Origin of the sequence: Flexithrix dorotheae DSM 6795 (assembly GCF_000379765.1) — a bacterium.
Lineage (GTDB): Bacteria > Bacteroidota > Bacteroidia > Cytophagales > Flammeovirgaceae > Flexithrix > Flexithrix dorotheae.
Genome location: NZ_KB903432.1, coordinates 1 through 57,671, shown reverse-complemented (window position 1 = coordinate 57,671; position 57,671 = coordinate 1). Strand labels below are relative to the sequence as shown.

At 37.0% G+C, this 57,671-nt stretch carries 27 protein-coding genes and 1 pseudogene; 20 read left to right on the top strand and 8 right to left on the bottom strand.

The window, feature by feature from the left end:
• Positions 1-39: 39 nt before the first annotated feature.
• Positions 40-1,731, bottom strand: coding sequence for a gamma-glutamyltransferase (ggt, locus tag A3EM_RS0107565; protein ID WP_026210158.1), 1,692 nt, complete (start codon positions 1,729-1,731; stop codon positions 40-42).
• Between the two features lie 298 nt (positions 1,732-2,029).
• Positions 2,030-3,199: an alpha/beta hydrolase-fold protein gene (locus A3EM_RS0107560; protein WP_169513335.1), complete on the bottom strand. Its 1,170-nt coding sequence runs from the start codon at positions 3,197-3,199 to the stop codon at positions 2,030-2,032.
• An 82-nt stretch (positions 3,200-3,281) separates the two neighbouring features.
• Here A3EM_RS0107560 and A3EM_RS0107555 point away from each other — a divergent pair, with 82 nt between their 5' ends.
• From A3EM_RS0107555 to A3EM_RS0107530, 5 genes are all read left to right on the top strand, one after another.
• The gene (locus tag A3EM_RS0107555; protein ID WP_020527584.1) at positions 3,282-3,725 is read left to right on the top strand and encodes a MarR family winged helix-turn-helix transcriptional regulator; all 444 of its coding nucleotides are present in this window, start codon (positions 3,282-3,284) and stop codon (positions 3,723-3,725) included.
• Positions 3,726-3,729: 4 nt separating this feature from the next.
• Entirely contained in the window at positions 3,730-4,206 is a 477-nt protein-coding gene (locus A3EM_RS0107550; protein ID WP_020527583.1) for a GNAT family N-acetyltransferase, read from the top strand.
• Positions 4,207-4,298: 92 nt separating this feature from the next.
• Positions 4,299-5,360: a bifunctional transcriptional activator/DNA repair enzyme AdaA gene (locus A3EM_RS0107545; protein WP_020527582.1), complete on the top strand. Its 1,062-nt coding sequence runs from the start codon at positions 4,299-4,301 to the stop codon at positions 5,358-5,360.
• A gap of 319 nt (positions 5,361-5,679) precedes the next feature.
• Positions 5,680-8,484 carry a DUF1553 domain-containing protein gene (locus A3EM_RS0107535; RefSeq protein ID WP_020527580.1) on the top strand — a complete coding sequence of 935 codons (2,805 nt, stop codon included), beginning with the start codon at positions 5,680-5,682 and terminating at the stop codon, positions 8,482-8,484.
• An 88-nt stretch (positions 8,485-8,572) separates the two neighbouring features.
• Positions 8,573-10,033 (top strand): DUF1501 domain-containing protein, encoded by a 1,461-nt coding sequence (locus A3EM_RS0107530; protein WP_020527579.1) that lies wholly within the window; start codon positions 8,573-8,575, stop codon positions 10,031-10,033.
• 93 nt (positions 10,034-10,126) lie between these two features.
• Here A3EM_RS0107530 and A3EM_RS0107520 read toward each other — a convergent pair whose 3' ends face one another.
• Complete coding sequence (locus A3EM_RS0107520) at positions 10,127-10,522, bottom strand: arsenate reductase family protein (protein WP_157637781.1); 396 nt, start codon at positions 10,520-10,522, stop codon at positions 10,127-10,129.
• 462 nt (positions 10,523-10,984) lie between these two features.
• Between A3EM_RS0107520 and A3EM_RS0107505 the strand changes: the two genes are divergently transcribed.
• The 5 genes from A3EM_RS0107505 (at position 10,985) to A3EM_RS0107485 (ending at position 24,796) form a co-directional block, all read left to right on the top strand.
• The gene (locus tag A3EM_RS0107505; protein ID WP_020527574.1) at positions 10,985-11,545 is read left to right on the top strand and encodes a type 1 glutamine amidotransferase domain-containing protein; all 561 of its coding nucleotides are present in this window, start codon (positions 10,985-10,987) and stop codon (positions 11,543-11,545) included.
• A gap of 76 nt (positions 11,546-11,621) precedes the next feature.
• A complete protein-coding gene (locus A3EM_RS0107500; RefSeq protein WP_020527573.1) occupies positions 11,622-11,876 on the top strand; it encodes a DUF7218 family protein in 255 nt (84 codons plus the stop codon).
• A 328-nt stretch (positions 11,877-12,204) separates the two neighbouring features.
• On the top strand, positions 12,205-15,561 hold the full coding sequence (gene treS, locus A3EM_RS0107495; RefSeq protein WP_020527572.1) for a maltose alpha-D-glucosyltransferase: 3,357 nt from the start codon (positions 12,205-12,207) through the stop codon (positions 15,559-15,561).
• 296 nt (positions 15,562-15,857) lie between these two features.
• The gene (locus A3EM_RS0107490) at positions 15,858-17,138 is read left to right on the top strand and encodes a peptidase MATCAP family protein (protein ID WP_020527571.1); all 1,281 of its coding nucleotides are present in this window, start codon (positions 15,858-15,860) and stop codon (positions 17,136-17,138) included.
• A gap of 371 nt (positions 17,139-17,509) precedes the next feature.
• A complete protein-coding gene (locus A3EM_RS0107485; protein ID WP_020527570.1) occupies positions 17,510-24,796 on the top strand; it encodes a SpvB/TcaC N-terminal domain-containing protein in 7,287 nt (2,428 codons plus the stop codon).
• Between the two features lie 24 nt (positions 24,797-24,820).
• On the opposite strand, the gene A3EM_RS0107480 is transcribed toward A3EM_RS0107485, so the two are convergent.
• Entirely contained in the window at positions 24,821-33,712 is an 8,892-nt protein-coding gene (locus A3EM_RS0107480; protein WP_020527569.1) for a Tc toxin subunit A-related protein, read from the bottom strand.
• Positions 33,713-34,316: 604 nt separating this feature from the next.
• Between A3EM_RS0107480 and A3EM_RS0107470 the strand changes: the two genes are divergently transcribed.
• Positions 34,317-35,819, top strand: coding sequence for an arylsulfatase (locus tag A3EM_RS0107470; protein ID WP_020527567.1), 1,503 nt, complete (start codon positions 34,317-34,319; stop codon positions 35,817-35,819).
• A 635-nt stretch (positions 35,820-36,454) separates the two neighbouring features.
• Here the strand turns inward: A3EM_RS0107470 and A3EM_RS0107465 are convergent.
• Positions 36,455-38,689, bottom strand: coding sequence for a xanthine dehydrogenase family protein molybdopterin-binding subunit (locus A3EM_RS0107465; protein ID WP_026210157.1), 2,235 nt, complete (start codon positions 38,687-38,689; stop codon positions 36,455-36,457).
• A 43-nt stretch (positions 38,690-38,732) separates the two neighbouring features.
• On the bottom strand, positions 38,733-39,647 hold the full coding sequence (locus A3EM_RS0107460; RefSeq protein WP_020527565.1) for a helix-turn-helix domain-containing protein: 915 nt from the start codon (positions 39,645-39,647) through the stop codon (positions 38,733-38,735).
• Positions 39,648-39,833: 186 nt separating this feature from the next.
• On the opposite strand from A3EM_RS0107460, the gene A3EM_RS0107455 reads away from it, so the two are divergent.
• The 5 genes from A3EM_RS0107455 to A3EM_RS0107435 all read left to right on the top strand — a co-directional run bounded on the left by A3EM_RS0107455 (position 39,834) and on the right by A3EM_RS0107435 (position 46,051).
• Positions 39,834-40,289, top strand: coding sequence for a nuclear transport factor 2 family protein (locus A3EM_RS0107455; protein WP_020527564.1), 456 nt, complete (start codon positions 39,834-39,836; stop codon positions 40,287-40,289).
• A gap of 12 nt (positions 40,290-40,301) precedes the next feature.
• Positions 40,302-40,748 carry a nuclear transport factor 2 family protein gene (locus A3EM_RS0107450; RefSeq protein ID WP_020527563.1) on the top strand — a complete coding sequence of 149 codons (447 nt, stop codon included), beginning with the start codon at positions 40,302-40,304 and terminating at the stop codon, positions 40,746-40,748.
• A 119-nt stretch (positions 40,749-40,867) separates the two neighbouring features.
• Positions 40,868-41,326, top strand: a complete 459-nt coding sequence (locus A3EM_RS0107445) for a (2Fe-2S)-binding protein (protein WP_020527562.1) — start codon at positions 40,868-40,870, stop codon at positions 41,324-41,326.
• 34 nt (positions 41,327-41,360) lie between these two features.
• Positions 41,361-43,631, top strand: coding sequence for a xanthine dehydrogenase family protein molybdopterin-binding subunit (locus A3EM_RS0107440; RefSeq protein ID WP_020527561.1), 2,271 nt, complete (start codon positions 41,361-41,363; stop codon positions 43,629-43,631).
• Positions 43,632-43,894: 263 nt separating this feature from the next.
• Positions 43,895-46,051, top strand: coding sequence for a pyrroloquinoline quinone-dependent dehydrogenase (locus tag A3EM_RS0107435; protein WP_020527560.1), 2,157 nt, complete (start codon positions 43,895-43,897; stop codon positions 46,049-46,051).
• A gap of 651 nt (positions 46,052-46,702) precedes the next feature.
• Here the strand turns inward: A3EM_RS0107435 and A3EM_RS0107425 are convergent.
• Both A3EM_RS0107425 and A3EM_RS0107420 read right to left on the bottom strand, forming a co-directional pair.
• Positions 46,703-52,150 (bottom strand): S8 family serine peptidase, encoded by a 5,448-nt coding sequence (locus A3EM_RS0107425; RefSeq protein ID WP_026210154.1) that lies wholly within the window; start codon positions 52,148-52,150, stop codon positions 46,703-46,705.
• A 64-nt stretch (positions 52,151-52,214) separates the two neighbouring features.
• Positions 52,215-55,106 carry a T9SS type A sorting domain-containing protein gene (locus A3EM_RS0107420; protein ID WP_020527557.1) on the bottom strand — a complete coding sequence of 964 codons (2,892 nt, stop codon included), beginning with the start codon at positions 55,104-55,106 and terminating at the stop codon, positions 52,215-52,217.
• A 238-nt stretch (positions 55,107-55,344) separates the two neighbouring features.
• Between A3EM_RS0107420 and A3EM_RS0107415 the strand changes: the two genes are divergently transcribed.
• The 4 genes and pseudogenes from A3EM_RS0107415 (at position 55,345) to A3EM_RS0107400 (ending at position 57,474) form a co-directional block, all read left to right on the top strand.
• Complete coding sequence (locus tag A3EM_RS0107415; protein WP_020527556.1) at positions 55,345-55,647, top strand: hypothetical protein; 303 nt, start codon at positions 55,345-55,347, stop codon at positions 55,645-55,647.
• A 38-nt stretch (positions 55,648-55,685) separates the two neighbouring features.
• Positions 55,686-55,949, top strand: a pseudogene (locus tag A3EM_RS41785) (IS6 family transposase); the annotation flags it as partial.
• A gap of 56 nt (positions 55,950-56,005) precedes the next feature.
• Positions 56,006-56,590 carry a hypothetical protein gene (locus A3EM_RS0107405; RefSeq protein ID WP_020527554.1) on the top strand — a complete coding sequence of 195 codons (585 nt, stop codon included), beginning with the start codon at positions 56,006-56,008 and terminating at the stop codon, positions 56,588-56,590.
• 536 nt (positions 56,591-57,126) lie between these two features.
• A complete protein-coding gene (locus A3EM_RS0107400; RefSeq protein ID WP_020527553.1) occupies positions 57,127-57,474 on the top strand; it encodes a helix-turn-helix domain-containing protein in 348 nt (115 codons plus the stop codon).
• The last annotated feature ends 197 nt before the right edge of the window (positions 57,475-57,671 follow it).

Genomic DNA, 57,671 nt, shown 5'->3' with positions numbered 1-57,671 from the left:
CAAAAAATTCTGCTTAAACAGAAAGTTTAATCCAAAACCTTAATACCCAGCCGCCTGTCCATCTTTTCTGGATTCAGAGGCACCATAATACACTTTATTTTCTTCATCCCACATGATCGCCTGATACCCACCATAGCTTCCCAGGCTATAGCCTATTTTATGGCCTTTTCTCATCAGTGCTCTTATGGTCTGATAATCTATTCCCGATTCCAATAGTACTTCTCCACCATCGGTCATTTTTCCACCTGTGGGTTCAGGTGAGCCTTCATGTTGCATTCTTGGGGCATCTCCGGCTTCCTGCAAATTCATTCCAAAATCAATCAGATTCATCACGATTTGGGCGTGTCCCTGTGGTTGCATGGCTCCACCCATCAATCCAAAACTTACCCAGGGTTTGCCATCCTTGGTGATAAAGGCCGGAATAATGGTATGAAATGGCCTTTTCCCCGGCTCAATCACATTATAATGTCCTTCCTCCAGGGAGAATAATTCCCCTCTGTCCTGCAACATAAAACCCAGTTTTGGTGGAACCATGCCAGAACCCATGCCCCTGTAATTACTTTGAATGAGAGAAACCATATTGCCAAACTTATCGGCCACGGTCATGTAAATGGTGTTGCCCTGTTCCAGCTTTCCGGCATCATAAGTTCTGGCAGCCCGTTCCGGGTTGATTAATTTTCGTCTTTCATCGGCATACGCTTCAGAAATCAGCTGGTCAACTGGTAGTTTATTGAAAGCCGGATCAGCATAATATTTTGCCCGGTCTTCAAAAGCAAGTTTCTTGGCTTCTATAAAATGATGGATATATTCCACACTGCCAAATCCCATACTTTTTACATCATAGCCCTCCATGATATTTAAGATTTGTAAAGCAGCAATACCCTGTCCGTTGGGAGGTAATTCCCAAACATCATAGCCCCGGTAATTGGAAGAAACCGGCTCTACCCATTCCGAAGTGTGATTGGCTAAATCTTTGGCAGTAAGCAAACCTTCCTGTTCCTGTATGAATTCTCCAATGGTTTTGGCAATTTCTCCTTTGTAAAAAGCATCTCTTCCACCCTTGGCAATTTTCTCCAAAGTGTTGGCTAAAAAGGGATTTTTGAAAACATCTCCTTTTTTGAGTGGCTCTCCATTGGGCATATAGGTTTCGGAGAAATTGGGATAATCCTTAAATCTTTGGGAAGAAAGGGTCAGGTAAAATCCAATCAGTTCGGTAACCGGGAAGCCATTTCTGGCATAGTCGATTGTGGGTTGTAAAATCTCCGTCATTTCCATAGTACCAAATTTCCCATGTAGTTCAAACCAGCCATCCACACAGCCAGGAACTGAAACAGGTAAGGGTCCAAAAGCAGGAATTTTGGTCATGTTTCTGGAAGTGAAATATTCAAGATCTAGTTTTTCCGGTGATCTTCCACTGGCATTCAGGCCATACAACTTTTTATCCTCAGCACTCCAGACTATGGCAAATAAATCCCCACCAATACCATTTCCGGTAGGTTCCATCAGCCCCAGAGCTGCATTGGCAGCAATAGCAGCATCAATGGCATTTCCTCCTTTTTTCAAAATATCCAGTCCCACTTGAGTAGCCAGCGGATGACTGGTGGCTACCATGCCATTTTGTGCCATAACTTCGGATCGGGTGGCAAAGTTTAATCCGGTAACTCTATCTTGTGCTAAGAGAGAAGATAGGTTCGTGATTAAAAAAGCAATGATTAAGTAAAGTGATTTCATGTTTATTTTTATTTGATGTTGTAGTTTATTCGCCTCTTTAACTAGCGAGGGACTTTTAGTCCCTCGCTAGTGAAAATTTAAAATAATATCTGGTTTAAGTATCAAGCGAAGCGATTAGTTAAACCTTTATAAAAAAGGAAAGTTTGCAACTTTCCCGCAAAATGGCGATACAATCACCCTTTTCAAGTATCTTCGTTACAAACGAGGATGATAAATATGGTTCGCCTGACTTCTGTGGTCTTAAGTCCCTTGCTGGTAAGAAGTTTTCCAAGGTAATATTCCCCATTGTATTCTCAAATTATTTCCCCTGTAAATTTTCAATAGCCTGCTTTACCGATTCATTTCTTGGATTTAATGCCAATGCATTTTTATAATATTTTAAGGCTTGTGCGGTATCATTGTTTTGCAAATAGGCTTCTGCCAGACTTTGAAATGGAATATAAGAGTTGGGATAAAATTCAGTATTTAAAGTAAAAATGGCAATGGCTTTTTCGGTTTCCTGTTCGCTGTTTAAGAGAAAATTGCCTACCTGATCGAGTAGTTTTCCCGGTGGTGAAAGTTCCCCTCCAAATCTATTGGAAAGTTTAAGGTAATGTTCCTGAAATGCTTCCGGACTGGTTTGTGTGATGGTTTGGAGGGGGAATTTATAGCCATCAAAAATATAATTCAAACCTTCGTAAAGGCAGATTAAAGGAATGGAAAAATGGTCTTCTTTTTCAAAAAACTGAAAAGAATAGCGAACCTTGTCAGATGAATAATCTGATAAGGTTCTTTTAAAATTTCCTATTCCTTTGCCTTTTCTGCCTACATCTTCTCCGGGATTGAATGGATTATTGGCCTGCCCGATAAATATGGAAGCAGAGGGAGAACTTTTTTCCAAAATGAATTTGGCTTGCTTATTCACGATTTCTTCTTCCCACCATAAGCTTGGATCAATGGCAATGAATCCCTGGAAATTCCGGGAATTGACAAAGGCATTTATCGTAAATAATCCGGAAAATGAATGCCCTATTAATATGTTGCAATTATTGGTGCTGTATTTTTTGGTGATTTCTGGTAATAATTCTTCTGAAATAAATTTCATGAAATTGGCTGAGCCTTCACTTTCAACCCAGGTAATCTCATTTGTAATGGCGTTTGTATCAATGGAGTAGGAGGGGAGCATGTCCCTGTTGCGGTTGGAATTATAAATTCCTACTACAATCATTTCCGGGATTTGTTCGATAGAACCACGGCTCATGTGACTAATCACTTCTCCCGAAATATTAAAAAGCCAGTCTGCATCTAAAACCACACAGACAGGGTATTTTTTGTCCACATAAAATTCATCATTTTCGTAGGAATCCGGCAATCTGATGGCATAAGTTCTTTCTTCATGCAAAATTTCGGACTGAATGTTATAAATATGACTGCTCACAAAGGTTTCCTGCGCAAGGGAGTTTGAGCCAATAATGAGTAAGCAAGCCATTTGGAAAAAGAACAATTTCATCATATGTAATAATTCTCTGATTAATACTTGACAAAGTCAAGTAAATAATTCAATTTTGAATATGAAAGATCATAAAGTAGTGGAAAAAATCCGGGCTTTCAACAGGTTTTACACCAACGTGATTGCAGTATTGGACCAGAGTGTGCTGAACAGCGGAAATTCTTTGGCTGAAGCGCGGGTACTTTTCGAAATCAGACGGTTAGGCCCTGTGACCGCCAGACAACTTATGGAAGCGATTACCATTGATGAAGGTTATTTAAGCAGAATTCTTCAAAAGTTTGTGACCAACGGTGAGGTGCTCAAAAAACAATCCCCAGCGGATAAAAGGCAGTTTCTATTGTCACTTTCTGAACAGGGGAAAATCAGAATGGAAGAATTAGAGCATCTGGCAAATCAGGCAACCGGGGAATTAATTCAAAATTTATCGACAGGAGAAAAAGAAAATCTCTTGAAAAGCATGGAGCAGATTACGGAATATCTGGATAGATCATATTCAAAATTGTGAAAAAATGAAACCGACTCTTGAAAATATCAACATCAGGACAAATTATAAAGCCGGAGATATTGGTTATCTGACCTACATGCATGGCAGGTTTTATGATTTTGATTCTTCTTTCGAATTCTATGTGGCTGAAACTTTAGCTGCATTTTATAAAAATATGGATCCTGAAAAAGAACGCTTTTGGGTAGCTGAAAATGAGGAAAAGATTGTTGGAACCATTGCCTTGAAAAACACAGATAATTTTGCCCAACTCCGTTATTTTTTAATCGATCCTGAGTTTAGAGGTATAGGATTAGGTAAAAAATTAATGGATTTGTTCATGGAATTTTTCCGACAATCCAATTATAAATCCTCCTTTTTACTTACTGAAGCCAGGTTACAAACAGCGGCTCATATTTACGGAAAGTATGGATATCAATATGTGTCTTCCAATCAAACTGATTTTGGGTTAGTGGAAAAAAGATATGAGTTGGTTTTACCATGAGCCACAAAAAAAATACTTGTCCATTTTTCGGTTGCTGAGGTCTTTTCTTTCCCCTTCCTTTGTAGGAAATAGTTTAGCAAAAAAGCAACATCATGCTGATTTCAGATCAAAAGGAAATTTCAAAATATTATCGGGCATTGATAGAAAAAAACAGCCAGTATTTGGGAATATTTTATGCCGGGGTAAAAACAACAGGAATTTTTTGTATTTCAACCTGCCGGGCCAGAAAACCTAAGTTGGAGAATGTGGTTTTTTATACCTCTGCCAAAGAATTATTGCAGCATGGATTTCGGCCCTGCAAAATCTGCCAGCCTACCCAAAATGCGTATGAACCACCAGAGGAAGTAAAAAAAGCCCTTCAACTCACAGAGGCTAAACCCATGGAAAAGGTTAAGGATTATCACCTGAGGCAGCATGGGATAAGTCCGGAAAAAATCAGGCGCTGGTTCAAAAAAAATCATGGTATCACTTTTCAGGCTTATCAGAGAATGACAAGAATTAACAAAGCATTTCAGGAATTAAAAAATGGTAAAAATGTGACTTCTTCAGCTTTTGAATCGGGGTATGATTCCCTCAGTGGATTTGGTTATACTTTTAAAAATTTGGTGGGAAAAACACCTGAAAACAGTAAGGACAAAAATGTAATCTTGATCCAAAGAATAACTACTCCTTTGGGACCTATGTTTGTTTGTGCCACCGATGAGGGAATTTGCCTACTTGAATTTACGGACAGAAGAATGTTGGAAACTGAATTTTCCGATTTGCAAAAACGATTGAATGCAGTGATTCTGGTTGGAGAAAATGAATTTATTATTCAGTTAAAACAAGAATTAGAAGAATATTTTAGCGGGACCAGGTCTGCTTTTTCAGTAAAATTACATACACCGGGCACCGCTTTTCAAAACTCAGTTTGGGGAGCATTACAGCAAATTCCCTATGGAGAAACCAGAAGTTATCAGGAACAAGCGGAAATTTTGAACAAACCAAAAGCGGTGAGGGCCGTAGCTTCTGCCAATGGACACAACAGAATTGCCATTGTAATCCCCTGCCACAGGGTAATTGGAAAAGATGGGAAATTAGTGGGTTATGCAGGTGGATTGGAAAGAAAGAAATGGTTGTTGGAGTTTGAGAAGAAGAATGAAGAAAAACACTAGTGCAAGAGTCCACTTGTACTTTAAACTGAAGTTGACAAGATTGAGTATTTAGCTGAATCCGGGAAATTTCCCAGAAAACAGCCCTCTTTATTTGGCTAAAGTTTGCCACTTTAGCCTATTCAATTTTTTTCAGTTTGTAACTGAAATTTTGTATCAAATCTTATCCATTGGAATAAACCATCCTAAGTTTATCAATTCCCCATTTTCTCTCCTAATTAAAAATAAAGCATAAATTTTTCCCTGCATTAACCTCAATAATTGCTTATATTTAAAGTGGTTTTCTTATAAAGTCTGACTACAAAAATATATTAAATTGAAAATGAAAAAACGGAATTTTCTAATTCTGATCATATTACTAGCTGTCATTTCCTTTTTTACTTATGAAACTTATTTTACTTCCAAAATCAGCTATAATGCCTCTATTCGCCCTATTTTCAATAAACATTGCCTAAAGTGCCATGGTGGAGTGAAGAAAAATGGAGGATTTAGTCTCATTTCCCAGGCGGATGCTTTTGGTGAAACTGAATCGGGAATTCCCGCGATTGTCCCCGGAAATCACCAAAAAAGTGAATTATACCAACGGCTTATTCATCACGATCCTGAAATCCGAATGCCTCAGGAATCCGCCCCGCTTACGGAACAGGAAATTGAATTAATAGCAGAATGGATTGATGAGGGGGCTGAATGGGAAAAACACTGGGCTTATTACCCGCCAGATCCGGATATTCAAGTTCCCGTTAATAGTCAACCTGATTGGGCGAAAAATGAAATTGATTTCTTTGTGAGAGAAAAGCTGGAGGATTTGAAATTAAAACCCAGTGAAGAAGCTGAGAAAGAGATATTAATCAGAAGGTTATACCTTGACCTTATCGGGATGCCACCTTCACCAGAAGAAGCACAATCATTTTTAAAAAATCCTACGGAAGAAGCTTATGAAAAAGAGATAGATTCCCTTTTGGCCTCATCACACCTTGGTGAAAAATGGGCCTCTATGTGGCTTGATCTGGCCAGATATGCAGATACCAAAGGTTATGAAAAAGATTCCCGAAGGACAATTTGGAAATATAGAGACTGGGTAATCCGGGCTTTTAATGACAATATGCCTTTCGATCAGTTTACCGTAGAACAACTGGCCGGTGATTTACTGGAGAAACCGAATGAAAGTCAGTTTATTGCTACAGCATTTCATAGAAACTCCCTTTCCAACGATGAAGGAGGAACTGATAATGAAGAATTCCGGGTTTCAGCTGTGGTGGAAAGGGTAGGGACAACTTTTGAAGTCTGGCAGGGAACAACCATGTCCTGCGTACAATGCCATAGCCATCCTTATGATCCCATTACTCAAAAAGAATTTTACCAGTTTATGGCCTATTTCAATAATTCTGCTGATAAGGATATTTATAATGAGAAACCAAATATCTGGACTTATGAAAATGAAAATAAGCAAAAGGCAGATGAATTAATAAGTTGGATTTCCAGGAATCTGGAAGAAGAAAAAACTTTTAAAGGAAGGTTTCTTTATGAAAAAAGAAACGAACTACTAGACTATTTGGGCATGAATAAAATTGAAGGGGAGGCTTTTGATGAAACAAGTGTATTCATTGAATTGATGCCGCCTAATCAGGATATAATTTGGCAAATTCAGGATAGCTCTTGGGTGATGTATGAGGATATTGATCTCACTGATGTAGAAGCGATAACATTTCATGTGGCGACCCAACTTGCTGGATTTATTGATGTTTATGTAGATGATTTGAGAGGCCAGCCCATAGGAACAATTGAGGTGAAGAAAACCGGGGAATGGAATAGATGGGATGTTTCCAGGCCGGAAGACCCGAGTTATTGGCATGACTTAAAACTTCAGATAAATGAGCAAGCCGGAAAGCATGATTTGTACTTTTATTTCCGGGCGGATAAAGTATTGGCGGGTCACCTGTTTCATGTAGATTGGTTTCAATTGCATGATAAAGCTCCCAGGATTGATCAATATTCAGCCCAATTTAAAGAGATGGTGGATTCCCTGGCCAAACTGGAGGCAGTTCCTACACCAATTTTGAAAGAACTACCATCCGAAAGATCCAGAAAAACCTTTTTGTTTGAAAGAGGAAACTGGCTAAGTCCGGGCTATGAAGTTAAACCTCAAATTCCTGCCATTCTGGTAGCAGGTGATACCAATCGAAATTTTACCAACCGGCTGGAGATGGCCAACTGGCTGGTGAGCAGGGAAAACCCGTTAACAGCAAGGGTTTTTGTAAACAGAATCTGGGAACAAATTTTTGGTTATGGAATAGTCGCTACTATGGAGGAATTCGGTTCTCAGGGAGAAAAGCCTACTCATCCCGCTTTACTGGACTGGTTGGCTTTAAAGTTTATGGAGGATTTTAATTGGGAATTGAAACCATTGATCAAGGAAATTGTGATGTCGGCAACATACAGACAATCCTCCCGAAATGACAGTCTTAAAAATGAAATTGATCCATACAATCAATATTTTTCACGAGGTCCCAGAATTAGGCTATCTGCTGAGCAATTAAGAGATCAGAGTTTAAAAATAAGCGGATTATTGAATGATGAGTTGTATGGCCCTCCAATTATGCCTCCAAGGCCGGATGCTGGTCCGAGTTTGTTTTCCCAATGGTATAGTGATAAAGATGAGCAAAAATTCAGGAGGGCAGTTTATATCCATGGAAAAAGGACCAATCCTTTTCCTGCTATGGTGACATTTGATGGACCTGCCAGAAATATCTGTTCTTCCAGAAGAATCCGGACCAATACGCCTTTACAAGCCTTAGTCCTTATGAATGATTCTATCTATTTTGAAATGTCATTTGCATTTGCCCAGAAAATGCATGAACTCAATATGGATGTGAAGGAAACGCTCAAAAGTGGTTATGAAATGGCGTTGATTTATCCACCGGATTCAGCCAGAATGGCCATTTTAGAGGAATATTATCACAAAACAGCAAAGTATTATCAGGAAAATCCGGGAACTATGCGGGGAGTGCTAATGGGTTATCAGTCGGAAAAGAAAAATGAAAGTTTTGCGGATTCGCTGAAACTGGCTTCACTGGCAATGGTGGGAAATATCATCATGAATCTGGATGAATTTGTGACTAAGCAATAACCGGTGGTAGAACTGGTAGAAAAATTTCAACCTTCGGGTTTAATGAGTGGAAATCCGCTTATTTTTTTGAGGTTATTATAAATATGAAATGAAAAAAATTGATTTAAATACAGAAGCCAATTTGAAAAGGGCTGCTTACAATACCAGGAGGCATTTCCTGAAATCTTGTATGTCTGGGATGGGCGCCATAGCATTCAATCAGATTTTGGCTGGAAGTGTGTTTGGCAAATCCTCCACTAAAGTTGGGGAATTGAGTGGTCCACACTATCCGGCTAAAGCCAAAAATGTGATTTTCCTCCACATGGCCGGAGCACCATCACAGTTAGAACTTTTCGATTACAAACCTGAACTGGCTAAGCTGGATGGGAAAATTTGTCCTCCATCTTTGCTGGAAGGAAAGAGATTTGCCTTTATCAAAGGGCAGCCCAAAATTCTTGGTCCGCAAGCTACTTTCCAACAGTATGGACAATCGGGAGCCATGGTTTCCAATTATCTACCTGAATTTTCCAAAATGGTGGATGAAGTAGCTTTTTTAAAAGCCATGTACACCGAAGAATTTAATCATGCCCCGGCTCAATTATTAATGCAAACAGGTTCTCCCAGATTAGGAAGGCCGGCTATGGGCAGTTGGGTTACTTATGGTTTGGGTTCAGAGAATGATAATTTGCCCGCTTTCATTGTGTTGGTTTCAGGGTCAGTGCCCAGCGCAGGGAAAAGCATTTGGGGAAGCGGATTTCTTCCCACAGTTTACCAGGGAGTGCAGTGTCGGTCTATTGGTGAGCCGGTGCTTTTTCTGGATAATCCTATCGGGGTGGATAGTATGCTCAGACAGGAATCTGTGAATGTAATCAATAAAATAAATGAGTTGGAGTATCAGGAGAGCAGGGACCCGGAAATTTTAACCCGAATTTCCCAATACGAACTGGCTTTTAAGATGCAGACTTCAGTTCCGGAAGTAATGGATATTAAAGATGAACCGGAATGGATTCACGAATTGTATGGCACAGAGCCAGGGAAAGAATCATTTGCCAATAATTGCCTTTTGGCCAGAAGACTGGTGGAGAAAGGAGTGAGGTTTGTTCAGTTATTTGACAGAAGATGGGATACCCATGGAGTGGGCCCGGGCAACGGGGTTGGGTCTGGTCTAAAAAGGGCTTGCACAGCTATAGATAAGCCAATATCGGCACTTTTGAAAGACCTTAAGCAAAGAGGATTACTGGAAGAAACACTGGTTGTTTGGGGAGGGGAATTTGGAAGAACCCCCATGATGGAAGCCCGTACAGGTAAAGGCTATGATGGCAGAGATCATCATCCGGATGCCTTTACCATGTGGATGGCAGGAGGAGGCACAAAACCGGGAGTTTCCATTGGGGAAACGGATGAATTGGGTTTTATGGGCATTAAAGACCGGACTCATGTGCATGATTTCCAAGCCACCATATTGCACCTTTTGGGCCTCAATCACGAAAAACTTACTTATGCTTTTCAGGGCAGAGATTTCAGGCTAACCGATGTACATGGAAAAGTTATTTCCAAGGTTTGTAACTAAGGCCACAGAAGCTAAATTAAAAAGTAAGTTAGTGGTTTATGGTAATCAGTTGATTACCATAAATACCTAGTTAGAAATGGTTATCACTCCGGCTTAATAATATGATCCTTTTTTTACTTTAATCTGCTTATCAACCATATCGTCTTTTATTAATTCATAAGCAGAATCTAATAATTTGGCTCTGTCATGATAAATTAAGATTGGGGTACAGATTAAGTCAGGATTTTCCCTCAGTACAGTTGGAACGTCACTAAAGGATAAATTTTTCTTTTTAAATTTTTCCCTAAAAAGATCAGCTTTTTTGTCCATAAGAATCTCTGGAGATGCTCTAAGCTTTTGAGCGATTTCAATCAGTTGAAGCTCGGTGAAAATGTCTTTTTGAACATCAAACTCCTTCACTTTGTGATGTTGCATACTTTTTACATACCCAAGTGCTTTTTTATCCTCCTGTTTATTCGAATTATAAACAAATAATATTTCGTTTTTCATGACTTTCATTTTGACTTGATTTATAAGAGGTTTTTAATTTTTTTTAAAAGGTCTCTAATGGTGTGACGAATGGATTTAATTTTCTGTAAGTAAATAATATCTAAAACCATCCCATTTTCCGGATCATCATGTGGAGGTAACTGGTGTCCCATTCACATATGGGAAGCAGATAATTTTCTACATTATGTGTGGAATTTATTCAACACTTTTCTACCTTAAAAACTCCTGGAGCAGTATTTTTCCTGCTTTTGTACTGGGCTATTCCGGCTAAACTCCCTATTCTAATACTTTTAGAGATTTCAAGACCTTTTTTAAAAAACCTGGCATAAATCTTTGCCAAATACTATCAAATAATAGTTGTCCGACCAATTATCAACATTCCCCTGAGACACCCAAATAATCAGCGGGAAGGAAATTGCCGGATTTATATTAAATGTTTAACCAATAAAACTAACTTATTAAATGAAAGAATTGCAAGAAAAAAAAGTAGCCATTATCGCCACTGATGGATTCGAAGAATTAGAACTAATTGAACCCAGGAAAGCTCTGGATGATAATGGTGTGACTACTGAAATTGTTTCACTAAAAAAGGGCAAAATAAAAGGCTGGAAAAACGGTAATTGGAGTCAGGAAGTGGCTGTTGACCGGACTGTGAATGAAGCCAATGAAAATGATTATGATGCCCTGGTTATTCCTGGCGGAGTGATAAATCCAGACATTCTGAGAAGAGATGAGAAAGCTGTAAAATTTATAAAAGATTTCTTTAAAAACCATAAACCTGTAGCTTCTATCTGCCATGGCCCACAATTGTTGGTTGAGGCTGATGTAGTAGAGGGACGAAAATTAACTTCATTTCCATCTATTAAAAAAGATTTAAAAAATGCCGGGGCAAATTGGGTAGATCAGGAAGTGGTTGTAGACCAGGGCTTGGTAACTTCCCGATCCCCCGAAGATCTTGAGGCTTTTAATCGCAAACTTTTGGAAGAAGTAAGGGAAGGAAAACATGAACACCAGACTGCATAGCAGATTAGATTAAAATAATTTTTTGTGAAGCACTCTCAGAGGGTGCTTCAATTTTGAATTTAAACCATAACTAATTATGCCAGAGAATAAAACAGCGGATAATAATATCAAAAACCAGGATCAATATGAGGCTTTGAGAGATAAAGGTTATAGCAAACAAAAAGCTGCCCGAATTGCAAATACGCCAGATTCTGGGAAAAAAGGAGGAAAAAGCGAAAAATACGAAAACCGCACAAAATCGGAATTATACGATCAGGCCAAAAAAGTTGGAATTGAAGGGAGAAGTAAAATGGATAAAGAAGAGCTCATTGAAGCCTTAAGAAATAATTAGTCTCTTCATCTGAGAAAACTTTCATGTATCGATCAAATCCTGAGTTAACAAAGTAATTTGCCAGATCTAAATAAAAAATATTGGGTTAAGAAGCCTGCAATTAACTTATTCACAGTTAAAGAGTTTGGGTACATTAAAATTGTAGTCGTCTTTCATTCTGGTATTTCTTTTTAAAAACTGTAGAATGAAAATTTTTCAGGATAAACCTTAAAATACATATTGCCAGATAAATTTAACTTTCCCTGAAAAATACTTTGGTTTTTTTTGACAATGTATATTATATCCTAATATTTAAAGATTCGTATTCCACACCAAAAGATTTTTAATCTTGAATAAATCCAAAATACAACCTGAAATTGATGATAATTTATTATGGTACAAAGATGCTATTATTTACGAACTCCATATTAAAGCTTTTATAGATGGAAACAACGATGGGATAGGAGATTTTGAAGGTCTCCTTGGTAAGTTGGATTATCTGGAAGATCTGGGGGTAACAGCTATTTGGTTACTTCCATTTTATCCTTCCCCCCTTAAAGATGATGGATATGACATTCAGGATTATTATAAAATCAACCCTTCGTACGGTACTGTAAAACAGTTTAAAAAGTTTGTGAAAGAAGCGCACAAACGAAACATCAGAGTCATTACCGAATTAGTAATCAATCACACATCAGACCAACATCCATGGTTTAAGAGAGCCAGAAAATCCCCGAAAGGCTCTGTTGAAAGAGACTATTATGTCTGGACAGATGATCCTAAAAAATACAATGGTGTGCGCATCATTTTTCAGGATTACGAATCATCCAACTGGACTTATGATCCTATAGCCAGGCAATATTATTGGCATCGTTTTTTTCATCATCAACCTGACCTGAATTACGATAATCCAAAGGTTCAGGAAGAGGTTTTTAAAATCATTGATTACTGGGCGGGTATGGGAGTTGATGGTTTCAGGCTAGATGCCGTACCATATTTGTACCAGCGGGAAGGGACAAATTGTGAAAACCTTCCTGAAACACATCAATTTCTGAAGAAACTTCGTCAGCATATAGACGAAAAATTTTCTGGTAAAATGTTACTGGCAGAAGCTAATATGTGGCCGGAAGATTCTGCTTCCTACTTTGGTAATGGTGATGAATGCCATATGAATTATCATTTCCCAATTATGCCACGAATGTTTATGGCAATGCGAATGGAAAACCGATATCCTATTACTGATATTTTTGAGCAAACTCCCGATATCCCTTATACATGCCAGTGGGCCATTTTTTTACGCAATCATGATGAACTCACACTGGAGATGGTTACTGACGAAGAAAGAGATTACATGTATAAGGTGTATGCAGAAAATCCTAAAGCCAAAATTAATTTAGGTTTAAGAAGGAGGCTTGCTCCCTTAATGGATAATAACAGACAAAAAATAGAATTAATCAATACACTATTATATTCCCTTCCAGGTACTCCGGTGATTTATTATGGTGATGAAATAGGTATGGGTGATAATTTTTACCTTGGTGATAGAGATGGAGTCCGGACTCCCATGCAATGGTCTCCTGATAGAAACGGAGGTTTTTCCCACACCAATCCTCAGGAACTTTATCTGCCAATGATTCTTGACCCCGAATATCATTTCGAATCAGTGAATGTGGAAATGCAGCAATCCAATGGTTCATCATTATTATGGTGGACTAAAAGAATGATAAATATGCGTAAAAAATTTAAAGCCTTTAGTAGGGGAACGATGGAGTTTATTCATACGGAAAACTCAAAGGTTTTAGCATTTATACGGGCATACGAAGATGAAATAATTTTGGTGGTTGTTAATCTTTCAAGATACTCTGAAGCTGCAGAGTTGGAGTTGAATGATTATGCTGGCTATTACCTGACTGAAGTTTATAGTAAGAACAAGTTTCCGGTAATAAAGGAAAACCAGGATTACCTTTTCACCTTGAGCCCTCATGCCTATCACTGGTTTCAACTCCAAAATGAGATGACGAGTAGGGAACAGGGGGAAGATTTACCTGAAATTAATTTAGATAGTTTAAAAGAAATAGTTTCTGATGAAACTCTGCAATGGCTTGAAGATAATGCACTTTTGCGCTTTTTTACCAATAGTAGCTGGTACAAGAGTAAGGAAAAAAAGATAGAGCGGATAAAAGTACTGGAAAAAATACCAGTAAAACGGGAGGATTCTCTCAGCTATCTACTCATTTTAGAACTAAATTTTGAAAGTGGTCTGCCAGATTTCTATCAAACAGGTCTGGCCTTTGGAAAGAAGAATGAAAATAAGGTTTTGCAGGAGCATCCGGAAGCCATTATTGCCGAAGCCATGATTGGTGATATGGAAGGGTACTTATATGATGGTTTATTCGACCCAATGGTTCAGGAATTCCTTTTCAAGGCCATTGCCCAGCGGAAAAAAATAAAATCAGGCAATGGAATAGTTAAATTTTTTGATGAGAAAAAGAAAGTATCAAAGTATGTAAAAAAGCATAAAGAGGTGAAAGCCAGAATGACTGCTACCAGACATTCTAATACCTCATTGATCTATAATAATGATTATTATCTTAAAATTTATAGAAAGTTAGACAGGGCCATTAATCCGGATTTAGAGATCATAAGATTTGCCGTGGATGAAAAAGGATTTAAAAACATCCCGGATTTGATGGGTACAATTCAATTAGAATACAGTGAAGATGACTCTATTGTACTTGGTATGTTACAAAAAGCGGTAGACTATCAAAATGACGCCTGGAATTACCTTTTAGATTTTTTCAAAAGGTATATTAATAGAATACAACTAAAGGCTAAAGATTCTGAAACCACTGAGATAAAGCTTAAGGGTTCGTTGGTTAATCCAATAACACTTGAGCAACTGGATGATCCTGAAATGTTAGAACTCCTTGGAGTATTATTTCCGGAAAACATGAAACTATTGGGAAAAAGAACTGCCGAGCTGCATCAGGTGTTGGCCAGTGACGATCAAAAACCAGATTTTAGTCCGGAAGAATTTTCCTTGCATTACCAGCGATCATTGTTCTCTTCTTTTCAGCAATTAATAAGACACACTTTCCAGACCTTAAATAAAAAGCTGAAGAATACACCCGAAATAGTGCAAATGGAAGCTAAAAATTTACTTCCTTTAAAACAAAAAATTCTGGACGAACTAAAAAAAGTCTACGAGAATAAATTAGATATTAATAAAATCAGGGCTCATGGTGATTTCCATTTGAAGCAGGTTTTATTTACAGGACAAGATTTTATTTTTATAGATTTTGAAGGGGAAAATGGGAAAAGTTATAGTGAGCGTAGGTTAAAACGGTCGCCATTAAGAGATTTAGCCAGTATGATTTGGTCCTTCTTTCATGTAGCCTATGAGGGTATTCTGGCCAATGAGGAAATCCGTGAGAAAAATTTAAATTTCTTCAAACCCTGGGCGACTAAATGGTATCATTATATGAGTCAGTTTTTTATGGAATCTTATATTTCAAATGTTGAAAAAGGCATATTTATTCCCGATAAACAGGAAGATTTCGAAAAAATACTGAAGGTTTTTATGCTCGAAAGGGCCGTTATTGAGTTAGAATTTGAGTTAAAAAATCCTTCTGAAAGGATTTTGATTCCAATTTTGGGTATTAAATCTATTTTAGATCCGCCAACAAATTTGGAAAGCCTAAAATAGCATTTAGGTTGAATTTTCTTTAGGTTACTTTTTTATCCAAAGTGCCCTCCATTTTGCCGTAATGCATGAAAACAAAAGCCAGATTTTTTAGACTAAAAATTGAACCCACATTCCTATTTTAGATGATTAAAAACTATTGCTAATTTGATAAATTATATCGTACTTTAATTTAGTATACATTGTGTTTTAGTACATATATATTCTGAGAAATATCATCTCAATATCAAAAAGTTGAGTGCACTCCGAATAGCACATTTGAATACAATTAATTTTTATTCAGATACTTATTTTTGATAATGAATACAACCAAAATACAAGAACTGGATGATACTTTAATCAAAGCATCAAGGAAAATTAAAGTATTAAAAGCACTTACCTGGCCTGTTGAGGCAGAAGGTGAATTTTTGAACAACTGGAAAAAGGGACAACCCAAACTTCCAAATATTAACCTAGCTAAACCTAATGTAAAGGAGAATATTGAGGCACTTGAAACCATCGCAGCTAAATGTGATGTGGAGCATCCTGTTGAAAAATTTCTATCCGAAACAGCTTTTAGTTATGCCAATGCTGGCCGCATGTTAGAATCAATTGGGACCCCTGATTTCACACATTTCTCTACCAAAATTTATGGTCGTCCCGATATGGTTTACAAATTTCAGGGATTTTCATCGGTGGAGGTAGCAAAGAACTTTCTTGAGATAACAGATAATCTAATTGGAAACAAACATTTACTTCCTACTAAAACTGATATAACAGCTTTAGAATTTGCGGATTGGTTAAAAGTGGAAGTGGATGATTTTTTTGAACACGACACTGTAGAGGTTTTATTAGATCACACTATTTCTTCGAAAGCCTTGGCTGGTGCCTCACGGATTCGGGTACGTGGGAGTGCGATGTTTTCTCAATTGGATAAAAACCAGCTCTTATTCCATGAGGCCTATATTCATACTGCTACGCAAATTAATGGGAAAAAACAACCTAACCTTAAATCCCTTGGTCTAGGGGCACCGCGAACCACACGTACACAAGAGGGAATAGCAGTAATGGCAGAACTCATTACCAACTCTATCGACATTACAAGACTCAGAAGAATTGCTCTTCGTGTAATTGCCGTGAAAATGGCCTTAGACGGTGCTGACTTTATTGATCTTTTTAAGTTTTTCCTTGAGGCAGGACAACCTGAAATTGAATCAGTAAGATCTGCCCAGAGGATTTTCAGAGGAGGAGCCGTTAAAGGTGGAGTGGTATTTACTAAAGATGCGGTTTATCTTCAAGGTCTGTTAGAAGTACATACATTTCTCAGAATCGCTATTCGTGACAATCGACCTGAATTGGTAAAATATTTATTTGCAGGAAGACTTACCATGGCAGATGCAATCCGCCTGGCACCCTATTTTGAAAGTCAATTTTTAGTCGATCCGGTATACATGCCTACATGGGCAACTGATCTTACACGACTTGGTGCCACAATGGCCTATTCTGCTTTTATGGCGAACATTAAACTAGATCACATTGATACTGACCGCTTTATTGAAAGTGAAGAAGATTTTAGTCGGGAAGTGAACCAGATTAATTAGTTTCTTTCTAAAGTGTTATGGGTTTTATTTCTTTACTTATTAGCGTATGCTCTATATTAGTTTATATGGTTTTCAGCTTGTTTAGCTCCTTTGAGTTAAATTCTTTTTAGTTTTTCAGGCAATTACATTGCATTATAGATTTTTAAACATTTTAGTTTTTTTATAGTCTTTGAGAAAGGAGATTATTATTATTAGGAAACATAAAAAATAGCGGGGTAAAATAAACACTTTAAAATTGCCTTAGGATTTTTTATGTTTCTCTATCCCTTACATACCCGAATCACAATACAATAAAAAACTTGCTTTGGCAAATTCCATGATTTTCAGTACATTGAGATCACTTAAGGACTTGATGATTTGTTTATCTGGAAATGGAAAAAAATGGAAACCCTCAAAAATTATCGCATCTCAATGAGCAATCCGATGGTATAAATAACCTGGAACTTCCCCACATCAATCTTCCTAAAGGAGGAGGCGCTATTAAAGGCATTGATGAAAAATTCAACATAAATCCATTGAACGGAACAGCAAATATTTCCATCCCACTTCCGCTCAGTCCGAACAGGAATAATTTCTTTCCCGATTTGGCTTTGCAGTATAATTCTGGAGGTGGAAACAGTCCCTTTGGACTTGGCTGGCAGTTAAATATGTCTTCCATCCAGATAAAAACAGAAAAAGCCCTTCCTAAATATACTGATGAGGATATCTATCAATTAACGGGTATTGAGGACCTGGAACCCTATCTCGAAAGGGATAGTAATAATGAATGGCAACATGTAATCAAAGAAGAGAATGGGTTTATAGTCAGTCGTTACAGGCCACGAACCGAAACTAGCCATGATAAAATCGAAAAAATAGAGCATGCCTTTTATGGATGTTATTGGAAGGTAACCAATCGTGAAAATATTGTCACTTTTTATGGAAAGAGTGAAATGGCTCGAATTACCGATCCAGCAGAGACAAAAAAGATATTTAAATGGCTGGCAGAATTTAGTTATGATAATAAGGGAAACTGGATTCAATATGAATACAAGAAAGAAGACCTTGAAAATGTTCCCAATCTTCTTCATGAAACCCATAGATTTAAAGCTAACTTACCTTTCGCGAATTGTTACCCAAAGCGGGTTATTTATGGGAATAAAACGCCTTATTATCCAGATTCTTCAACTGCATTTTACCCTGTTGAGCCCTTGCAAAGGGATTCTTGTTTCGAACTTGTTTTTGATTATGGCGAGCATGATGTAGAAAAACCCACCCCGGATGAAGAAATAAATAGAAAATGGGATTATCGTGAGGATGCATTTTCGTCTTACAGAACAGGCTTTGAGATTCGTACATTCAGGCTATGTAAAAGGATATTAATGTTTCATTATTTTAATGAATTAGATCCTAAACCCTGTCTGGTGAAAAGTCTGGAACTCAATTACACAACTGCTAATTTTGATAATTCGGAAACTCTACTGAGTGAGACGAGTTATCTTTTTTCGGCTGTAAAAAGTGGTTACATCAAACAAGAAGACGGCCATTATTCAAAAAAATCTATTCCTCCTATTACTTTTGAGTACCAACTGCCGGAATGGGATACCAATGTTAAGTATTTATCAGAAAAACATTTAGTAAATTCTCCTGTTGGTCTTACAAATGGATATCAATGGGTAGATTTATATGGAGAAGGAATTCCCGGGATTTTAACTGAACAAGGTGATGCATGGTATTATAAACAAAACCTTGGGGATAATTGGGGAAGTGGAGACAGGTTTTCTCCTATAGAACAAGTCACCACGAAACCTGCTATTAATGGCTTAAATAATGGTCGTCTGGCTTTACAAGACCTGGAAGCCAGTGGAGAAAAACAGATTGTTATAAAGTCTGCAGGTCTATCAGGATTTCACCAGATGAAAAATATGGTGTCCGAAGTGACGGCAGATATAGCCTCTTTTATACCATTTGAAAACATCCCAAATACCGATTGGAAAAATCAAAATGCCAGATACATAGATCTGAATGGAGATGGCCGACCTGAATTGGTGGTTTCTGAAGAAAATGCTTTCTTATGGTATGAAAGCATGGGGAAAAAGGGTTATGCAGAAGGGAAAAAAAACCTCAAACCTTTTGATGAGGATACAGGACCTGCTATGGTTTTTTCTGATGAAGGTGAAAGTATTTTTTTGGCTGATTTTTCAGGGGATGGTCTTACTGATATTATTAGGATTAGAAATGGAGAAATATGTTACTGGCCCAATTTGGGTTATGGAAACTTTGGTTCAAAGATTTCTATGGCCAATGCTCCCTTATTTGACTTTTCGGATACATATCATTCCAGCCGAATTTATCTGGCTGATATTAGTGGTACAGGTGCCACAGATATAATATACCTTGAGGAAGACCGCTTTAAAGTTTACATCAATCAAGCGGGAAATGGATGGAGTAGCCCTAAAGAGATTGCTCCTTTTGTGCCTGTTGATAACAGGGGGAAGTTTTCTGTTATTGACTTATTGGGAACAGGAACTGGCTGTATCGTTTGGTCTTCCGATTTACCCAATGAGCATCCAATGCGCTATATCGATTTAATGGGGAGCAAGAAACCCCATATCATGACAGGCTATTCCAATAATTTGGGTAAAGAGGTCTCATTCGGTTATAAAAGTTCCACCTATTTTTATCTGAAAGCTAAGGAAGAAGGAACGCCTTGGGTAACTAAACTGCCTTTTCCTGTTCATGTAATTGAAAGTATTCACACAAAAGACCATATATCTTCCTCTCAGCTTAATACGAGTTATTGCTATTATCACGGATATTATGATCATGAAGAAAGAGAATTCAGGGGGTTTGGAAGAGTGGACCAAATTGATCAGGAAACGTTCGATTCTTATCAGGAAGAAGATAAACTAGATATTCCTCCGGTACTTTCAAAGACCTGGATACATACGGGGTCTTATTTAAATCAGCATGAATTTTCCAAACAGTTTCAAAAAGAATATTTTCAGGATTCCGGGATTGAAAATCAATTGCCAGATAGTGAAATTGAAAATACAGATGGTTTTTCATATCAGGATTATAGAGAAGCCGTAAGATGCATTAAAGGCCGTACACTTCGCCAGGAAATATATTCGCTTGACGGTTCAGAAAAAGAAAGTAAACCTTATACAATCAGGGAGAATAATTATACCATAAGGAGACTACAGCCCAGAAAAGAAAATCATTATGGAGTATTTCAGACATTCAATCGGGAAACAATTACCTTGGCTACAGAAAGAAATACAGATGACCCGCGGGTAGCCCATCAATTTGGCTTATTATATGATGAATATGGCAATCCTTTACAAAGTCTGGAGGTCGTATATCCAAGAAAAAGTGGGTCAGCTGGCATCCGGCCAGAACAGATGAAATTACATGCTTTCCTTCAAACAATGCAATTTGAGAATGAGGTAAATTTGTATTATAGGTTGGGTTTAGTCCAAAAACAGACTCACTATGAAATAGGAGGACTCTCATTAGAGTTAGATGCAGTTTTCGCCTTTGAGGATGTTTTCTCACAATTAGAAAATATACTGGATAACCCAAATGTACTTTTGCACCATGAGATTTTTACAAGCGGTGTACAGGCCAAAATAATGGGTGCTAAAATCTTTACCTATAAAGAAGGAAACCTTAGGCATTTGGCCCTTACGGATCATCAGGAAACTATGGTAATGAGTAACCATTGGGCAGGCTTAGCTTATAATGGAAAAGTTAATGACGCCCTATTGCAAGAATCCGGTTATCAATTGAAAGATGACCATTGGTGGGTAAGTTCAGATAAGATAGATTATCTGGATGCCTCAGGTTTTTACCTACCCAATAAGAGTGAGGATGTTTTTGGAAATGTATCTTCAATTGGCTATGATGAATATTATTTGACTGTAAAAGAAACTGTAGATGCCTTACAAAACAAGGTAATAGGAGAAATTAATTATCGTACGCTATCCCTGAATAAAATTACAGATATAAATGATAATGTATCTGAAACCTTAACCAACGAGTTGGGAATGGTGGTAGCAACCACAACATATGGTACAGAAGAAGGTATACAAAAAGGGGATGACCCGATCAACCTTTATCAACCTATACCTGTTCCTTCTTTGGAGGATATCATTGATAATCCAAATGTTTATTTACAAGGGGCTACTTCCTATTTTTATTACCACCTGGAAAATTGGGAAAATGGGCATCTTCCTCCACACTTTATACAATTACAGAGAGAAATACATAAAAGTGATAATCCAAATGAGGAAATTTCCCAAATACAAATTAGCCTTGGGTATACAGATGGTTTTGGAAGAGCATTGCAAAACAAGATCAAACACAGTGAAAATAAATGGCTGGTTTCAGGCAGAACGATTTACAACAATAAGGAAAAACCTGTAAAACAATATGAGCCATTCTTTTCAGATACTTATCTATTTCAATCTGAGCATGAAATCGGGCCAGTAGGCGTTACACCTGTTTTTCATTATGATCCTTTGGGGAGACTTATTAAAACAGAATCACCGGATGGTTTTCATTCCAAAATAACAATTGACTCCTGGGAGGTAACTCATTTCGATCAAAATGATACCATTTTAGATTCCAAGGCCTACCTGGAAGGAATATTATTACCAGCTAATGACCCCAAAAGAATTGCTTTAAACAAAGCTATACCACACTATAATACCCCTTTAAAAGTAATTTTGGATTCCCTTGGTCGGGAATTTTGTGTAGAACAGATAAAAGAGGAAGATGGTGAACCATTCATAAATTATACAGAATTTGATACGCTCGGTAATCCCCTTACACTAACAGACCCAAGACAATTTGTGGCCAATAAAGGCAGGAATGAAACTGAAAAAATATATAATTTTAAATATACCTACGATTTATTGGGTAATGTGCTAAGCACCAATAGCAGCGATGCGGGAGTTACCTACAATCTGATAAATGCTAAGGGGAATCCACTATATTTTTGGAATGCCAGAGATTATCAGACTAAGATTCTTTATGATACGCTTCATCGTCCATTAGAAACGCTGGTGGAAGGTCCTGATTTAAATATTCTTGCCCAGAAAATTATTTATGGAAATGATAAATCAAAAAATCAAAATGGTCAGGTTATAGTGTCTTATGATCAGTCCGGGAAATCAGAAAATTTACTTTTCAATTTCAAAGGTCAATTGCTTCATTCAACTCAACAGCTTTGCAGCCAATATAAAAAGGAACCTGATTGGGCTCATTTCGATCAGGTAGATATGGAACCAGAAGTATATTATAGCAAAATGGAATATGATGCTTTAGGGAAAATAATAAAATCAATTTTACCAGATGGAAGCGTCCACATTCCCAAATATCATGATATTGGCTGGTTAAAAAGTGTTGAAGTAAAATTGAGGGGAAATATTTTTGGCGAAGAATCTACGAATTTACCAACAAACTTTGTCAATGATATTTCCTATGATGCCAAGGGACAAAGAAGCCAAATTATTTATGGGAACGGAGTAAGAACTTCCTATTACTATGATGAGAAGAATTTCAGGTTGACCAAATTGCTGACTCAAAGACCGCAAGAAAACGGAGGCCAGGCGATGCTTCAGGATATCCAGTATATTTATGATCCGGTAGGAAACCTTGTACAGATTTCTGATATCAGCCATACTCAGGTGTTTAATGCAGGTCAGCAGGTTGATGCCACCATGAATTACGTTTATGATGCGCTTTACCAGTTAACACAAGCCACAGGTAGAGAACACCTGGGATTAACCAAAAATACCCACCAGCAATATGCTGATGTTTTAAATAGTAGCCAGTTTGTGCATATCAATGATGCCAACGGGTTGGGTAATTTCAACCAGAATTTCACTTATGATGAAAGTGGAAACCTTATAAAAATTCAACATACAGGTAATAATTCATATACCAGAAATATAACTGCTTCACCTACAAGTAATCGCTGTATTACTGATGAAATGGATAGTAGTATTCCAATGGAAGAAAATTTTGATGCTGCCGGAAATCTTAATAGCCTGGAACATTTGGCCGGCATTGATTGGAATTATAGGAATAACATTGCCTCTGCTACAATTATAGAAAGACAAATAGAAGATGAAAATGGTAATCCTCTCAATATAAGCGATGCTGAATATTATGTGTACGATGCTTCAGGCCAAAGAATTAGAAAAATAAAGGAGACTTACAATCGCAATGGGGATTTGCTTTGGAAAGAGGAAAAGATTTATTTGGGAGGTTTAGAACTTAAAAGGAAATATCAGGGGAATAACCAGCAACTAAAAGAACATCGAAGTACTATTCATATTACAGATGGAGAAAAGCGCATTGCATTGGTACATTATTGGGATAATTCTAACGATAACTCAGTTTCAGTAGCCAGTCATAAAATTCATTACCAGCTAGGAAACCATTTAGGATCGGCTAGTATGGAGGTGGATGCTCAGGGGCATCTCATATCATATGAGGAATATTATCCCTTTGGAGGTACTGCCTATACCACAGGAAGTAGTTTAGCAGAAGTAAAATTGAAGGAATACCGCTATACGGGAAAAGAAAGAGATAACACAACCGGGCTTTATTATTATGGAGCCAGGTACTATGCACCCTGGATGGGCAGATGGCTAAACCCCGATCCGGCAGGTACGGTGGATGGGTTGAATTTGTATGTATTTGTAAGAAACAATCCTTTGAAACTTGTAGATATAAAAGGAACTTCTTCAAGTAGACCTGATTGGTTAATTAAAGTTCAGGAGGGAAATGATTGGGAAAATGTTACAAATGAAATGTTGGATCAGGCAGTCTTAGATGGACATATCAAAGGCTATGCATCTGAGGTAAGGTTAAGTACACCAAAACATGGAACTTATACTTCAGCAGATAAAGTAGTATTTTTTAATGATGATACCGTTGTAGTAAATGAAACTAAATTATCCGGTTCAACTGAGTTAACAGGGAGGCAAAAAGAAGCAGCCATTCAAATTGCTGAAAAGGGGGAAGTAGACATGGATTCCGATTCACGTACCTATAAACACCTAGATAAGGATGGTAAATTAGTTACTGGAAAACTTGAGAAAACCTCATTTAAAGTTTCAGCATATACTATTTGGAGAAAATTAGTACCTGAGGGAACTCATACCTTAGGTCATATGGTAATACCAGGAATGAAGACTGAAGAAATTGCCAAAGCAACCGGATCTAGTAAGGCAAGTATCGAACATATAAGTGAAAGCGAAAAAATTGAACCTAAGCCAAGGATGAAAAGAAAATCTTCACAAAGAGGAATGACAGTCCCTGGTATTCCCGGAAAAATATTATCCGGATTATCATTAGGGTTCGGTGCTTACGAAGTTTATTCAGGAGAAAAAACCATGTATGAAGCTTTTGCCCCAGAAGAATTGATAGCCCTTCAAAAGGGAGATTTTATGGGCTTAGCAAAATTATATGGTGAAAGTTATGTGACTGGTAAAATATCTGCTTTGGTATATTATAATCCTGCAATTGCCCTGGAGGGAGGTATACTGTCTCTGGTTGTGGCAGTTCCTGCAGCCGCTTATATACAAATGACTGAGTCTGAAGAGGATTATTTAAAAAGAATTGGTATGGACCGAAAAGAACCTATAAAGTTTTATGGTTTATAAAGTTTTAGGTCAATATGTTTTTGATCAAAGCTTATAATTTACCAGTAACATCAAATCGGCTAAGTTTTCACTATCAGCTTGTGAAATACTTAATGAAAAAGGCGTATCAAAATCAATATCGGTGTATTGGCCTTGTAACATCGGTAAATCACTGGCTAAAGCAAGTGGCACAGGATTTTGATCCACATTTAAGGAAAAACTGCTTTGGCCATCTTTGGTTTTTACCAATATAGTGACGGATTCAATGGAAAGGTTGTTAAAAGACTGAGTCAGGTAGGGGAGTCTTCTTTTTTCTACGGTTGCCTTAGCATTTTGCTTGTTTATGAGCAAATGCCAGAGATTTGGCAAATCCTTTCTCACATCAATTAAAAGAAAAAGCCCGGTGAAACCAAGGTCTTGCTGTATAAATTCCAGTCGTTGTGTCAATCCGGTATTTGCCGCACTTTTTAATGGCTCACCACCTTCTCGTGCAGTGTAATTTAAGCCAACAACCACATCCGTAATTGTTTCATAATTAAATTGCTTTATCTCGGTGGCTAATTCCAAACGCCATCGGCTTATTGCCCCGGCTCGCTCAAATGGCAGATATCTTTCATCCCTGAAATTTAAGTCAAATACTCCACTATCCTGCTGTGCCTGGCTAACAGCGATGGCTTTTATGGCATCTACTTCATAGACAAACCGTTCATCATTATTGATATTTTCTTCGTATTGAGAACTCAAATCCACTTCCTTTCGGTATTTGTTGTTTAACATGGTGAGCTTGGCATTAATAGAAGTAAAAGGTCCTGTCACACAAGGAATACTGATACTCACTGACTTAATCCTTCTAAAGAAATGTCCCGGATAATCCATATCAAAGAGTATTTCGGGGACTTCAAATTCACAGGAACCTGTGAGCCTGAGGTTTAAAATGGCAAGTGGATCAAGCAAAGCCAAAGAAATATTTTTACTAATCTCATACTCTCGGATATTGTTTTCCATATAACTCACTTCCATCCTCCTGGCGTCCAGCAATAATTTTTCACCAGCTAAAAGACCCTTTTTTAAACTGTCCCAATAACCAAATTTCACAAAGGAAACCTGGTCTATTCCCAGTTCATGTTTATAACACATTTCTGCCCTTTTAGCCATTTCGAAAGCCAATTGGTAAGTTTGGAAATAAACAGAAGACATTTGTGAAAGCATCCAATTGTAGAGGGTCTCATTTGTAAATTTATCTTTTAAAAATGCTGTGGATTCTTCCGCCAGTTCAATCCGTCTTTCATGATTACTCAGTTCATGTTCGGCCATGGCAATTTTAATATCAATACCAGCCAGTTGCTTTTCTATCTGTTTTATCTCAGATTCAGCCACTTCTGTTTGATGATCCCACTCTTCTTTTCTCCTTCCGTATTGACCCATAGTCTGTGCCATTCCTGCAGCAGTCTGGGTAAAATCGGCAAAAATACTTAAAACCTTGGCACCTGTTTTAACAGGTGTTTGGGGTTCCAGAAAAGTAGAAAGGGTGACGGGAGAAGCTATACCTGCCACCCCTGCTGTGATTCTGGGGATAAAGGACAAGGGAACACTGCTTGCCTCAGTAATTTGTGACAAAGTCCTGAGGTACCAGCTGTATGTCCTTAAGGTTAGATCCAGGTTCTCCCCTATATTCATATATTGCCTGTTCTTATAAAAATGTACTCGAATTTCTACTGTTTTCTTATTCTGCTCAAGACTGTCTTTTTGGTTTTTTAATTCTTTTATGGCCTCTTTTTTCAGTTTAACACTTAAGCTGAGCATTTCTTTTTCCTGCTCAGCCTTCATTAATGAAAGTGTCTCTGCATCTTTTTTCTCCATTATTCCTAAGAGTTGATTGCCTAAATACTTTGTATTTTCAATTAATTCAATGCTCTTTTGGAAAACTACATTAAACCGGTAATGAGGTAATGGGGCTAAAAGGCTACCTGTTACGGAGGCAATATCTACCCCAGAAGCTGCTGCATTTACAAGTAATGCCGGATCAATTGGAGGTTGGAACAGCGGTAGCTTTCTGAATACGCCATCTATGTTGAGACAATTCCTGATTTTAAAAAGTCTGTCTCCAACTATATCCCAATAGTCCAAAATGTAATCATTGAAGGGAAGGCAAAACTGCCCCAATACTCCTAAGATTCCCTGAGCTCCGTTTAAGGAGGAATCGGAATTATGTTGATTCAGACTGTTTCCCAAGGCCGCCAGGGAGAATTGACCATTCAATAGTTCTGAAACTGTTTTAAAATTAGCCTTATTTTTATTGTCAACTATTAGTGGAGGCTCCCCTAAAATATTGGATGCTAAAATATATAATTGTGTGGCTTCATTGATTGATTCCATCGTGTCTTGCCTAAACAAACGATCTCCCCAGGCAATCAAATTATCCAGGTATTTCATGACCGTCATCCGCATAAAGGCTACTATTCTGAACCGGGAAATAGCATAAGGCTGAAATGGATTGGCTTCCCACTCATTGATCATCGTTTCCAGATTCATTCCTTCCGTATCGTCTACCCTTTCTAACTGTTCTTCCAAATCCTCGTAGGAAGCGCCCCAAAGTTGAGCAAAATAAAAGGGTTTGATCTTCCAGTAGCGTTCCATACCAATGCCGTCTTTAGAAGTTGGATCAAAAATGAAATGAAACCATTTTTGTGCTTCATCAAACTTTTGGTTTTGTGTTAGCCTGGTTGCAATCATCATAGGGATATGAAAGAAAATTTCCCAATTGTATTGCTCGTAGGCACTTCCGTAGGAAAAATCAATGACTTCCCTTGGTTCACCAACCACAATCTGACGGTTTGGCTTATAGGTGGTGTCAAAGTTAAAGACAGGTTGCGTATCTGTTTTTTGTCTGACCAAATCATTGGCATCCCTTGTTCCCTGGATATTTGGATCCGGATCGTATAATCCTTCTATTCCAAACCGCCTTACCTGCCTGGTGAAGGCACATGCGTAAGCATGGTAATGTTCGCTTACTTCATATTTTACATTTACTTTGCCAATTGGAAAAGATGCTTCCGGAAAATTTAATTCATTAATATTTATATCTTTCCCTATTTCAAATTCATCTAATAATCCAGGTTGAACCTCTTTTGCCTCTCTTTTTTTGGTGGGAATACTCCTCTTCTGGTAATGTGTTTCTTTTTGAATATGCTCTTGTTCTAATACCAATTCCTGAAGGTGTTTAAGGTCTTGTAATGAATTGGTTTCCAATGAAGTAATTGATTCACGGAAGAAAAATGTACGATGTTTATCCGCAATAAAAAAGCACTCATTTTCAGAACCTTCCTTACAATCGGTAATGCCTGCCAAGACATTTGATGGAATCTCTTCCAGCAACAAATTTCCATCATGTAATCCAAATGGAAGATTGTTATCGGTATATTCCTCTACTAACTTTATATGATGATGAGTGTTGATTTGTGCACTGTTATCAAAGAATTCCCATTGGTCTGTTTGTGTTCCTAAACTTTGGGCAGCTCTCATTTCCCCAGTACAATTATCTAATATAAAATAACCAATAAGCTGGTCTTCTCTTCTTTGTGGAAAATCTGATACGGAATGATAAGAGACCTCACTGGCATAAACATTAATTTTCAACCTAATACTATTGGCACTTACCGTAAACCTGTATTCAAATGCCGTAACATCTTTTTCACCCAGCAGGAATCCCTTAGAAAGTTGTTTCCCACTCCATGCCTCATTCCTTTGGGTCATCCAGTTCAGTTCTATTTCCTGATAGGTAAATTTTTGTTTTATGGCTTCCTGTTCCCTTCTTTTCTCTGCTAATTGTAAATCAACATTAGCTTTATCTCTTTCAAGTTCCTGGATTTTCACTTCGAAATCTTCAATCATAGAACTCACATAGGTACCGATGAGCGTATTATCTACCAGGTCATCATAGTCCTCAATTTTTCCATTAAGTGCATCAATATCGTCATCAATTTTAACTATTTCATCTTCTAATAATGATATCTCCTCATGGATGGTACTGCTTTCATACCCTTCTTCATCAAGCTGCTCATTGAATGATGGCCAACATAAATATAGTTCCCCACTATAAACACCCAAGAGTACCTGCTCAGATTCAATTTCTGCATCAATCTTTGTCCACGGAGTCCAAACTTCCTTATTTAACCATTTTCGCAAATAATATTTGTGGGGAAAATTACTGGTTCGTGCCACTACGAGAACTTCTTCTTTAAAAGGCAAATCGTAAAAGTTCACAATTTCAAGATTAGAGATTTCATGCAATTTATCCAGGTATCCAAGTACTGCATTTTCAGCCAATTCATGATTCAATTCTCCCTGCATCAATTCCTGTTCGAATTCTTTGAAAATTGGGGTTTTATTGTCCCTTAGATCAGGTTCAAGCCAATTTTCAGGATAGGCAAATACCTTCACATTTGCCTCCCATACCCGATAGTTCTTTCTCCATTTCCACTCTGCAGCATCTTCCTTAAAAAAGCTCAAAACCTTTCCATTTTGAGGATCAAACTCCAGGCCTAATAAAATACGCTGGATAAACTGTTGAACAGAGGCAATGGCTTGTTTTGTTCTCGAAGTAGTGAAACAGGATCCCATGTCCACATCGATTAGGTAAAAAGCATATGTTTGCTCATTTGTAAGATCCAAAGCACCTCTTGTCCTTACAAAATTTACTAAAGCGTCACGTTGTCTTTCCCGGATTTCGCCTCTCAATTTTTCAGAAACCTGTAACCAGCTAGCCTGTTCGTAATGTTTTCTTACTGCAGTTTTTGTAATATTTGCCGCATCAATACTGGTTATAGGTTCTGCCAATTTTAGCAGTTGGTTACCTTCAATACCTAAATGTTTTAAATGATTGCATGCTTTTTTTAACCTGTGAAGCAGAGACATATTTAGGTAGCCAGAGGGGTAAATCATATTTAGTACATTTGTTGAAACCAGCACACTAAAATCAGACATATTGATTCCAAATAAATTGGACATCCGTTCATGAATCCCTTCCTCATCTATTTCATTATTGATAACAGCTGCCAAAACAGCATATATATCATCGGTATCTGAGTTTATTTCGGTTTGTATTTGTTTGAGTAAAAACAGGTTGTACCATTTCAGTAAATTGGCATTACCCAAGGTAGAAAAGTCTAGTAAGTTCAATTCAGCATGAAAGTCTTGTGTAAATGCGATTTCTTCGGCATTGAGATGAATTGCCTGTATCAGGCTGGCCTGTTTGAATAAAAGTAACAATGCTTCTTCAACAGATTCCTGAGCATTCGATTCATCATTTAGAAACTCAGAAGAGACCAATAATTCGGTGATTTCCAGCATATTTGCTGGTCTGGCCTTGATCAGTTCTTCTACTTGCCCCTCATCCAAACCCAAATTTTCCTGTAATATTTGATAGACAATTCCTTCTATTTCAATTATTCCGGTAGTATTTTCCTGGTTATAAGTTGATTGTTCAACAATTATCTGGTCCTTTATTTTTGAAATGAGTTCATCTAAGTCTTCCTCTGTTAATTCCAATCCTGCATCTTCATCACTTATGCCTTGGATAGTATAAAGCAGAAGGTCAGCAGTTATCCCTCCGCTAATATGCAAATCGATGAGGAGTAAATAGAATAGGGTACCAATCGGGCCGGGCATTTGAGTTCGGGAAGGGCCTAGTGGATATCCGATTAATTTTTGCCATTTGAGTATTTCAGCCACCGAAATATGTAAAGCTCTTGCCATAGATGCCTGCCTGAATATCTCTGATAAGTTTGCAATATTCAGTAATATTTCATCATTTAACTCAGGAAGCATTTCAGAAGAAATGATTGCTAACAGTTCATCGGAGTTGATATTACATCCTGCCATTACGCTCATCGCAATGTCTGGATGTAGTTCCCAAACCTTATTTCCAATCCCATCAGTAGAGTACTTAGCAAGCCATCGGTTGTTTTGATCTACCAGGTCCACCACAGTCATTTCTGCAGTTATTCCATTTCCTTTTATCCCGAAAACATCCTCAATTAAGTTTAATCCATTTTCAGTTGGGGTTGAATTTATACTGTTCAGGGCAAAGTTTTTATGGTATATGGACTGTTTATTTTTAAAATTGGTACTGTAAAGATTTCCGAACCATGAAGCTATTTCATCTATTGGAATATTAAATTTTTGATTCATTTCCGCCACAATACCCAGGTTGGAAAAGGTCTCTATATCCAGTTTCGCACTTTTCGAAATATTTTGCAAAGCTGCATCCAGTTCTCCTACATGCCAGTTAGTTTTATTGATTATCCTTACGAACCTATGAAAGCGATCTAGCAGGCTGCTATTATCTGCACTGATGAACTGAAATTCTGCACTATCCAAATCACTTAAGTCCTCCGGTATCAAAGTTCTGGCATTTGGGTTGACAAAATTACTGGAAAATACTTCAGTAATTTTATCGAAATTCAAAGAAGTCCTTTTTATAAATTTCCGGATGTTTTTTAAGTCCACAGCAGGATTTCCTGTTTGCCATATTAAGGTCCTCTTTGCAGTATTACTTGCCGGATTAATAACAATCAGCACCTCAGCAGCATCCAATCCAAGTCTTTCTGCAGCTACTTCCAAAAGTTTTAATGGGTTGTTATCAGGCCTTAAAAGGGCCATTAGTTCAGTTCGGTCTGTGCCTAGTTGTTTTAAATAAGTTCGTACTTCATCTGCCCATAAATTGTAGGGCAATCCCCAAGGTGCGGTCGTCAGTCTTAACTTATTGTAAGCTTCCACCTGTAAGTATTCAGGATGGGCTGCCAATTCTTCTGTAGTCCATGTGGTTTGAAGGGCAAGACTACTTTCGATCAACCAAGCATCCGGTATTTTAAAAACTAAGGAACTTGTGGCTACCACATGTTCCAAAAGCTCATTTACCAAATCTATAAAAGGTAAGGGAGTATGAGAATTTTCACAATCCAGCCTCAGATTATTAATATCAGGTCTCCTTTCGAATAATAATTGTAATCCAGTTTTTCCCTGAAGATTTGGTGAAGTGTTAGCCCTTTCCAAAAATCGGAGCATATCAATGAGGTAGGCGGATGGACTAAAAGCTGAAATACAATGTTCACATCCACTACTTCCTTTATCACCAAATAAGGCCGCTAAGGTAGGTTCTATTTTAACAGGAGAATTGGTGCTTGGAGTTTCTTTTTCAGTATTTACCTTTGCCAAGGAGAGTCCGAACAAGCCTACTGATTGCTGGTGTTGTGCATTTTTGTAAATATTAGCAGCCTCCTCTAGATTCAGCCCCTGTGATTTCATATTCACATTAAATTTCCCCCTTCCTCCTTGTAAAACTGAATCGGCATTTTCGTAATTTCCAAGCCAAAGTGCCTTAAAAGAATTGTATCTCTGGTTAACAGGTGCCAAATGAAAGAGCCTTTCAGTTTTTTCCAACAATTCCTTTTCTTTGGGAGCTACTTTTATCTCATTTGCTCTCCAGTATTCCTCCAGTGAACTCTTTGAAAAATCAAATGTTTCGTTTGTATTTAACCACTTTTGAACAAGTGGGATTTTCAGGTTATTATCTTTCGTCAAGTTTTGGAAGAAAACTTCTGTTGAAAAGGTTTTTTCAATTGACCTTGAAATACTAGAGGCGATTTTCAAATAAGTATCCTCAGGAATGGATTTATTAGGTAACTCTATATATTTTTTTATGGATTTTAACCATTGATTCTCTGTCAATTTAGCCAGGTCCTTTATTAGTTTTATCCCAAAATCTTTTTCAATACCATTGAGCAACTTTGGCTGTGAATAGGCAAACTCAAAAAGCAATAAGGAATCTTTCAAAGATTTTCCTTCCTTGTCCTTAAGTGTTCCTTGTTTCATTAGTTCATCCACCACAATTCCTCCTGGCAAACCAGACTTTAAATATGAATTCAGGAATGTTTCGAAAGATTTTTGAGTTACATTTCTAACTTTAAGGTAGTCACTTAAAACCCTGGCGTTTTGAACAATATGAGGGACCCTTCTGGTTCTGAAGAGATTGATTAGATCCTCATTATTCTCAAATTGAAGGTTATGTGATTCTTCTGCTTTAGCTAAAAGATGTTTTATTTTTGCATCTCTTAACCCTAAAAAAGCCTGAAGGTTGGGTTTTACACCCCCTGCAATACAAGCAAAACACAACTTGCTGATTTTTTCAATCTCATCCTCATTTTGCTGGCTGAGGGATTTACCAATCAGTCTTGCTCTTAAAAAATCCCTGATAAGATTGCCCTGAAGGTTAGTTTCTACAGCTATTAATTTCACATCATTATTTGTGGCAGTCGTAGTCAGAGTATCTAAATTATATTTTTCTAATTGTGCAGATAGAATATTATAGGTAGAGGGTGTCTGATTCTTTTTTAAGGAAATTTCCAGGTCAATTTTTTCATTTTTACCAGTAACCTTTTTCATTTGGCTTATACCGATATGTTCCTCTTTTTCAATATTATTTTGATACGCTTTAATAATAACATTAATATTTTCCTTATTAATGATGGAAGTTTTGTCTAAATCAATTTCAATGGAGTATTCCCCATTATAGTCAGTTTCTGTTTTTGAAAGAAGGGTTAGTGAACCAATAGCTTTGTGGAATAATTTTATCTGCAAACCTTCTAAGGGTAATTTTGCAGAATTGACTATTTTTCCTGAAATTTTGAATGTTCCATCTTTGCTCTGTACTTTGTTAGATGTGTTGGACAACGATAATTTTGCGGTGACTCCCAAGCTTTTTAATTTGTCTAAAATTTTAGTAGAGATAAGCTTGTTTTTGCCTTTGTAAACAATGCCACCATTTTGAATTAGAACCTTGGCTTTATCTTTACTCAAATTGAATGGAGTTCCCATCAATACCTTGGCAACTTCAGTTTTGTTTTCCTTTATCGCCAGGATGCTTATTTCGTAATCCATATTTACTGATTTTTTAATTTAGGTTCAAATGAACCATCTTCTGTTAATTATTGAATTAGGATAACCATTCTCAAGATAAAAAAAAACCGGTAGTGTTCTGTTTATAATGATATTTTTTTGCTAAAACTTTAGGATTATAATTTTTAAAAAAATAGTGCTGTTTTTTCAAGCTTAGGGGTAAATAATCACATGGCATTAGAAAAATGTAGGAAGACTAATTTATAAAATTGTCCAGGAAACACAAATTAACTCCTAACCCAAGAAATACATGAATATTTTAATAATATAATTTTGATAATAAATTCATTTATGTTAAGTAGAGGCAAGTTTCAATGGGCATGTTTTTTTGATTTCATACCTGAGTAAATAAAAAGGCAACTTCGTTTTAAGTCAAATTTACAATTTTATAATACGGAGCATTTTAGGTTCTGATCTTATCTCCACTTTAATATTTAAATCATTCTTCTTCTAAATTGAGTTTCCAAAAAATAAATTAAAAAAATTGTGACTACTTTAGAACATTTATAATATTTGAATACAAATATCTACAAAATAAACCTCTTATAATACACTATTTTTTTACTAAAAATCACCAATAATTTAAATGGAAACAAATAAAATTTCATGTTTGGTTTTGCTGGTTTTACTAACCATATTCAGAACAAACCTAAATGCCCAAAATAAGCCCAATATTCTAATAATTATGGGAGATGATATTGGATGGTTTAATCCAAGTTGTTACAATAGTGGCATGATGGGATACAAAACACCTAATATTGACAAGATTGCTCATCAGGGAATCCGCTTTACAGATGCTTATGGTCAACAAAGCTGTACAGCTGGTCGTGCGGCATTTATTACAGGTCAGAGCCCTAAAAGGACAGGTTTACTTAAGATAGGTATGCCTGGAGATCCACTAGGATTGCAAAAGGAAGACCCAACAATTGCAGAGTTATTAAAACCCATGGGCTATGCAACTGGACAATTCGGTAAAAACCACCTTGGGGATTTGGATGAGTTTTTACCTACTAACCATGGTTTTGATAAGTTTTTTGGAAACTTATACCACTTAAATGCTGAAGAAGAGCCTGAGAATCCTGATTATCCTAAGGATCCAGCCTTTAGAAAAAACTATGGACCACGAGGTGTAATCCGATCTTCAGCTGATGGTAAGGTGGAAGATACAGGGCCTTTAACCAAAAAACGAATGGAAACTATAGATGAGGAGTTTTTAGAAGCTACCCTTGATTTTATTGATGAGCAACATGGTGCTGGAAAGCCATTTTTTGTATGGTTTAATACTACTCGGATGCATATTTTTACACATTTGAAAGAAGAGTCTGAAGGGAAAACGGGATTGGGTATTTATGCAGATGGTATGATTGAACATGATAATCATGTGGGGATTTTATTAAATAAATTGGAGGAACTAGGTATTGATGAAAATACTATAATAATTTATACCACAGATAACGGTGCAGAAAAATTCACCTGGCCTGATGGTGGAACCAGCCCGTTTAAAGGGGAAAAGGCTACTACTTGGGAAGGTGGAATTAGAGTTCCCTTTTTGATACGATGGCCTGAACAGATACAGGGTGGACAAGTGAGTAATGAAATTATCTCTTTAGAAGATTGTTTGCCTACACTTCTTGCAGCAGCTGGTGAAAATGATATTAAATCAAAGCTTCTTCAGGGTTATAAGTCAGGAGAAACAACCTATAAAGTACATTTAGATGGTTACAACTTTTTACCATACTTAACAGGTAAGGAAAAAGAAGGGCCTCGAAAAGAATTTTTTGCCTTTGTAGATGATGGTAGTTTAGGTGCTGTACGATACGAGAGGTTTAAGTTCCATTTTTCAACTCAAACTCACGAAGGATTAGGAAGTTGGCTATATGCACAGGAACCTCGAAAAGCTCCACTGCTAATAGACTTATATGCAGATCCTTTTGAACAAGCACACTTAGAATCCTCATATTATGATGATTGGCTAGTTAGACATATGTTCGTTTTTGTACCTGTACAAAAACTGGTTGCCAATTTCATGGCTACATTTGAAAAATTTCCAGTAAGACAGGAGCCTGGTAGTTTTACCCCAAAGCAATAAAACTATTACAATAATACTTGATAAAATTCAGTGTGATTCTGCATCCACTGAATTTTATCAAACGTTTTAGTTTCCTAAATGCCAGCAAAATAAGATAGGGTTGGGTAAGAATGCCTTCTTGCTTGCGAAAACATTCTCCCCAAATGGAGGCCCAAACGGCAGAAAAAGGGAAAAAGTCGTGTAGGAAATTTGATAGAACTTTTTAAATAATAATAACTTCAATTGTCTAAATTTATCATTTGAGACCATTATATAATGGGTTTTCTTGATCATTCTTTCGAAGATTAGAAACTTTTTTAGTTTCTAAGTACATCATAGCCTATGATATTGAAAATATGTCCAAATTTCAATACTATAAAACGATCTAATTTTTGGACATGAAAATTAGAGGAAAAAGTAGTGTTATCTACTGATTATTAAAAACTTATAAACTCTATTATTTATTCTCTACACGACTTTCTACCTCTTTCTGTCGACTAGGTCAAATTATTGAATTCCAAATTTTTATATAAATACAGAACGAACTATTCCCATCAACATGTAAGGAGAACCCAAATGGTAAAATACAATCTATTTGGTTTTCCCAGAAAAAAATCTCCCATATAAAGTTTCCAATAAATATATGTCTCAAGAAATCATATCTTGAAAGGTTGATCATAAAATCTTTTTCTTGTTTCTTGATAAAGTGCATTGGCCAATGCAGCAAAAACAGGCGGAAATGCTGGCTCTCCCAGACCTGTCGGATCCACATCGCTCTTAACAAAATGAATGTCTATCTTTTTTGGTGCCTCTCGCATCCTGATCATACGGTACTTATCAAAGTTCTTTTTCTGGGGCACCCCGTCCTTAAAGGTTAACTCGCCAAACAATGCATTACCTATACCATCTACAATGGCTCCTTCTGAAAGATTGGATGCTGCGTCAGGATTAACTACTATTCCACAGTCAACCGCACAACACACCCTTTCTATTACCGGTCTACCTTCTTGTATCTTTAATTCCAGGACTTGAGCAGCATAAGAATTGTGACAAAAATAAGCTGATACGCCCATACTTTTATTACCCTTGTTATCCCATCCGGATTTCTCACGAACCAGTTCCAAGACCCCAGTATAGCGGTCTGCATCATAATCGTTTTTTTCACCTACTGGTTTTTCTTTGGCCTTCTTGAGTAGTTCCAACCTAAAGTCTATGGGGTCTTTTCCCATCTCTTCGGCCAGTTCGTCCAAAAAGGATTGCTCAGCACTGGCCATAAAATTTGATCTTGGTGCCCTAAAAGAACCTATCGTAATATTACTGTTAACTGACCAGCTTTCTGCGAGATAGTTTTCCACTGCTCCAGCAGGGATACGATTTGCATATAAAGGACTTTCAGGTATACCACCAGCATTTACATGAAATCCTATCAGGTTATTGTTTTCATCGAGTGCTGCTCTGTAAGTAGCACGATAAGTAGAACGGTATATACCCCCTGTCATGTCATCTTCACGGGAATAGATCAACTTGATAGGTGCCCCTACTTTTTGCGAAATAATGGCGGCCTCTATTGCCCAATGTGCATAAGACCGTCTGCCATAACCTCCTCCAAGACGGGTCATTTGTATGTTTATTTTCTCAATTGGTATCCCTAGACGTTCAGAAAGTGCATGTTCTGTAAGCTCGGCTTTTTGAAGTGGTCCAGCCAGTTCTGCCTTCCCATTATTTACATCTGCGAAAAAGTTCATAGGTTCCATGCAATTGTGTGCCAGGAAAGGAGCAGTATAGCTCTTTTCTATGACCCTATTGGCCTTTTTAAATGCGGTATCTGGATCTCCATCCTTACGTACGACCTGTTTCGCAACTTCTGTATTATTGTCCATGATGGCCCTGTGTCCATCAGTGCCCTCCAGACCTGCAGGAATAGTCAGGGTCCTCTTAGGTCTTCCAAAGGGCTTTCTTTCCTCGCTGTAAGTCTCGAAAGGCTCCCATTCTACAGCAATAACTTTTTTGGCTTGCATCACTTCCCAGGTGGAATTACCTACTATTGCCACGACCTCTAAAAAAGTACAAGTATCGAAGTGTTGCCGTTCATAATTATCATTGAGTACCTTGATCTTGAACACATCCTTGATGCCAGGCATGGCTTTGGCCTCGGAAGCATCAAAAGATTTCAGTTTCATACCAAATGCAGGGGGATGTACGATCATAGAGAACAACATACCTTCCTTATGATAGTCCATACCGAATAGAGGCTTACCTGTTACGATATTCATTGTCTCTACGTTCTTTCGTGAGGTCCCGACAATCTTAAAATCACTGATCTCTTTTAACCGTACTTCAGTTGGAACGGGTATTTTAGAAGCAGCAGTGGCCATTTCGCCATAACTAGTAGTCCTGCTACTCTTATCATGTCTGAGTATTCCTTTTTCAGTGGTTATCTCACTTATTGGCACGTTCCAATACTTTGCTGCAGCCCCGCATAACATTTGTCTTGCAGAAGCTCCCGCTGTTCTCAATCCTTTCCAACCATGCCTGATTGCCTGACTGCCTCCAATAAACTGACGGGTGTACAGTCCGGTATCCAAAGGTGCTTGTTCCACGATGACGTCATTCCAGTCCACGTCCAGTTCCTCTGCAACAATCATGGGCATGGAGGTTTTTACATTTTGCCCACCCTCAGGATTTGGGGACATGATAGTAACCTTTCCATTAGTAGCTATTTTTAGATATGCATTGATATCTAACCATTCATTGGCTACATCAGAGGAGGTTTCACCATTTCCTGAACGGCACGAGGCCAGCCAGTTAAAACCCAGTACAAGGCCACCACCAGTCATGGTCGTAACTTTCAAAAAAGACCTTCTGTTGAATGTAGTGTTTACCTTCGACATTTTATTTATTATACTTTTGAAAACAAAATACAATATTTGCTATTCAATATCCCTCTTTTCCTGAATTCCGAAATTCATTTGGTGAGATACCTACTTTTTGTTTGAACAATCTACTAAAATGTTGGGGATATCTGAACCCAAGCTCAAAGGCAATCTCCTTTACCGATTTTTCAGTGCCGAAAATCTTAGTCTTGGCTATCTCTATCAGTTTTGTCTGGATGTATTCCTGTGCACTCTGTCCAGTTTCTTTTTTCACTAAATCACCAAAATAGTTTGCCGAAAGATGAAGTTCATCTGCAAAATAACCGACCGAAGGTAACCCAACAGAATAAGGTTTTTCCGAATGGAAGTAATTATTCAGTAATTTCTCGAAAACCCTTATTACACTCTTGTTTACATGTTCTCTGGTAATAAACTGTCTATCATAGAAACGTTGGCAATAATCAAGGAATAAATTGATATTAGAAGTAATGAGCCTTTTACTGTGCTTGTCGACAGGGCGCTGTAATTCTTGTTCTATCTTTTCCAGACAATCAAGTATCGTATGTTGTTCCTGTTCGGATAAATGGAGGGCTTCGTTAAGATTATAGGAAAAAAAACCATATCCTTCTATTTGTCCTGCCAATGACGTACCTGTGATAAGGTCAGGATGAAATACCAATCCTCTTCCCATAGGTTGGTATTTAGTTGATTTATTGGTCACATCTACCTCCTGACCTGGACCTAAGAACACCAGTGTGCCCTCTTGATAATCATAGTTTTGTTTTCCATATATCAAGTTACCGCAATCTACCTCTTTTAGGATAATGGTGTATAACCCAAACATCATCCTATGGCCTGTCCTTGGTTTGGCCTTTGAGAAGTCAAGTACACTTACCAATGGGTGTAAAGTGGGATGATCGTTGAAATCATTATAAGATTTGACGGTATCGAATATCTTATGATCGGACATAGCCATAACTATTTTTCTTTAAATTTAAGGTTTTGACCAAGACTTTTCTACCTCTACCTGTAATAATGGTATCCATAAACGTAATCTGTATACCAATCTCAAAAAAAATAAGGTGTAAAATTGTAAATAGATAAATTCTTAAAAGTTTTTGTCTGCATTTTCCTGATTTATTATTTAAATACTAGAAAAGAAATGAAGAGAACTGTAATGGTAATTTTTTTGATCCTTTCATATATACAGATTTCCTATGCACAGGATCTGACCCTTGAAAAGGAAATTAAAAAACTTTCGAAAGACAAATGGCAATGGATGGCAGATAAGGATGTGGATAAATTAGCGACACTTTTTCATGATAAGGCCAAGTTTGTTCATATGAGCGGTTCATGGAAAAAGGAACGTGAACTCGATATCATCGAAACGGGAAGTATATGGTATAAAAAAGCAGATGTGCACGATGTGGCCGTTGAAACATTCGGTGATGATACTGCTGTCCTTTGGAACCGGATTACCCTTATGGCGCACGTTCGTGGCAATGACGTATCCAATGAGTTTACCGTAACCGAATTTTACAAAAAAGAAGGGGGAGATTGGAAATTACTTGACCTGACATTTAGTAGCGTGCGCGATACACATAAAATAGAACATTAAGAAAACTGCCTCATGTACAAAAGAATAATTCTCAGCTTATGGTTTCTACTATTAATTAATAAGTTGGCCTTGGCACAGGCTATGGATGTCAAAAAGGAAATTATGGAGCTATCTGAGCAGAAATGGCACTGGATGGCCAACAAGGATGCCGATAAACTTGCATATCTTTTTCATGATAAGGCCAAGTTTGTTCATATGGGCGGTACTTGGGGTAAAGATAGAGAGGTAAATATTATAAGGAGCGGTGGTATCCATTACAAGAAGGCCGATGTGCACGAAGTAATGGTAGAAGTGTTGAATGAAACCACGGTTATGCTCTGGAACAGGATTACACTCCTAGCGGTAGTAGGAAATAATGAAGTAACCAACCCCTTTATGGTCACTGAGGTATATTTAAAGGAAGATAATAAATGGAAGTTGGTAAACCTGACATTTAGTAAGCTGCTCGAAAGGGACTGACCAAAAAATGAATTTGGTATTGCTAAGTCTATTTGTCAAAACCTCCAATAATTTTATCAATTTTATACAGTCTTCGGTTATAATTGAGGCTATTAAAAAAAGTCAAACTAAAATAAGATATGGCAAATTTTAAACTGAACATCAACGGAAAGGTAAGGGAAGTAGACGTAGATCCTCAAACACCTTTGCTATGGGTGCTCCGTGACCATCTACAGCTTTTTGGCACAAAATACGGCTGTGGGGTAGCCCAATGTGGTGCCTGTACAGTACATTTGGACGGTACTGCGGTTAGGGCCTGTGTATTGCCTATCTCGACCATAAGAGAAAAAAAGATAACCACTATAGAAGGGCTTTCCGAAACGACCGATCATCCTTTGCAAAAAGCATGGATAGAACATGACGTACCCCAGTGCGGCTACTGCCAAGCAGGACAGATAATGAGTGCTGCCGCTTTGCTCAAGGATAACCCTTCCCCCAGTGACCAGGATATAGACAATGCCATGCAGGGCAATATCTGCCGTTGCGGGACTTATACTCGTATCAAAGCGGCCATCAAGACTGCTGCCAAAATGAGTTGATACAGATTTATTTTAACTAAAAAATATTCATCCAATGTCATTTATAAAGACCAAAGTAGGAAGGCGCTCCTTTCTAAAGAACACAAGCCTTGCGGGTGGTGGTATCATTCTGGGCTTTAATTGGCTGGCGTCCTGCCAGTCACAGCCTGTAGAAGAAATAATGGCCATGCCCGATGCATGGTTTGATATAAATGCCTACCTAAAGATCGGGGACAATGGCCTGGTGACTATCATGTCTCCCAACCCCGAGTTTGGACAGAACGTGATGACCTCGATGCCTATGGTTGTCGCTGAGGAACTGGACGTGGACTGGAAAAACGTGTTGGTAGAACAGGCCCCATATAATGCGGATATGTACGGGTTTCAATTTACAGGTGGTAGCAGGGGCATGATGTCAAGATGGGAATCCTTAAGGATGGCAGGTGCCACAGCAAGGCATATGCTCAAAGAGGCTGCTGCTCAAAAATGGCAAGTGCCTACTAGGGAAATCACTACCGATGCTGGTAAGCTTTACCATAAGGAATCCGGCAAGTCGGCAGGATATGGTGAAATGGCAGATGCTGCATCAAAGGTTGCCGTACCTGATGAGGTGAAATTGAAGGAGATTAGGGACTTCAAGATAATTGGTCATTCCCAAAAAAATGTAGAAGGCAAAAATATCATAACTGGTAAGCCTCTATTCGGAATGGACTACTATAAGGAAGGTATGAAGTACGCCATGGTAGAACATCCGCCAGCCTTTGGTATGGAATTGAAATCTTTTGATGCTTCCGAGGCCAAAGCCATGCCGGGCATCAAGGATGTGTTCACGATCAAGGCCTATCCAGAGGATTTTGTGAAGGGTGGTTTCGATACAAATGCATTTCCTGAGTTGATTGCCATTGTCGGTAATTCCACTTGGGAAGTGATGCAGGCTAAGAAAAAACTAAAAGTGGAATGGGAACCTTTCAAGACCTACGAAGAGAAATTTGATGCCAGGGGGAATACCCGCAGTGTGACCATTCCCGCTGGATTGGAAAGTACAGAGAACCATCTGGCTATGATGACGGAATATGATAAAAAACCCGGTAAAATTGTTAGAAAGGACGGTGACCCAGAGGCTGCATTTGCTAAGGCTGCCAAGGTAATCGAACGCACCTATACCGCACCTTATCTTGCACACAATACCATGGAGCCTATCAATACCTTTGCCCATGTAGATAACGGAAAGGTCTTTATAGCAGGTCCCTTACAAGCCCCTGGTTTTATAGAACCTGCCATATCGGCAAGCACAGGTATACCTGCTGAGGACATCGACATTGAGATGACCCGTATGGGTGGAGGGTTTGGAAGACGTGCCTATTCCCATTACATGATAGAGGCAGCTCTAATTTCCCAAAAAATGAATGCCCCGATAAAACTGATGTACTCTAGGGAAGACGATATGACCAATGGTATCTATAGGCCGACCTATAGGGCTACCTATCGTGCAGCATTTGATGAGAACAACAATCTTATAGGGATACATGTAAAGGCAGGTGGTGTCCCTGAAAGTCCCTTGTTTGCAGATCGCTTCCCTGCTGGAGCAGTAGAGAACTATCTGGCCGAGGAATGGGAAATCCCTTCCAATATCTCGATTGGTGCTTTCCGTGCTCCACGTTCCAATTTCATGGCAGGGGCCGAACAATCATTTTTGGATGAGATTGCCGAGATAGCAGGAAAAGACCCCATAGACTTTAGATTAGAGCTGCTGAGGAAGGCTAAGGATAATCCGGTAGGTAAAAACAACGACTATGATGCTGATCGCTATGCTGGAGTCTTGGAACTGGTAAAAGAGAAGGCTGACTGGGGCAACAAAGAAGCAAATGTTTACAGGGGCGTATCTGCTTATTTCTGTCATAGGTCTTATGCGGCACATGTACTGGATCTTGTAATCGAAGACAAAAAGCCCGTGGTAAAAAAGGTGACCTGCGCTATTGATTGTGGTATAGTGGTGAACCCCGATGCAGCAGCCAACATGGCGGAAGGTGGTGTGGTCGATGGTATTGGCAATGCCCTTTTCGGGGAAATGACCTTTAAGGAAGGTGTACCCCAGAAAAAGAATTTTGATAGGTACCGTATGATTAGGATGCGAGAGGCACCAAAGGAAATCGAGGTTCACTTTGTAAAAAACGAGATAGCTCCCACCGGTATGGGAGAACCTCCGTTCCCTCCCATTTTCGGGGCAGTGGCCAATGCCCTTTACAAAGCTACTGGGCAAAGACGGTATACTCAACCATTTTTGGGGAATAACATCGATCTTGAGATCAAAGGGACTGGGAGTTAATTATTTCTTGATGTTTTTTGGGTAGGCAAGACTAGGAAAAATTAAAAATGGTAACGATCTATTGACAAGTTATTTGCCCTATTTAAAACTTATACATGAGGATAAATTCTTAAAAGAATCACTCATTTACAGGAATCATTAACTGTGAGCAAATTCATACTCAATATCTCCCATAGCCTTGTTTAAATAGAGAAGTAAACAGTAGTGTTTCGATGAAACCTTAATATTATATATGAACCCATTAGCTCGAAAAATGGATCAAAATGATCACCGAAAACATAATGAAAGAAATCAAAAAATATGGAACAGGTATCTTTATTGTTCTTTTGCTCGTCACTTGTAAGAAAGGGGGAGACCTACCGAGCAACACATGGAACACCTACAAAGCAGATGCCAAGGCATCAAGTTATTCCCCTTTGGATCAAATAACTATATCCAACGTAAATCAGTTGGAGACTGCCTGGACTTTTTATGCCGATGATGTGCCTGCCGGAGAAAAGCCTGCCGTGTCGAGTCAGGCTAATCCAATTATCATCGATGGGGTGATGTACGCCAATTCCAGAAATCAGACTGTATATGCCATCAATGCCAAAACAGGTGAAAAAATATGGGCTTTCAAAGCACTGGGAGAAGGCGAACCAACGGCCGCTAGCAGAGGGGTAACCTACTGGGAGGATGGTAACGATAAAAGAATTTTGTATTCGGCCGGCAACTATTTAATGGCTATTGATGCAGGAACAGGGGAACTTATCACCTCCTTTGGAGAGAATGGAAAGGTGAACCTAAATATCGGGGTCCGCGATGATCCAGAAAAAATTTCGGTCACTTTGACCACTCCTGGAAGTATTTACAAAGAACTCATTATTATAGGTTCGCGACTACCTGATTTTTATGGGGCACCTCCAGGCTATGTCCGAGCCTATAATGTAAAAACAGGTAAACTAGTCTGGACCTTTCACACCATTCCCCATCCTGGCGAACCGGGCTATGAAACTTGGCCTCAGGACGCCTACAAATATGCAGGGGGCGCCAATTGTTGGGCTGGAATGAGTATCGATAAGGATAGAGGTATGGTTTTTTTAGCGTTGGGATCCCCTTCTTATGATTTTTATGGTGCTGACAGGCTCGGTGCAAATCTTTATGGAAATTGTGTCTTGGCCTTGGATGCTGCTACTGGAAATTACAAATGGCATTTTCAGACTGTTCATCATGATATTTGGGACTATGACCTGCCATGTCCGCCTAACCTGGTGACCATAACCCATAATGGGAAAGAGGTCGATGCTGTGGCCCAAGCAACGAAACAGGGCTTTATCTTTGTGCTAGACCGTGAAACAGGTGAACCCATATTTCCCGTGGAAGAACGAAAGGTTCCAGTCTCCAACCTCCCTGGTGAGGTGGCATATGAAACACAGCCCTTTCCACTGAAACCGGCACCTTTCGTACGCCAATCGATGACCAAGGATGACTTGAACCATTATTCCGAGGCAGGCCATGATTCCATTTTGAAGCAATTTAGATCTGTACGATACGAAGGCCTGTTTACTCCACCAGACCTAAAGGGTACCCTGTCAATACCTGCTACTAGGGGCGGAGCGAACTGGGGTGGTCTGGCTTATGACCCCGAAATGGATTTTCTTTATATCAGAGGGAACAACCTACCGGAAATCCAAACCATCGTAGATGCAGATAAACACTTTGCAGCACAGAACAATACCCGTTTTGAACTGGGAAGAGTAACCTATGAAAAACACTGTATAACATGTCATGGGGTCGATAAAAAAGGGGTTGGGCCCACTATTCCCACTTTGGTAGGTATAAAGGACAAAGTATCCGAAAACGAAGTCCTGGATAAAATACGACAGGGTGGCGGGATGATGCCGGGATACAAAGGAGTACTTACCGAACGGGAAGAAAGGGGTATCTTGGCATTTTTGTATGAATTGGAAGATGATATGACAGAAGAAGCAGAAACTAGTGCCGATGAAGAAAAACCTGTAAGATATATGAATATTACACCATATAGGACATGGAGCGGCCCTAGTGGAAATCCGGCACTGAAGGCCCCTTGGAATACCTTGAACGCATTGAACTTGACCACAGGTGAATATGAATGGCAGATTCCTGTGGGCAATGACCCTGAGTTGCAGCTAGATGGAGGTCCAGAAACTGGCCTGCTCGCTCGTTCCGGCCCTATGGTGACCGCTGGTGGATTGGTTTTCATCAGTGGTGCTTCTGATAAAAAAATATGGGCTTTTGATAAGAAAACAGGCGAAAAAATATGGGAAAAGGAGTTGCCCGCAGCAAACAATGCAAATGTTTGTTCATATTCTATCGATGGAAAACAATACGTGGCATTATCGGTCGGTGGAACAACAGAAAACCCATCAGGTTCAATTATAGCGTTTGCTTTGCCATAGCTACTTTTACCTAAAAAAGAGAGTTGGTTGGAGACAAGTGAAGAGAAACCTACCTGAGATACCCCACATCTCTCCCAGATGTTATTATAGAAAAATGATTAATATTTTTTTTCTATATTGGGTCGGTGCTGAATCAGTAGAAAAGTTTTTACAAAAACAATACACAATTGTGTTGATGGATGTAAGTTCTAAATCCTATAAAAGGGTTAATTTTACATATCCAATTGTTTTAAAAAAAACTATTTGTGACAAAAAAGTCCTTCCCAGCTTCTCCTTCCCAAAACCGTTACGAAAATGGCAAGAAACCACGACCCAGATAATCAACTAAAACCCTAGTTCAACTTTTATAAAATTCGGTAAAAAGCTGAACTTTAATAAAATAAGCCAAAAGTAGGAAAGGGCGAAATAATCTACGGCAAGAAAAAATAAAAATCAGGAGCAGTATTTTGAAAATTTCTATATAACTTTAAAAAAGGGTCTTTCAACAGTCAAAAAAACCACTTAACATAATTAGGGGTTATCATTATTTAAAAATATTAAAATAAGCATATCTTTTATTCGATTATTTATACTTTTGTTTCAGGTCATTTTACCAAAAAATTAAACTGCCCCACGGTTTTTTATGGTTCCGAACTTGGTAACCCAATTATATTATTTAGTAAGGAGTATATTTTCTGCAAAATTATTCTTTGAATCAATTTTTATTAGAATCATATATAATCCATTAGGGAAATTTGAGATATCTATTTTTTTATTTTTAAACCTTCCATAAACTTTACCATTGATGTCGTAAATAATGATTTCCTCAAACTTCTTAACTTCGATATTTATAGTACCCTTAGAAGGATTAGGATAGATATATTTTTGATCAGTGGAAACCATTCTATCTAAACCAGTGCATACTGAAAAATTTAAATGAGATATTATTATACTATCACAATTAAATTGGTTCCTTAAGGTATCATAATAAACTCCTGTCTCCATTTGATAATCTCCTTCCGCAAAATAGTTTTCCCCTAGGCATATTGTGGTATCAATTATTGTCTCAGAATTAGGTGTTACTGATAAGTTAGTAATAATAACACTATCACATCCTAAAAACCCAGATAAAGTATCATAATAAACTCCTGCTTCCTTCAGAGATTTGCTTCCAACTAAATAACTTTCTCCCCTACAAATGGTAGGATGGGTAATAGTTTCAACAATGGGTGTTATAGTTAAATTGGTAATAATAATACTATCACATCCAAAGGAACCTTGTAACGTATCATAATAAGTTCCTGCTTGATTCTGGTAATTTCCTTCAACAAAATAACTACTTCCCTCACAAATTGAAGTATCAATAATATTAGTTTTAGCTAAGGTAGTTACAGTCAAATTTGTAATAATAATACTATCACATCCAAATGAACTTTGTAAGGTATCGTAATAGACTCCATCTTTGGTCTGATATTTACCTCCAGCGAAATAACTTCCTCCTTCACAAATTGAAACATTCATAATTGTATCCTTTTGAACCTGGATAGAAACATTTATTTTATTTATAGTGACCGAATTATCATATCGGTCTTTTACAATACAGTGATAAACACCATTGTCAGTAATCCTAATATTTTCAATGTTCAGGCTTTCTAAGGAATCGGAAAGGAGCATATCATTTTTATACCAGGTATAACTTAATGGAAATTGACCTTCAGCATTAACTTTTAATGAAACATTATTCCATTCACAGATGTACATATCTGAAGGAGAATTTTTTATTCTTAAAGGCTGATGATGGAAATAATATGCACCCATATCTGCTCGTGTTGAATCAATATCTAAGTCTGATCCCGGATCTCCTTTATCAATACAAGGTGAATCTTCCAATAAACCAAAATTCATTTGGGTTACATCAGCAAATTGTGGGTATTTGTTTATATTACCCATTCCAGGGTAACCGTTCTGAATGTTTGAATATGTGATTTTTAACGGAATCCTTCCACTAGACTCATCTATTTGTTTAGGAGTATTATTCCAGAAGATACTATTTCTTATAGTGGAATTTGTACTAAAACCACGATAGAAGCCCCCTGAATTTTTATTTATTGACTTATTATTGTAAAAAGTAACTTGTTCAATTAGAGGTTTTGATGGTCCATCGGTAAATATACCTCCTCCTTCATTTGAAGCTGAGTTATTAGATATAACAGTTTTTGAAATTTTTGGGTTGGCATAATTTCCAATATAAATTCCACCTCCATTGCTATAATCATAAGAATGTACAACGGTATTGTTGTCAATTGTGCAATTCTCTATTATTGGATTGGCACTTTCCATAAAAATACCACCTCCAAAAAATCGAGCTTTATTATCTTTAATTATACAATTATGGATTTCCGGGTCTGAATCAATGATATAAATTCCACCACCATCATATTCTATATATTCACCTAACCTGGCTCCATTTTGAATTGTGAGACCTCTAATTTTTGTTTCAGAGGTAACATAATTATTAATAGTTAAAACACTTCCATTTTGATTTCCATCAATTATAGTTTGATAAATATCATTTTTGTCATTACTGAAAAAAAACTGTGAGGTAAGGGTAATATCTTTCCCACTTAATAAAAGATTTTCTTTGTAAATTCCTCTATTAACTACAATTATATCATTTTCTGCTGCGATATTAATACTATGTTGGATAGTCTTGAAAGGATTGGATATGGAACCATCACCAGAAATATCAGAACCTTTAGGGTCGACATAAATTAAACCCGGATCATAAACTTTTATAAGATCCGTTTTGATTATTTTGCCTTCATTAAGGTCATTAAAAGCGTGCAATTCAACAGTGTAAATACCAGGTTCTGTAAAATTATGAGTTGGATTAGCTAAATTACTACTTTCCCCATCTCCAAATTTCCATAAAAAAGAATCTGGGACCGAAGTTAAAAAAGCATATGAGGAATTAGTGAACTTGACTGTCAAAGGGTTTCGCCCAATTGTTTTATTAACCTCAAATAATGGCCTTATAAAAGATTCAGGCCTTAAATAGGCTCCCATATCCGGTTTTTGCCCAATATAATCTATAGATTTAAGGGCAACCAGGGTTTCTCCATTAAATTCAAAATATGCAGTGCCTTTTTCTTTCAGAGGAGAGCTTTCTTTTAAATGATAGTCTGTTAAGACTGGATAATGAAACAATGGTATCGTGTCCATGTTTCCTTCAAGCCAGTCGATATTAATATTTTCTGCGCCATTAAAAAAGTGAATGCCTTTAGCACCTTCCTCTATATTAGAGAATGCTGAAAGTATACTTCCTTCATCATTTAGGAATGAGATGGAATTAGACAATGTGTCATTTGTTATTAATTGCCTCCATTTATTGTTATAGAGGATTGAGTTTACAATATTAATTTTAGATGGACTACTAATAAATATGGCACCTCCTCCATAGTGATTTGAAATAAAATTATAGGCGAGTGTACAATTAATAAGGTTAATAGAGGAATTAACAGCCCACATTCCTCCATCTTGGAAGTTATTTGAGATTACAGAATTCCGGATATCTATTAATTTGGCAGCTCTAAAATCTGTTCCTCTGGCATTATGTGTAATTTCGGTGTTTAAAACTATCAATTTCTCTACATTTACCCCCATAAGACCAGTCGCTACAGCACCTATGCAATTTTCTATTTTAGAATTGATAACTTCTCCATTGGAGGTATGAAAACGGATTCCATTTCCATCCCGATTATTGAGAATTTTAACACTATGTATTTTAGCTTTACTGTAACTTGAAACATTTATAGCAGCCGAACCTTTGTTTTGCTCAAAGGTAATATTATTCAAAAGTGGAGCATTTGTACATTGGGTAATACAAATTCCTGCCCCACTGCCATTTGGGGAGTCTAATTGATTATTGATCACCCTCAGATGTTTTAATTCAGGTGAAGAATTATAACACAATATTGCACCCCCTAAATAATTAGGAGTAAACATTCCCGGCAATTGAACATTTGATCCTCCTCCTCCTGTAAGTGTGAAACCAATTAATTTTGCGGTATGGTCTTCCCCATTTCCAATAAAAACTACACTACCATTTATAGAATCATTTGGAAATAAATCAACTGTTTTGGAACCATCAATTACCGTTTCTTTAATATATGATTCATCTTCATTGTCATAGAATCGGGAAACTACAGAAATATTTTTTCCTTTAAAATTAATGGTTTCATAGTAATGACCAGGATCAACAACAATTAAATCGCCCTCATCTGCGGCATCAATTCCCTGTTGAATAGAGGGAAAATCTGTGGGAATTTTAATAATATCTATTACTCTGACTGTAAGGGTAAAAGGGATTTTTTTATTATATCCTGTGGCGGAAACTTCTAAATGAAGGGAAATTTCGTGATTGTCAGGAGTTTTTGAATCAACTTTCAAATGAAGTAAACGCTCTTTATTACTTGTTTTCGTGAATGTTTTTATTGTTCCTAAGGAGGCAAAAGAATCGATTAAGGTTACAAAAGGGTCACTCGTGTTTATCTTCATCGAAACATTTTCAGCGTCCTTCCAAATATTTTCCAGAGTTATCTCGAGGGAAATAGTTTCATCAGGATTTATTACTCCATTCAAATTACCTAAACTATCATTAACAGTAATGTGAGTAATAAAAATGTTTGGATGGGGTGTATTATTTATGGCCTGTTTTGAATTTACTCTTCCTGTACCTAATTTCTTCTTAAATTCTTGATTTAAGGAGTCGATATTGTCTGTTGTATTTATTAAAGCGGCCTTTACCTGTTTATTAGTATACGATGGATATTGAGATAATATGAGCCCTGCTAAACCGGAAACATAAGGAGCTGCCATTGATGTACCACTTAAAGTTCTGTAGCCAGATGAATGGTGTAACCTCCCACCTGACTTTGGGACAGTTGAAATTATATTTTCACCTGGTGCAGTAATATCGATCCAATCACCAAAATTCGAATAATAGATCTTTTGATCTGATTGGTTTGATGCTGCAACAGCAATTACATTTGAATAACCTGCAGGATATTGTAAGTTAATAGAATTTGAATTTCCCGCAGCAGCAATCAATACCATTCCTTTTGAGTGTGCATAATCTATGGCATCTTTTACAATTTCAGAATATCCTCCCCCAAAGCTCATGTTTAATATATCTACATTATGATTAGCCGCATAAATAATCGCATTCGCAATGTCATCATCTTCCAGAATACTAACTTCTGTATCATTATATTTTAAACTAAATCCAGACCTCAAAGGCATGAGTGAAGCTTTCTGACATACACCAGCAATTCCTGTTGTATTGTTGCTTGTAGCTCCTATAATACCAGTACAATGGGTGCCATGTCCGTTAAAGTCAATTGGATTATTGTCCGGATTTGTATAATCTTCTTCCGAATACAATTCAAAGCCAATTTCTTTATAAAGAGTGGTGTCAATATCTACAAAATCAAATCCTGGAACTAAATTTTCAGTTAAATCTTCATGAATAGGGTCAGCCCCTGAATCAATAATACCGATTATCACTGAAGAAGAGCCAGTTTGAGTATTCCAGGCAATTTCCGTCTTACAAACTTTATGAGCCCATTGTTCAGTATATAGGGAATCGTTTGGAATTATATTAAAATAATTTAACCCATTTAATGATGCAGACTTTATTCTATAACTACCAAATTGTCCCTGCTCTCTAATTTTATTTAATATCTCAACAGCCGTTTCCCGGCTGGAAAATTTTAATACGACATTTTGAGAAAATGTAAATTCTTTTCTATCTATCTTTAAATCGCTATTCAGTAATTGATTTTCAGAAAGATTATTCAATATCATTTGGCTTGTCAGCCATTGAAAAGCAGGATGCTTTTCTTTAATTTCAATATCTAAATTTTCAGATAAAGCATTTGCTAATCCTGAGTATTCCGTTTCCAGTTTATTTTTAATACTGGAGAAGCTTCTTTCAGATTCTATATTTTCATAAGAAATTATGATCTCATTGGGTACGAAAGAAGGCAATTGTGAAGTCTGTTGGCAAAAACCTATTTGGTAAAAAAAGAAAAAAACAAGTAGAGAATAAAGTCGGATCATTTCTATTCCTATTAAAGTTGTTATAGTTTAGTTAGCTGATTGTTAAAAATAATTCGTAAAGATATCATCTTTTCAAAATTTTCTTTGAGTATGATCTTCCTTTGAGTTGAAATTTCAGAATATATATTCCTTTTGGTAGATGACTAATGAATATTTTATTATCCACAATTTTTATTGGAAATGATCTGCCCTCAATATCCAATATTGTCAATTGATTAGGTGTAATTATCTGAGATTGAAATTCCACTTTAATATAATCTGTAGATGGATTTGGGAAGATAGTGATGGTAGGATAGGTCTCATTTTTTCCTAATGAAAGAATTTCCTTTTCAGCAAGTGTCCATAATTGCATTCCGTGAGCAATGGTTGAGGCCCAAAAGTGTATTTCATCATTAAAAAACACAAAATTTTGCGGATTTGATCCCTCTGGCCCTTCCTCAATATCAGCAATCATTCTTGTATTTTCGGGAGTACCGTCCGATTCCCACACTTCTTCACCATGAGCAGGAGTAAAAGCATTAAAATATAATTTATCATTCAATACCCTGTAACCTGAAGGGAAAGAACTTCCCTTAGGATTAATATCTTTAAAAAGTTTAGTCCCCTGTACGCTACCATCGGTTTCCCATAATTCAAAACCATCATTTTCATTAGATGAACTAAAAAACATTTTATTTTTGAAAGTAGAAAGAACCTGGTTTAGTGGTGAATAATAACTGTGAGTATTTTGTAAATGAAGTTTTTCTGGATCATCTAATTGTTCTGTGGTTTGCCATATTGTATATCCAGTTCCGGATTTAAATGAAGGAAAGATAATTTTTTGATTTACTAAATAAAGGTGTCTTATATATTGATCAATTGGTATTGGCAAGTTAACAAATTGACTTTCATTATTTTCTTCAAGTTTCCAAAGCTTGTGGTTTTCTTCACCATAATTATAAGAGGTGAAGAATAGTTTGTTATTTAATATGGTTAAATTTTCACACTCAGAAAACTCCATTAATTTTATAGAGCCTTCGCCACTACCGTCACTTTTCCATAATTCTTTCCCTTGTTCATTTCTTACAGTCCAGTAGATAAAGTTTGAGTCTGTGACAATTTTTGAAGGGCGGGCTGGGATAATTGAAGAAATAAACCCAAAGGAATGAATAACTTCAATTTGGTCATCTTGTAATTTCACAAGGTGATATTCATTTTCTTTATGAATAATAAAATAAAGCTCATCATTATAAGTAACAAAATGCTGTGGTCTGCTTGAGCTACTCCCAGGAGAAAAGTCCTCAACGACAGAGAATGTGTATCCATCAGTTTTACACAGTTCAAACCCTAATGTATCATATGAAGCAGAGAAGAATATATTTCCATTAAATTCATATAATTCACCAATATTTTCCAAAAGTTTTTCTGTGGTGGAGTGTTTAACTAATTCTAAGGAATCTTCATATTTATACAATGTATGTGCAGGGCTATCTTCAATTGAGCCTTCAAAAAGCAGCTTATTAGAAAAAATAATTTGGTTGGAAGACAAAATACCACTCTTTTCTTCATTGATATTTTTAACTCCCTCTAAACCAGTTATGGGATGATATTTAACCAACTCTGAGCCCCAATTGTGAATTTCAGAGTTAAAAAAAAGTTCTCCTCTGAAGGATAATAGCTCCTGGACACCGGTCAATTCTGGCACTTTGTAGGTGCCGAATGTAGTGAAATCTGAACGAATTACCTGGTTATCAGAACCCAATTTTGGTGAAATGATATAAACCTCATCCCCTAAAAGGGATAATTTAGTTAAATTGTAGTCACTAAAAAACCATGAGGTATTAGGATCAACTTGAAAGACATCTTTTATTTCAGTTATTTCTTTCGAAATTGTATTGATCGTATATAATGAATTTGTATTATTGGAATTTCCACTAGTAAAGACGAGATTATTTCCAGCCTTTTCTAAATTAGAAGGGGCAAAATAATTATCTGATTCAAAATCAAAAATCTTTGTTGTTAGGTTTCGCTCACTATTATATTCCCAAATAAAAAATCTGTGTAAATTCTTTTCAAAAAAAGAAAAATATAGTTTATCGTTTATTTCTATGACATCTGCAAAACTGATTAATCTACTTCCTGTATGGACTCCTTTAATTGGAACAATGCCTTCCTTAGTACCATCAATTTTTATAATCCCTACATTATTTGAACCATTAAATATATCATTACTCCTGATAACAAGATATAATTCATTGTTCATCTCTATATATTGAGTTGGGCTTCCTGTTCCATTAGGACCTGCACCATTACCATCTATTCCAGATAAAATTTCGAATGTACCTTCCGTTGTACCATCACTCCGCCAGATGGATGAATCATGGCTATTTGGGGTATCGAAGGTGAAGATAAAAGTATCTCTACTTTTCCCTGTAAATGTTGGAGAATTTCTAATTAATATTCCGTCTTTAACTAATTTTGGTTCTTGGTTTTCATCAGACAATAACCAAACTTCCAGAAAGGAATCTTTCTGTTTGAGGAAGAATAAATTATCACCCACTGAAGTAAGTCCTGATATAAAATCAAATTTGAAATTAGTGATTTGTTTAGTTCCTGTAGTCGTACCATCAGTAGACCAAATTTGTTTTCCTTTTTCCAACTCATCCACAATGAACCATAACTTTCCTTTGTGTAATACAGAATTTTTCGCATAAAGTGAATAATTAGATATCCCTCTAGTTCCAGGAACAATGTCTTTCAATAGGAATGTACTATCACTCTTACCATTGGAGACCCAGATTTCTCTCCCGAATTTTGGATGGTTAGCAATAAAGAAAAACAGATTATCCATTTTAATAAAAAATGCTGGATTAGCGCTTTTATCATTTGTAGAGTAATGGAAATCTGTAAGTCTTTGTTGTGAAAATGAAATAGATAAATATAAAAGGAAAAAGATTAAGGAAAGTATAAATTTCATTTGGAAAAAGAGTACGGATATTCAATAGGTTTCATTTAATGGTAAAAAAAATGCATTATTTTTAATTATTTTAAATATTTAGTTCTATTAACAAATTAAAAATTTTAATAACCCAAAACAAATTGGAAGGATATGCTACATATATTATTATTGTGTCTATATCATTTGGTAAATTTTCGTCAAAGTTTTTCTTTTTAATGGCAGGCTTGTTCTACGATTACTAGACAATAAATTTAATATGAAACTACTTTCCATTATCTCCCCAATTATTTTACTGACCTTTACCTTGTTGCCTATTGGTATCCAAGCCCAGAATCTTGAATTCGTCTATGATTTTAATCCAGGGTCAAATGGGATATATATTGAAAAAAATTATCTGAACAGTGATAATTATAGCTTTCCTGTTTTTTCCGATCATTCTGTTCTTTTTCATTTTGCTAATGGTACACAACCCACACCAAATTTAAGGTATTCATCTGGAAGCTACTGGGTACTTAATGGGTCTCCTTACCACAACCAAAGAATTGAGGCTCCGTTGTAACAAATCATAAATAATTATCTTTGAGGAGAAAAAGTAAAATGAATGATTTCAAGTATCGCCATTTCAGGGGCGAAATAATCCTACAAGCTGTTCGCGGGTACTGCAAATACGGAATTAGCTATCGAGATTTAGAAGAAATGATGCTTGAAAGAGGGGTAGAAGTCGATCATACTACCTTGTATCGATGGGTACAAAAGTATGCTCCAGAAATACAAAAACGACTACGATGGTATAATAAGCATAGTTTTGGAAACTCCTGGCGAGTAGATGAGACTTATGTGAAAGTAAAGTGGAAATATTTGGGCTCTGTTGCAGGAAAATATTAAGTTTATTCAACAGAATAATGGTTTTTAGACAAATGGATATTACAAAATATAGAATAGAAGCTATTGATAAAACCTATGAGTTTCAATATTTAAATGAACAATCTATTCAAGAATTATTTTCGAAAGATCATTGGGTAGAAGATAAGTCACTAAGCGAACAGGCTTTTGGAGCAAAAGTTTATAAAAATAATAAAAATCAAATAATCGCTATGCTTTTCAAAGATGAAGGAATTTTTTTATCATCAATTCCTGAGTTTCTAGAATTGAGGAAAAATATAAGATTTTTTGTAAATCATTATAAGAAAAATCAACCTAGAGAAAATCGAATATATTATGCCTTAATTATAAAAGGTAAAAATGTCGTTAGAAATTACATTCAAAACAAAAAACACAATTTTGTAAAGACCGATAAATTATCAAAAGATGAACTATTTCATGTCTTTATTTCAAAGGAAAAATTAATACTTTATGTAGATTATCATTATAGATCTGCATTTATGTTTTGGGATTTTGAGGGATTTTCACATTTTTTAAAGGAAATAATTTTGAATGATAGTTCCTTTCCAATACCAGCAGTGTGTGTGACTGAGATAACTCCTAATTATGTTAAGTTGTAGGTTGTTCGGGAATACTCCCAAATCGCTTCCTTTTTCTTAAAAGTAAAAACTATTTTCCAGAATGCCAGTGCGGATGTTGGGGTATTTCTTGCCGTAGATTATTTTGAGTATTCCCCCTTTTGTAGTAATTCGTTCAAGTTTGATGGTTTGCGGAATTTTATAAAAGTTGAACTAGGGTTTTAGTTAATTATCAATGGGGTAAAAAATTGTGAATTTCGTAATGGTTTTGGGTATGTGGGAAGGAGAAGCAAGAAGGACTTTTGTGTCACAAATGTTAATTTTCACTGCTAAAACCCAATGTCTCCAAACCCAATAATGTAATATCATTATCGGGGTGTATATATTAATTCAAAAGTATACCGGTAAAATTTTTTAAATATTAGTTAAACTATGCGTATATGCATTATATTAATACTAATATTCATAGATGCAAATAAGTATATTCCTTTCAAAATTATGTGTATTAGCTTTAATTTTATTGAATTTATGATGCCTTTGCTATATATTTATATAGTATCATAAAGACTTTTATAACTATGAGTTTTGCAGAAAGGCTAAAAAAAGCAAGAATAGATAAAGCTTTATCCCAGTCTGAGTTGGGAAAAGCAGTGGGTGTACATTATACCCAGATTGGTCGGTATGAAAATAAAGGCTCNCAACCATCGGCNGATNTACTTTCCAAAATTGCAGATGCACTGGATACTTCTACTGATTTTCTGATGTTTGGTTCAAGAGAAGAGCTTGCCGGAGGAATTGGGGATAAGGAATTGGTCAATCAATTCAAACGGATTACCAATCTGCCAGATGATAAAAAAATGATTGTAAAAGAGTTGCTGGATGCATTTCTGTTTAAAAATGAAGTGCAGCAAAAATTGGTTTCTTAAAATCTGGTCGTACCCACCAATAAATTAAATTTGTTTAAAGTAAAAAATTATATTCATCAATATGGGAGCTGTTCAATTATTAGTAGATAAAGCCACCTTACTGCCTGTTCATGTACAGGAGCAGTTATTGGATTATGCTGATTTCTTGCTGGAAAGACACGGTATTGTGCCTGCGGAAACAGAAGAAGAAGAATTGG

Excerpts from the sequence above, each read along its gene's own strand:
- A3EM_RS0107530 (WP_020527579.1), top strand. The coding sequence starts at position 8,573 with ATGAAAAAAATTGATTTAAATACAGAAGCCAATTTGAAAAGGGCTGCT.
- A3EM_RS0107490 (WP_020527571.1), top strand. The coding sequence starts at position 15,858 with ATGAATACAACCAAAATACAAGAACTGGATGATACTTTAATCAAAGCA.
- A3EM_RS0107520 (WP_157637781.1), bottom strand. The coding sequence starts at position 10,522 with ATGAAAAACGAAATATTATTTGTTTATAATTCGAATAAACAGGAGGAT.
- A3EM_RS0107405 (WP_020527554.1), top strand. The coding sequence starts at position 56,006 with ATGGATATTACAAAATATAGAATAGAAGCTATTGATAAAACCTATGAG.
- A3EM_RS0107420 (WP_020527557.1), bottom strand. The coding sequence starts at position 55,106 with ATGAAATTTATACTTTCCTTAATCTTTTTCCTTTTATATTTATCTATT.
- A3EM_RS0107555 (WP_020527584.1), top strand. The coding sequence starts at position 3,282 with ATGAAAGATCATAAAGTAGTGGAAAAAATCCGGGCTTTCAACAGGTTT.
- A3EM_RS0107485 (WP_020527570.1), top strand. The coding sequence starts at position 17,510 with ATGGAAAAAAATGGAAACCCTCAAAAATTATCGCATCTCAATGAGCAA.
- A3EM_RS0107545 (WP_020527582.1), top strand. The coding sequence starts at position 4,299 with ATGCTGATTTCAGATCAAAAGGAAATTTCAAAATATTATCGGGCATTG.
- A3EM_RS0107455 (WP_020527564.1), top strand. The coding sequence starts at position 39,834 with ATGAAGAGAACTGTAATGGTAATTTTTTTGATCCTTTCATATATACAG.
- A3EM_RS0107450 (WP_020527563.1), top strand. The coding sequence starts at position 40,302 with ATGTACAAAAGAATAATTCTCAGCTTATGGTTTCTACTATTAATTAAT.
- A3EM_RS0107505 (WP_020527574.1), top strand. The coding sequence starts at position 10,985 with ATGAAAGAATTGCAAGAAAAAAAAGTAGCCATTATCGCCACTGATGGA.
- A3EM_RS0107465 (WP_026210157.1), bottom strand. The coding sequence starts at position 38,689 with ATGTCGAAGGTAAACACTACATTCAACAGAAGGTCTTTTTTGAAAGTT.
- A3EM_RS0107550 (WP_020527583.1), top strand. The coding sequence starts at position 3,730 with ATGAAACCGACTCTTGAAAATATCAACATCAGGACAAATTATAAAGCC.
- A3EM_RS0107470 (WP_020527567.1), top strand. The coding sequence starts at position 34,317 with ATGGAAACAAATAAAATTTCATGTTTGGTTTTGCTGGTTTTACTAACC.
- A3EM_RS0107535 (WP_020527580.1), top strand. The coding sequence starts at position 5,680 with ATGAAAAAACGGAATTTTCTAATTCTGATCATATTACTAGCTGTCATT.
- A3EM_RS0107560 (WP_169513335.1), bottom strand. The coding sequence starts at position 3,199 with ATGGCTTGCTTACTCATTATTGGCTCAAACTCCCTTGCGCAGGAAACC.
- ggt (WP_026210158.1), bottom strand. The coding sequence starts at position 1,731 with ATGAAATCACTTTACTTAATCATTGCTTTTTTAATCACGAACCTATCT.
- A3EM_RS0107435 (WP_020527560.1), top strand. The coding sequence starts at position 43,895 with ATGATCACCGAAAACATAATGAAAGAAATCAAAAAATATGGAACAGGT.
- A3EM_RS0107440 (WP_020527561.1), top strand. The coding sequence starts at position 41,361 with ATGTCATTTATAAAGACCAAAGTAGGAAGGCGCTCCTTTCTAAAGAAC.
- A3EM_RS0107445 (WP_020527562.1), top strand. The coding sequence starts at position 40,868 with ATGGCAAATTTTAAACTGAACATCAACGGAAAGGTAAGGGAAGTAGAC.
- A3EM_RS0107460 (WP_020527565.1), bottom strand. The coding sequence starts at position 39,647 with ATGGCTATGTCCGATCATAAGATATTCGATACCGTCAAATCTTATAAT.
- A3EM_RS0107415 (WP_020527556.1), top strand. The coding sequence starts at position 55,345 with ATGAAACTACTTTCCATTATCTCCCCAATTATTTTACTGACCTTTACC.
- A3EM_RS0107425 (WP_026210154.1), bottom strand. The coding sequence starts at position 52,150 with ATGATCCGACTTTATTCTCTACTTGTTTTTTTCTTTTTTTACCAAATA.
- A3EM_RS0107480 (WP_020527569.1), bottom strand. The coding sequence starts at position 33,712 with ATGGATTACGAAATAAGCATCCTGGCGATAAAGGAAAACAAAACTGAA.
- A3EM_RS0107500 (WP_020527573.1), top strand. The coding sequence starts at position 11,622 with ATGCCAGAGAATAAAACAGCGGATAATAATATCAAAAACCAGGATCAA.